Genomic DNA, 44,780 nt, shown 5'->3' with positions numbered 1-44,780 from the left:
TATTTAACCAATTTATTACTATATTTGAAAACAGGATTCAAGTATAAAACCCGAATCCTGAAGTTTTCTATTTACACAAAATTGTGGACAGTGCCCAATAATCAGAGCTTGATTTCTAAGAAAGGGGGAGTATACTCCTTCTTTTGTAGTTTGTTCACCGGAAAAAAAGAAAAACACCTCACCTAACCAATATATAAACTGTTTCTTTTTCAATCCTTTTTTCATCTCGCGAATGCGAAGTTCTTTTAGAACTTCGCATTCTTTTTTTAGAAGAGTCTTTTCTTCTTCTATCAATGGCAACCATACTTCTACTATTCCATTCGCAGCCACTTTGACGCTACACTGCTTGCCAGTAAGAGTAAAACAGATAACAACCAGCGTTTCATAAGTCGTCTCATTGATTATTACTGCAGTGGTAGGATAAATTCCAATTTGGAATCCTTCCCTGTATGACAATTTTCCACTATAACCCTGCCTGTTTCCGGCAGTTTCAAACGTAAAGTCTTGTTAGGGGACAAGCAATACCGATAATTGCCAATCAGAAGAATGAAATTCAAGTCTGAAGTATTACTCAATTCTGTATATCCACTGTTATTCTCTATTTTTTTGACGTGCACCGCAGCGTTAAAAAGTTTTCTGAGTATATCGTCTTTTCCTGCCAAAGAACCGTTGAATAACACTGCTGTACGTCTGGCAAATAAAGCTTCCTTTATCCCTTTTTCCGACCTTTCAGAAGAGAACACTAATGTCAGGGGACGTGCCAACTTCTCCCCACCATAAGTTTCCGTGATTAGGTGATGAATATCAGAATTGCCCATATAAGCCAAATTATACTCATTGGCATAATCAAAAGTAAGAGGATAATACTCCAAGAAATTGAAGGTCTCAATTCCATCTATCAAGTTATCCTTGAGCAATTGTTCATGAACCGGATATAAAGTACTTTTATCATCAGGCCAGCCCGGATGGTTCCACATGACAAATGCTCCTTGTCGTTTGGCTTCATGCAAGGCATCAATGGGGTCTTCCAAAGCAAGCTTATTAGCATCATTGATAAACAAGGCATTGAGATGTCCTATCGGCTTATTACGTGTAATCTCAGCTCCCTTTATAAGTATAAATCCCAAATGGTCGGCATGCCCCTTGGCTATATTATAACTTTCGTTCAGGTCACCTAACACTTTATCTTTAAAAGGCCGGTACTCAATATGGTCTGTAATGGCTATGGCATCCAGTCCCTGCTGCCAAGCCTCATTTACTCTGATATCCGGCCACACTTTACCATCAGAAAAAACAGTATGAATATGGAAATCACATTTCAATGTTTCATAACCGTCAAAACCAGGGATATTAATATTCTCACGGATGTTTTCTTTGCCCATTTCGGGTAACTTGTAAACATCACTGTTCCTTAATTGCCCAAATAACAATACAGGAAAAAACAACAATAAAGTCAAATAATACTTTTTCATAATATAAACACCATCTAAAATTTAAACATTTCTTTTAAAAAACCACATAATCCCATGAATAGATTGTGTAATCCGGATGGGAATTATTAATGACCATTTTTACTTTATGTTTCCCGTTAGGCAGATTATACTTCCAAATTAAATCGTGTTTGCGAAGTTTATAGGAAGTAGGGAGAATACAGCGTTCAATTTTCTTATCATCCAAATAGAAGGTCACCTCAAATACATATTCATCCATTTCTTTGGAGTTCTTTACAGCTTCCCCCCGCCAAGCAAAGCCTGTACCTTCAAATTCAAAGGAAATCTCCCTATCTATAGGATGCCAGAATATTTCTTTCTTTCGAGGTTTCAAATCAGAAAAGCTTTGTTCAAACCGTACTGCTTCCGGATTTTGAACAAGGATACCAATGCTGTCTTCCTCTATAATCCCACCATTCCGTTCAACCATTAATAAAGCATGCCTAAAACTGGTTTCATAAGCTTTTTCCAAAGACATATTCGTGTATTTAAACTCCATCTGTTCAGCTTCAGAAAGACTGTTTTTCCAATACGCAGGAATTTTGTCATATCCTATCATGGTAGCCAAAACACCTCCGGCTGTTGACGGATTACAATCTGAGTCCTGCCCTGCGCGAGTACTTATTTCAAGAGTTTCTGTAAAGTCTCCATTTCCATAGAGCAGCCCCATTACTACATAGGCAGCGTTAACCTTTGCATCTATATTGAAAGGCACAAATACTCCTTCGGGGCAAGCAATGTCTTCTGACCATTTTTTCTGTATTTCAAACCATGTCTGATGCCAGTCATCCGGGTATTCCTTATGCCATCTTATAACATCGGATATGCACTGATGAAATGTCGTCTGTTCAGGTATTGTTTTCAAGGCTTCTGTCACAATGGTATAAATATCATTATACACAAAAGCAAGGCTGTACATTGCCCCTACATATACTCCACCGTACCAACCATCGCCATAGCACATAACATGTCCTATCTTATCGCTAATATCAGAAGCGGCATTAGGCATTCCGGGTGACATTAAACCGGCAAAATCGGCTTCAATCTGATAATCTATATCATCTGCATGTGGATTGTTCACCCAATTACCGGATTGGGGAGGAAGAATACCATTTAAAATGTTGTAACGGGCTGCTTGATTGGCATGCCATAACATATAATCGGCATTGGCAAATGCATAGGCAAATGAATCAATTGGAGCCTCAAGGCCCAAACGGTCAAATACTTCCACAAAAGTAAGATCCATATAAAGATCATCGTACAGTTCGGGCCATGAGAGCATCGTATTCTTTATCCGGTCATTGCTCCAAGACAACTGCTGGTAATCTTGAATATAGGTGCCATTGTATTTAAATTCTGTAGGTCCGCCAAAAGTAACCCCAATGGTCTGACCTGCCCATCCCCCCTTGATTTTATCCTTCAACTCATCTTTACTCATATATAGGTATTCATTTCCTACAGAAGATGTATGAGTACATGAACATAGAGTTACAATCACTAAAACAAACTTTAAATATAATTCCGTTGTTTTCATTATTCTATTTTTTCAAAGATGAGATAATCTATTTGTAATTCAGTGTTATCCATTTTCTTTTTTCTTAGGGTTAATGTCTTAATTTGGTCTGATATTTCTATTTCACCTGCATAAGAAGTAGTTTGGACATTATTATTGCCCGATATCCATTCGGAAACCTGATTAGTACGCTGCCATACAGAAAATGGTCTGGCCTCATTACTACCGGTGTGAACAACAGTTACCTTGTATTTCCCATTATCCATTCCAGTGAGGTCAAATTGTACCATGGGCACTGCCTCAAAATCTATATTAGTGGTCCAATGGTCTTCACGCTTTGATGAAATAATCATCGAGCTGCCGTTGAATGAAGCCTGAGTGAACCAATAAAGGCGCATTGTCATATCCTGAGGTAACAATATATCCCTACGCGGAACTTCATTGACAACATGGGTTAAATACTGATTCTTAAATTGCGGCTTATCTGCATAGAATAATCCGACCGAGGTATAATCCACATCCAGTTTATTCCCTTCAGGACCATGTTCAATGGTCAGTACATAAGAAGAATTAAAATTGATCTTATCCGATAAGTAAAAACGATACCCGCCAGTACGAGCCGTTTTTATGTCATACAACAAAGAACCATGTATAGGCAAACTAATCCCTCTGTCCCATCGATCGGTCACAGCATACCAGCCCCCATTAAAGTAGTCTTCAGAACCAGTTCCATGCATTCTCATTTCACCATCAATGAATGAACAATCATCACTTTCCCAATATTCAGTCATACCTTCATTCAACCCTTGTGCAATAAGTATCGTTCCTATATAATGCCCTTTTCCTTGAACATCAGCAATAGTATAAGGTACACCCGGCTCAGGCAAATATTCTCTCCGTGATTGTGTATACAGCTTTCCTTCTCTTCGCTTGTCCCTTTGTTTTTCTGTATAATAAATTCGTCCTGAAAGAGTTATTTCCTCTTCTTTATTGCCACTTTTATATTCTACAGACAAATTTGCCTGACCGTCAAATGGCATTGGCAAATAAGAATAACACATAGCCTGAGTAGCTCCAAGCAACATGGATTTCATTGATGGTTTTCCAAAAGCATAACCAAAAAAACTTTGAAAAGGTACATCGATCGCATTCTCTTTTTCATTGTCCCATTTAGCTTTGAATATCAGTTTATCACTTTTACTTTGCAGATTATAATCACTATCCAATTCTATTCCTACGATCCTGCCTCCTTGTTGTAAAGTAAATATTTGTTGTTCTTTTCCCCCTTTTATAGTGAAATTTATTTTCCGCATCTTAATTTCATCATTATATAGAGAGGAAAGAGACATATGCTTCCAAGTTTGGCTGATTTCGGACAATACAGGGTTACTGTTAAAATATTCCCAAGAAAAACTTTGTATTTTTTCCTTATGAGTTAATTCACGATACTGAATCTGTTGAAACTTCATTATTTCTCCTTTGTATATAATTTTAAGGGACTTTTCATAAGGAATGGGTAAATAACAATAATAACCTCCTATTTCATTTCCACATAAAGGAGCTACAAACGGATATGTCTCTCCTGAAAAGAGATCAATAAAAGGCATGTTTATTCTAGGAACTTTCTCTCCATCAAAATAGAACTGAATGGTATCATTACTGGGCGTAGGGGTCCATATCCGATTAATTATCCCCGCTCCCTTAATATCAGCTAATACCAAATCGTTACCTTCTTTACGGATATAAGAATATTTACCGGAAAAGCCATCATCGTTACCTCCACTTCTGTCATAGCTGGATAGTTGTTGCATTTTTCCAACACGATATTCTGCTAATCTGGAAATATCCGAAAGATTCTGTAACTCCCATTTATAATAGTCGCTTTGTGCGAAGCTCTGCATAGTAAATAGCAAAGCTGCAAAAAGAGAAAAAAGTTTATTCATCATATGAGTATATCATTTATTGCATTTAATTAATCTTTCCACCATCATATTCTTACCCTTTTGTACTCTACTACTATCAATCTTATCATAGCAACCTAATTCTTTATTTCACCTCATCTCCCCATAATTTGGAACCATTACCGCGGTTCTTTCTCCATTCATGTCTCCAGCGGTGCATATCCTGATCCCGAATGAATGCTTTAGGAGCTCTGTCAGCCTTGGTCGGAGCAGGAGGCAACACACCGGCTTCAGACTGATACCAGTAAGCGACACTGCTGATGTCCAAAGTGAGGTTGTTATTATGTCCGTGTTCAATAGTACCTTTGAATGATTTATTAAAATAAATAGGATCGGCAATAAAGAAGCGGTATACATGCGTCCTTCCCAACCAACCATTATCATTGTTCACTCGTGCATATCCGTAATAAGGATGAGCAAAGATGGTTTTAGGACACCACGAGGTATTGAAGAAATCCTCCGTACCAGTTCCCAACAATGACGCTTTCTCTTCACCATCTATAAATATCATATCGTCTCCTTCTCCATACCACATTGGTGAAGGAGAGTGCATATAATAGTTAATTCCCACAAAATGCCCTTCACCTTTGATATCTGCAAACAAATAATTACCGGCACCATCTACATTGTTAGTCTGCATTCCTACTAACCCCCATTCAGTTTCGCCCTCGGGTAATGCATCCGTCAGTTCATGATTGTACCATGCATGAAAACGGCCTAAATCACCTGGTAACTTTTTCATTTCCACATAATCTATATAAAAATAAAGACGGGAAATAGTTTCATCACTTTGGTTTTCTATTTCTAACCGGGCCCCATTGGCAAAAGGCATCTGAAAATAAGAGACAAGCCCAGTCCCTCTTTGAGGACCTACAGCCAATGGAAGAGAAGCGAATTCATAATATTCATCCCAACCGTTACCGAAGAAGGCTGCAAGAGGTGCTTCCACAGAAGGTTCGGATTTTCCATCCCAATAAATTCTGAATATAAGGTCGTTTCTCATGATATTCATTGGAGAAATCGTAAACCAAATATGATTTATAATCCCCGCGCCCGAAATATTCACACTCCACTTATCACCAGGCTTTATTGAATCTATCCAATCACCATTGTTACCACTTTTATCAGTACTACTTATTCTACGATTACGAAAACCTTTTTTAATTGCAGCCAAGTTACCGAGTTCTCCTCCCACTTTTTGAGCTTGACAATCAATATTGCCAAATAATAATCCGATAAAAACGGATAGAATCAAAAACAACTTTTTCATACTACTACATTATTTAGAAATTTAAACTGCTCGTTTCATTTTCCAATCCGTCTTTCCAAATAAACGGAGCTATTTTTAACCCATATGTTCCATTGAACCATCCGGCACTACTAATATAGTAGTTTCCTGCTTTATCCCTAATTAGTTCAGAGGCACGGCAATCATTTATTTCCGCTATCAAGTCAGCCTGTTCAAACTGTAACGGATCATTACTAACATATACATCTGTATGCCCTCCATCACACAAAAACATATAATATTTATCACCACGTCTCACTACGAAAGGAGACTCAGTAGGCCCTCCGAAAGTTCCTTTTCGGGAATGGACAAAAACGATTGTCCTATCTGACCAATGAAGTAAATCTTTACTAACATAAGCTGCAATGACATGATTTCCTCCCATTGGTGTAGAGTTTGCAGTATAGTACATTATCCACTGGTTACCATCTCTGATGATCATCGGATCACGTGCATCAAATCCATCCACAAACAATGGATTTTGCTTATATCTTTCCCAGTCCTTCAAATTTTTGGATATATAAAGATTCATTTGGTATGAATCATGAACATGTGCACCGCTTTGAGATCCGGCACACACATACAGGTAATATTTCCCCTTATGGTGTACACAATGAGGAGCCCAAAGAACTGATTCCTTATATTTTTTAAAATCAGCAGTCAGTGCATGAGGATGAACCTCCCACGGAGTCTGAAACAGACTATCTGCCGAAATATGAAGTAGATTGAGCCCAGGATCTTTTATATAATCCATTTTTCGGGCATGTGTTATACCAATCACATGCCATTTTTTCTTTTTTTTATCATAAATAAAAGTATGGTCATTGATACACCATGGATCATCAGTCACTCCCCATGCAGGATTGTGTACTTCTTTGAAATTTCCGACTTCAAAGTACTTGTTAGAAGTCTGTAAGGTCTGTGCACACAACATGGTTGTAGCAGAGAACAAAAACACAGCCAATAGTTTCTTTTTCATAAATTTATTGTTTTACTTATTATCATTCAAAAGAATAAATGGTTGCCTTAGAAAAGATTTAAACTCTTCCTCTCCGGCATCACCTTGTGTGGGTATACAATATACACCTCCACCATTTCCCCAAAATACAGCATAAGAAAGATATTCGTACATATCAGAAATAGTTTCTAATAAATATTCCATTCGTTCAATGTCTACTTTTTGCGGATTATCCTTTTTAATAAAATATCCCACTTCTGTCAATGCGCAAGGCTTCTTCTTCTCATTTGCCAAGGTTCCAACAATACGGATTCTCTTCCGAGCTTCATTCGTCCTTTTTTTATCATATTTGAAGTCTTCATAATCATCAAAACCTAATATATCAACATAGCCATCGCCAGGATAACGCAATAGATAATCCTCACGAGAATCAAATTTTATATCAGGAGAGAAAGCATAAAGCATATTATGAACATTCAGAGTATCTCTCAGATAGTGTACTGTAAATCTCCACAAATCCTTAAATTCTTCCGGTTCATTGTAGGCTGCTCCCCACCAAAACCATTCCCCGTCAAATTCATGAAAAGGTCGAAATATAAAAGGAATTAATTTACCGTCATCATCACGAAGAGATGATGAAAATTCTGCTACTTTCCGCAAATCTTTCTTATAGCGTTCATGATTTTGCCCACCCGGAAGTATTGACTTAAACGATATCATTTTAAGCTCCTCAGTCGGCAACTCTTTTGTATAAAATGTTTTTTGTGTATACGGATCGTTGTAATGCCAGCACATCGTAATCAAAATCCCTTCACGATTGGCAGCAATTATCCGTTCCCGTATCTCATGTTCTCTTATTCTATACCAAGAACCTTCTGTATTATTGACATTTGTTACAAACATGAAATCATAGCTGGCAACAGCAGGTAATCTATTTGATAATTTATGAATATGTCCGGTTATCTTTTTCCCTTCTTCCATCCATACACCATCATGCTGTCCAAGCATTGTACCTTTACCTTGATTTTGAAGTATATTGTAAAACAATACTGCAGTTTCATCAGTCATCAGTGTATCAACTGCTCTACTTCTTATATTCTCAAGTTCTTCCCCAGCAAGCACAAAGCTTGCTATAAAAAACATTATCATAAAAGAAAACAATCTTTTTAGCCTTATATTCATATCTATATTATTTTACAATTAAACGTTATATTTTATAAGTTATAGCATAAGTATCAGAAAACATTCAGTTTAAATACTTCATAGCCTTTTTAATAATCTCAATCAAGATCTACAACACATCGAAATCCAACGGTAGAGCAACGATCAATACCTGGATATAGCAACAGTTGTTTTGCTGCAAAATCTTCAGTTTGAAAACCACCGTCAAAATACCAATCAGAACCTTCAGCCTTATATTCACTTCCTCCTTTGAGTATGCAAAAACGATTACGTCCATCATTGTATTCGCTTTCTGTCATTTCCCATGTATTCGAGTGCATTTCCTGTTTTTTACCTTTAGCCTGTTTTATGGCCAATTGCCATTCTTCTTCCCGTGGCAAACGTTTTCCCACCCATTTAGCATAAGCCCTTGCATCATCCAAGTCAACGTACACTACCGGCTCTTGTTCTGTACCCACTGGTATCTCGCCATTAATCCAATGCTTCAGGAAATTCTCAGAAAAACGAGGCTGATAGTTCGTTGCATGTAGAAATTCTTTGTACTGAGCATTTGTTACTGGAGATGAATCAATTGCAATACGTTTCACTATTACATTGCGTGAAAAAGTAACTTTCTGATGAGGGACAACAGGCCCCCTATTGATAAAATCATATTCCAACGAATGGTAATATCCAATCTCTCTACAATTAAAGGTGACGGGGATTTCTCCTTCATACCCATCTACTACAACCATATCCCGAGGAACATTCTTATATGGTTTCGTTGCAGATACGGGTTTTAATATAGCCTCCAATTGAGGATATTCAATATTATACGTCTTCTCTTTATAAATAGTAGCTTGCGATGAGAGTAACTCATCAAAATTGTCAGGTAGTCGATTTTTCTTAAATGCGAGAATACAGCCTATGCCCCGTGGTATTATCTGTCCCTCTATTATACCAGATTCATTTGGAAACACTTCCTGCCCTTTTATTAAGTCATAATAAACATAATTTCTATCAGGTGTAATCTGTAATAAGGGTCCCTCAGCTTGTACATAGGCCCTATTGACTAATGTCCATAATTGGCAATTGTCATCATACCAAAGATTTGCATAAACATTAGGCAACAGAGTATTATTAACCAAAGGTATCCACTTGTTTGACGTGAATATATGTGAGAAATAGTGTTGAATTCCATACATGGTTTTAAGTATATAACAATCACGCGGACTCCAACCTACCCATTGCCCGAAAACATTTTCCCAAATCATCATCCCGCTTCCATTCATCCAAGCTGTTTGTAACTCCTTGGACTTATCTCCGGTCCAACGGCTAATCCCATGTTGGATATGGCGGGGCTCAATCCATTTACTACGTAGAATTCCCGGCACGGCAGAGTCGGCAAACCATTGTGCCCAAGACATATGATGGGTTGATATTTCTTCTATAGGAAGTGCCAACTCACTTTCAAGAACCACTCCCATTCGAGCCATATCCAGCTTTTGACGAAATTCCTCAGAACTACGGTCCATAGTGTCCAGAAATATGCCATCAGCTCCTATAGACTTTATAACAGTAGCCAACGCATCAATATCATGAGTACCTTCTCTACGTGTACCTGTATCCCATGGATTATAGTTGATATAAACTTTGACACCCTGCTCATGCAACTCCTCTGCAACTTTCTTCAATGCTGTTAATCCACCAGGCATATCCCGATAAAAATCAAACTGGTTCCTATTATCAAGCCCTATGCGTGGATAAGCATGCCACAACACAACAATATCATATCCACCAAAACGCTCACGTCCTTCTGCTAATATTTTTTCAACAGTATAGCAATTCCGTTTCCGATCATAAAAACTCTGATCGTACATCATCAGAAAGCAACAATTAAAAGCAGACTTCACCCATTGAAAATCTTCTCGGTCATAAAGAGAAGCGTCGTAGTTTATATTCTCATGTATTTGTACCCGCCAATCCAAAAGAGCTTTTCTGAAACTTGCCCATTGGGAGGAATCAGATGGAGCTTGTATAATTGGAGGCTGGTTAACCGTCAATTCTGTAACTTGTGCCGAAACTCCCAGCGAGAAAATCATGAATAAAACACAAGAGACAATGATATTTCTTTCATATATATTCATCTGAATTGAATTTGAATCTAAAGAATAACAATACAAAATCTGATATACAATAAGCCACTATCTTCAGTATGAGGGAGGGACAACTCCCCCACACAGAATGCATACAGTTTCTTTATTAACGCAAAACATCTGCACCAAATTTGTCCAAGATACGATTATAAGCCTCGGAAGCCGCACCATTTCCCCAGTCATATATCGTAAACTCTCCCATGCCCTCTCCTTCCGGTGAGGTACTGCCGCCATGTCCATAGTTTTCCATTGTGAAGCCGTAATCTTCTTTATTAAAAAATGGCCAGACTTTTTCCCATTGTTGTTTTGCCTCAGGATTTTGAGGACAATACATCATTTCAAAAGCCGTCTTCAAAGCACAGAGCCCTCTTTCCTTATACTCGGGAATATTCAGCAGTTTGCCATATTGCAAGATAAGTTCTGAAAACAGACTGCCTCTTGAGTCATTCCATTCACCATCAGCATTCATAACTCCAAATCCTCCTACTCCATTTACATAAATATAAGGCGGTTGCCATGACGCTTGTGTCATCAACAATTCATCCAAGACGCGTTGACCCAATTTAAGATACTCATCATCGTTGGTTATGCGATAACACTCAAGTAATGCTTCAGCAGTCCAAAACATGGAGAAATTACATTGCTTATACATATTGTTCCTTGCAACTTTCTTCCCTATATAATCAGGAGTTCCAATACGACAACACGACCAATATGTTTCAAAATCTTCCCAACGTCCTTCTGAAATTACACTTTTAACAGCATTCATTCCCTTAAGAGCTGCCTCTTTATACTCTTCCTTACCTGTTATTTCATAAAGTTTAAGCAGAAAAGTCACAGACATGGATGACTCCGGTGAATCATTCAAAAATTCAGTAGGTTTCAAAGTCTCCACATCCAGCCATCCCGGAAAGTATCCATTCTCATATTGTACACCCAACAATGCACGTGCATAAGTCTCAGCATAAGTCAACAAGCGTTCATCCTTCTCCAATTCTTCATGCCAACGAAGCATCAGCAATGCAGTCCAGCTCATATCCAAAATATGGAAAGGAGATTGTTTGGCATCCCACGTAAACGGATTCCGATTGGAGTTACCCCAAAAATAATGGTCCCAACCCTTGGAACGATTATACTTTTTCCCGTCTATCTCTACCTCACACATATCGGTACCAACAAGACCGTAGAAAAATCCGTCTTTCATCGGGAATGACAATGCCAGTTCTTTAGTCAGATTCGCTTTCTCCAACAGCGTTTTGTCAGCAGTCCGTCTAGCATATCTGAACAATCCACTTGCCGAGCGCAAAGAACTGAACCAAGCCTGATTCCAAATGGACCTAAACTCCCGTTCATTCACTTCACCCGGATAATTGGGGCTTTGGGTCGTATTTACAATAAATACAGGTGCACCCACTTTTCTTCCATTCAGTGTAAATTCCTGCCAAACACTTTCTTTCCAAGTATTGAACGCCCAGTTGTAGGCATATTTTACATAAGGCTCAAAATCTTCAGAAGACAATTTCACCAACCGGTCGTGTCCCCACTTGTTCCACATAAACTGCAGTGGCAGACGAAATGGATTTGCCAACTCTTGCTTTTCGGAATATTTGATTATATAAAATCCATATTCCACAATACCGCCCTCATAAACTGCTCCAGGCTGACGTTCATATAGTACATGGTCAGATATCTTGCTCGCAGACATGCCCAACGAAAGAATATTATTCTCCGCATCCATATCCATATACCACCTGTTTTTGCCAGACTTTGACAGTATATCTAAATCAGGTATGATTACAATACCCTGCTGTTGGTCTGTTGCAATAAGCGCAGGCGAACGAAAAACATGCTGGTCAATAATATTATTAACTGTAGGAGTCAAATGAGGTGCCCAGTTGAATACTGGTTTGAAAGCCGGCTTTATCCGCACCTGCCAATCATTCTGTTTGACAGTATCCCCCTTAAGGTTGAAACGGATATTTACTTTCACCATATTTTCATCCACTTGCATGACTTCCGATGAAAACTCCGCATCTCCCAACCTATCGACCTCTATTGACTTTATCAATGAGCCACAGTCGATAGGAAACTCTTTCAATTTCAAACTATATTGCTCACGGACACTCGATGACGAACATCCGCACAAAAGAAACAACAGTATAAATATAGCAACAGAATATCTCATAACATTTCACTTTTTAATTAACTTCAAGTTCCTCCCAGGAAACCATTTTTGGGAACTTATTATGAGGTTCCGTCTGATACCAAAATGCAACAGATGCGATGTCTGACTTTTGAGGTAAATAACGACCTCCTGCACGCCAGCCCAAATCTTGAATAGTAACTTTCAAATCTTTTTCAAATCGGATAGGGTCTGTAATATGCCAGCGATACAATCCGAAACGCTGCTGGGATTTGTAAGTACCGTCTGGTCTGATCACCTGATGTAAACCGGCATAAGGAGTACAGAATTCTTTGTATTGACCTCCCCGATCAAAATTATACGAACCACAGAAATAGTCCTCTGTACCCGTGCCACATATTGTAGGAAACTTCTTATCACCATCCATAAAGAACTTGATTTCTCCTTCTCCCCACCATCCATTGTTGTTTACCCCCCATGCAAGGTAAGTACCGACAAAGTGACCTTTTCCCTTAATGTTGTCAACAATTGTATAGTCCGATGTATGATTGGGATTCGTTCTTCTCCATTGAGCATGGAAGTAGGCCGCATCTTCAGGTACATCCGTCAATGTATAATCAACCTGATAATATAAATTCATTGATTTCTCTTCATCCATATTCTCAATTGTAATCTTACATTTCTTTCTGAAAGGCATTGTCCAATAACAGTTGAAAGCACTGCCGGGATTGACACAAACTGCCAAAGAAGAAAGTGGAGCATATACCCCCCAACCCATACAGAAGAAGTCACCCACGGGGCACTCTACCGAAGGTTCTTTCTCATCGTCCCAATAAATGCGGATGATGGAGAATCGCCAGTTTCCGGTAGGAGTCATCCAAATGTGCTGAATGGCACCCGGTCCTTCCATTTCAGCAATAGTGATGGTCTCTTTGGAGTTTATGATAATGTACGGATTCACTTTCCAGCCTTCACCAAGGTCTCTTGCCGCATATGCCGCATTAGCAATGTTCCGTTTCCCGCGGTCGCTGACTTGAGCCATACCGCCTTTACCTTTCTCACCAGTAAAATTTTCGGGGCAGATGGAGCGAGTCTTGGCGTCAGACAGCCGGAACAGGTTGCCCATGTGTACGTCCAGTCCGTTGAACGATTCATTTTGTGCCGATACTCCCCATATAGAGAGGCAATAGATAAGAGTTAAAATGATTTTTTTCATATTCTTGAGTCTATCTCTATTATTTTTTTTAATAACAGGACGTTAAAAACAGCAACGGAGATAAAAGAGATTCACCTCCGTTGCCACTTTATAATCATTATTTCATACTCTCCTCTTTTTACAGATTCGACATGAATAAATGTTGCAACGATTAATCTTCAGGAAGCGGATCCATACGGAAGTTGTCAAAACTGACTCCGGCAGGAAGAGAAGGACCAATCAGACCGCTTAATGCCCACTGTCCCATAGGATGTCCAGTATCAAAATCTCCACCTATACCTAAATCTTTAATCTTGCGCTTAACGGTTATCCATTTCCCGTCGGTCGATTCGGGGAAGAAATTACCAATCCAACACCATGTCCATCCCAAATCGACGTGACCAGCCCACAAAGAAGCACCAAACGTACCTTCGTCAATTCTCACGTCAAGCTTAATCTCATACTCATTCATTTTTAAATCACCATCAGGACGGTTGCCATGCACATGACAAATGAATAAATCGCCACTGCCTGTATCTTCTGCCGTATAAATATAAGTATTGCTCCAGAAGAAGTCATCTTCTGATTGTTCCTCATGAACAGCCACAAATCCGCTTGCCTTTATATCACTTACGCCGTTTGCAGGATCTTCATGTTCGAAATCGGTAATCATGAAAGTTTCATCCGTAATCGGGTCGCACAATGCGAACGGGTTTTGCCAAGGTATCACGATGTCAATCTTTTCGTCCAAGTCCATCGTCTCACCATTCTTGAAGATGAGCTGTAGTGACGCTACATCTCCCATCTTGAAATCGGCAGGAATCATAAATTTGATGTCATCGTTCGATTTACGCAGCAAATACTTGTTCTCTACCACGCGCTTTTCTCCATTAACCATAAAAGCCACGGCATCGACAAACAACAGGTCTTTACCCAAAATCGACATTTTAGTATTGATGGCAGCACCTTTCTTGTCGGTGAACAGGAAAGAATTAAATACCGGTTTGGCGCAACGTATGGTTTGACGACTGGAAGCTTCCTCACCCTCTCCTTTCACAATCAAGGGCGCTGCTTCTTCCGATACCCCGGCGGGTACAGTAACTTCAAACGAATATTCGTCCTTTACGGTAATATCGGTAGCTGTAACGCCACCGGGGAAAATCACCTCTTTTACCGATTCTATGTCTGTACCAACCACAGTCAGGTTAATCCCTTCCATCACGATCGAGGGATAGAAGTCCACCACAGATAATCTCGCGTTCTGCTCTTCGTCGTCATCTGAGCAAGCACAAAAGGATACCAATCCCAAAAAGAGAATAGCCAATTTATTTATAATCTGTTTCATAATCTATGCTTTATTAGTTCCAACCTAGGTTCTGTCCCAAATTCTTATTCTTGTTATACTCACTGAAAGGAATCGGGAAGAGATAATACTTATCTTCCCAACGTCTTTGCTCCTGCTTGCGTGTCAGGATAATGTCGCCTGAAGCGTTTTTCTGCAATTCGGCAATGGAGATTTCGCTCAGTTCCGAACCGCACTTCCAACGACGTACATCCCAGAAGCGTTGATCCTCAAATGCCATCTCCACCATACGCTCGCGTTTGTAGCGTTCGAACCAGTTGGCAGGAGTTCCGCTCCAGTGAGGCATCATCACATCAGCACGGTCACGCAACAGGTTGATGGCATCGTTAGCAGAGAAGTCGCCTTCGCCCTTTACTTCAGCATCGCCATAGTATTGGAACATTGCCTCCGCATAATTCAGGTAGAACTCACCCAAACGCATCGCTACCCAGGCATGAGGAGAAGTGGTGGGGTTGTTCGTTGCCAGACTCACATTGGGGTCGCAATACTTCCGCAGATAGTAGCCTGTCGGAGTGGAATTATGAATCGGCGCAGCGTTCAATCCACCTATAAAGGTTTCGATAGGATTAGGATTGTAATTCGGCCAAATATCACCGTTCTTCACTACCGTCATAAAAAAGCGGGGATCCAAACCGGCGTAGGGGTCTTCCTGCGTGAGGTTAATCACCGCGTTGGAATAACGCTCGCCAAAGGTCTGGTTGCTGCCATCGTTATACTCATAGTTGTCAACCAAGGTTTGAGTAGGGCACATACCGCCGTTGGCATTCTCCACGCCGATGGGGTAGTTGTACGATTCCCAATAGTTGCTGGTACCACGTTTAATAGCCCAGATCATCTCGATGCCGTCACCGTTGCGGGGCCCCCAGATCTTAGAATACCTGTCCAAGCCAATGCCCCACTCTTGCGCACGGAGTAAAACCTCACCATTAGCTCTGGCGGCATCCAGCCACCACTCTTTATTATTCTCTTTGTTAAACAAGGGAGAAGCCTTATAAAGCAATGTACGGGCTTTCAGCGCCAAGCACATCATACGGTTTGCACGACCTGTTTCCGGGCTCAACTCATCGGCGAAAGAGATAGGCAGATATTCGACGATAGCGTCCAACTCTTCTGCAATCCAATCCATGATGGTAATGGCTGAAGTACGTTCGATTCTATTCGCTTCTTCCACCGTCAACGTTTTCAGCGTGAAAGGCACGTCACCGTAGGCACGGACCAGTTCAAAGTAGAAATAAGCACGCAAAAAACGAACCTCATACTCAAACAGTTCGAACTTCTTCTTCATAGCTTCGAAGTCCAGATTGTTCTTATACTCGTCCAAATTGATTTTATCGCGCTTCTCGTGGAAGATGTTCGCTTCGGCAATAGCCGCATACGAGTTGCTCCACGTAAATGAGAAGGGATTGTTAGGATTCCATCCACCATTGTAGAAACGGTGAACTGAAGAATAAGACAATGCGCACTCTGCCTCATCGGTGGCAGCCGCCAACGTAGCCCCACTACCGCCCTCGTAATTTTTTTCGAAACCATTGGGCACACGTGCATAGATGTTGTACACCAATTTCTGGATACCGTACATAGGGCTTTTATATATCCACTCCTCATCGGCTGTAGTCACCTCGGTATAGTCCAAATCAACACAGCTCACAGCAAATGCGGAGAGTATTACTGCACAAAATATATTTTTAATTCGATTCATATCTGTTTTTCTTTATCCGTTAAAACTTTACAGAAACTCCTAAGTTAACCCCCATCAAAGTCGGGAAATTGGTACCGATGTTCTCGGGGTCCATCACCTTCAGGTTAGACAAAGTCATCAGGTTCTCTCCTTTGACAAACACTTTGCACTGTGACATCTTCACTTTAGAAATCCAATTTTCGGGCAACATGTAATATACCTCGCAATTTCTCAATTTAAAGAAGTTCACATTTTTGTACCAAACATCGTTACCACGGTAGTTGTTAAGGTTGGTGCGTGAAGTCAGACGCGGATAAATCGGGGTCTCGCTTCTGTCCCAGCAGTTGTCATAATACTCTGTAGAAAGGTTGGCACCGTCGATAATCGGAGTCCATACACCCACCGTACCCAAGTATGCGGTATACATGCCTGCGCCCTGGAACATGGCGCTCACACCAAAGTTCTTGTAGCGGAAGCCCAGATTCAACGAAAAGTTCAGTTCCGGCACGCTGGTGTCGTAACCCATTTTTACCACGTCGTTTTCATCGATGACGTTATCGCCGTTCTGATCCTTATACTTGAAGTCACCCGGACGGCAATTGTCGAAGTTCTGTTGCGGTGAAGCAGCGATATCTGCTTCATCCTCGAAGAAACCGACTACTTCCAGACCCCATGCCTGGTTTATACGTCCACCGATAGCTGACAAATAGTCATAAGCCACGTTCTCAATGTTACGTTTCTGCTTGTTACGTCCCCAGGTCAGATTAGAACCCAAGTTGAAAGAAAGGTCTTTGTCCACCTGCTTAACCCAGTTCACACCCAGTTCAACACCGTAGCTCGCTACGCGTCCCCAGTTTACGTAAGCGGAAGGTCTACCGAATACGGCTGAATTCAAACCGTCACCCGACAATAGGATATCGTCACGTAATTGATAATAAGCGTCAAAGTTCACGTCCACCTGTTTGAACAAGCGCAGGTCGGCACCCCAATTGAACTTATAGGCCGTTTCCAAATTAAAGTGCTTGGTGGGCTGGTAACCGAGAGACGTACCCCACTGCCATGAACCGTCACCTAAACCTGTCAGATAACTACCTGCACTGCCGTTATAGTTCTCCAGCCACAATCCCTGAATGGGCACATAGTCGGTGTGCTGGATACCGGCTGAGAAACGCAGTTTACCGAAGTTTAATATTCGGTTATCCACCTTGTTGGCAAATACATACCCCAAAGACAAGGTGGGAGAGAACGACCACTTCTCCGGATAGGAGCGGTTAGAACCGTTCATCGCCAATACCAAGTCGGCTACATACTTCTGCTTCAAATCGTAGTGCAGGTAAGCCATCACATTCATCCGGTTGAAAGTCATATACTGGCCGTTACGGGTGGAGTTCTTTTGGTGCCACATCAACGAGGCAGAGAAGTTATCATCGTCACGGAACGAAGTGTGATAGTCAGTCGAAACTTCCAAGAAAGAAGAACGGTTGTGCTGGTTGGTCCAATGATCGAAGGCCAAGTTGTTGGTTTTGTCACCGGCAGAGTAGTTTATCAGCTCCGTCGGATGGCCGGTCTCGTCGAAGCGGTAACGCTCGTAACCATACATAAAACCCAACGCGTTGGTCTCATAAATCTGAGAGAAGTTGTTGTAACCCAAACGTGCCGATACATTCAGTCCCTTTGTGATGAAGTCCAGGTTCTGAGTCAGCGAAAAGTCTCCTTGGAAAGAACGGGAGTGGCTCTTCGTGAAACCGGAAGCCCGAACCTGTGCGACCACGTTGTTAGCACCGTAGGTGGTGTTACCACCCCAAATTCCTGCCAATTTGCCTTCCGGGTCGTTCATTACCGGGAATGCAGAAGCCGGAGTACGATAAAGCAGGTCGGTCAAACCGTTTTCGGTCACCCCGTAAGGACGTTTGGTCTCTACGAAACTACCCACCGCATTCAAGACGAACTTGGTCGTCGGAGTAAACTGCACGTCCAAGTTGGTACGGATACTGGCTTTAGAGAATCTCATCTGTGAAGAGTATTGCTCCTGATCTGTTTTATCCAACAAACCACGGCTGTCGGTATAATCCAACATAGAGAAATATTTCAGCTTCTGGTTACCGCCCTTCATGGATAGATTGAATTGGTCTTCTGAACCGTAGTTCTTGAATACCTCTTTCTTCCAGTCAACATTCGGATAGTAGTAGGGATGAGTACCGTCAGCGAAAGCCTGCAACTCATAATCGTTGTACATCGGTGCCAAACCGTCGTTGGCACGCGCCTGGTTCAAAGCGTTGGCGTAGGTAGGAGCATCTACAAAGTTAGCCACTCTTGGATTGAACGTAAACTTATGGTCGTAAGATACGGAAATCTGACGTCCTTCCACACCACGCTTGGTCTTCACCAAGATAGCACCGTTCACGCCCTGATAGCCCAAGAGAGCCACAGCGGCTGCATCTTTCAATACCGTAACCGATTCTACCTCGTCAACGGTCAAATATTCGATAGAACGCTCAATCCCGTCTACCAGCACCAATACGCCATTCTCGGTCGTAGTCTGCTGACCACGAATGTTGAGTACTGCTCCGGAACCATAGTCACTGACCGTTCCGCCCGGACGCAACACCGTAAGTCCCAGCAATTTTCCATAAAGAGCCTCTTTCAAAGAGATGGCGGCCGTTTTTTGCAACTCATCGCCACTAACCACCTCCACAGAAGCGGTAGTCAACATCTGGCTCTGCTCAACACCCATTCCTAAATCAACTTTATCGGACTGGTAGTCTATAAGCGAACTTTGCGCTGACAGGTTTAAAGCGAGCATAGACGATACCAAAGCTATGCTCCACTTTAGTGTTTTATGTTTTCTATTCATTGTTTGCTATTTTAGAATTAAGATTTTAATACCATCCCGGGTTCTGTGTTAAACCATAGTTCTTATTAATTTCATCAGGTGGCAGCGGAACGAGCAACCACTTGTTGGACCAGCGTCCGGGGTTATCCCAAACAAAACGCGGGTTTGCAGTCATTCCCGTAGGTGATTCTATCTTTGACTCCTTTCCATCTTTTATTATAGTATAACCTACAGCTGTAGCATCTCCTTCATTCAGGTCATATGGCACATATAAGAATTTGGTCGGGAAAGGATCGCCGCTATCTTTCGTCCATTTCTCCAACACCAAATCATTATCATCATCCAAACGATAGATGTGGATTCCATGCAGATGTTTCTTAAAGTCTTTTTCCATAACACGACGATTCATGTCGTGCAAGCGGTTTTCATACTCAAATCCTAACTCACAAGCACGTTCACGCATGATTTCCTTAATCAAATTCTCCTTATTGGTAGTCAAGTTCAATTCGGGGTTCATTACTTCGAGTTTACCTAAACCTACACGGGCTCTTACCTTGTTGATTTGCTCCAATGCCTTTACGTTGTTACCAGTCTCTGCCAATGCCTCAGCGTAAATCAGATAGAGTTCGGCCAAACGAATATAAGAGGTTTGGAAAGGTTCTTTATCAATAGTACCTTTACCACCTTGAATAGCATCACCCAAGTCCAATACAAATTTATAAGTAGGCAATCCCCAAGGCTTACAATTATATCTTGCGCCGGAAGTCAAGAACTCACCACCTTCCCACAGCTGTATGGGGTTATCCTCACCATAAATCTGATGTTTATAGTCACGCTTTTGTACGACAATAGATTCATACAGACGGGGATCACGGTTTTCGAAGATATCCCTCTGCGCGGGTCTTTGATTGTAATATTTCTGTCCGTCGTAGTTCTTACCATCAGCCCACGGGAACATTTCCATCCACTCTAAGGTAGGAGCGATACCACCATCATGCCAGAAACCGCCGGGCTGGTTATCCCACTCCAACATATATACACGGTCATGTACTTCAAGCAGAGACTCTCTGTTGCCACGGGCACGGTATGCCTTACGGAAAGCGGCACGATAGCCTGCTTCATCGGGAGTAGTTGCCTCTTCCAACTGGTAATAGTTACCGTTAGCGGAATTCATCCGGAAGAACTCTTCACACGCATCTACCACAGCTTCCCAACGCTTCACGTCGTAATTACCATACCACACCTGAAGGGCGTTAACAGCCTCTTGAGGCTCTTCAGTACAATACGGAGTATCACTATTGAAAATGGGGCTTGCCACATAGTTCAACAATTTTGCCTTAATACCCAATGCCGAAGCTTTGGTAACACGTCCTGCCCAAGTAGCCAATTCTGAAGCGGGAATGTTCCACGGCAATTCAGGTTCAGCGATGGCTTCATCCAGCAAACGAACAACAAATGTTACAGTTTCCTCAATGGTAGAACGCGGTTTTTCCAAGACCTCGTCTACGGCGAGCGCATGGTCAACGATAGGCAGACCACCAAAATTGTGAATACCGTCAAAGTATTTACTTGCCATAATCACTTTCGCTTCGGCTTTGTAACGTGCCTTTTCCGCATCGGTCATATCGGGCACGCGGTCGACGTTATCCAACAGCAAGCAACAGTCGCGTATGCCGGTCCAAATACAGCGGAAAGCAGTATTACTCATATTCTCCATCCCCCCCGATGTAATGTAAGCCGCACGGGCAACCAACCAACCCGGGTTAGCGTTGGAGGCAGACAAAACGCCCGTATAATGGAAACGCCCCATAGAGTCCCATCCCTCTTCAGAGTGCATGATATCGGACAAGGTTTCAAATTGTCCATTACCTGCATAGCAATTCTTAAATGGAGTAAAAAGTCCCTCGTAGCACTGCCACAACAAATAGTCTGTATATACCTTCTTGGAGAAGATAACATCTTCGTTCACGTCTTCTCCCGGAGCCTTCTCCAAAAACGCGTTTCCAAACTTAATTTCGTCCACACAACCTACACCCACAAAAGAGATGATCGCCAACAGCAGTATGGATTTTATTGAATTTATTTTTTTCATATACAATTATTTAGAAGTTAACTTTCAAGCCTAAATTAACAACACGCATCAGCGGGTATCTAAATCCAGAACCACCGCCTGTATTTTCGGGGTCGTTGGCATCAAACGGAGTAAATGTCAACAAATTGGTTCCGTTCAGGTAGAAACGCATATTCGTGGTTTTCGGTAACCAAGACTTGTTTCTCAGCGTATAGCCAATCTCCAAGTTCTTCAAACGGACGTAACGGGCATCTTGATACCAAAGATCGGAGTTAGCACGGTTCTGCTTCTCATTGGTAAAGGTAAGACGCGGCAGATGTCCGCCAGGGTTATCCTCTGACCAAGAGTTATCATACACCCACTGCATCAAAGCGGAACGATGAGATTCACCGAAAGGGTTACGGTAAGGACCTTGCAGGATACGGTTCACCTGGCCAGCTCCCGTCCACAACATAGTAAAGTCAAAATTCTTATAACGGAAATCGAAGTTCAAAGAGAATACATATTTCGGATTATCCGTAATTTCAGAGTAAATCTGGTCGTACTCTTCCAAAATCAAACCATCACCGTCCAAGTCAACATAAACAGCATCACCGTTTTTCAAATCAGGAACCAACTGTTGAGGGATATCCGTTCCATAAGCGTTGCGGTAAGCCTCTTCGGTTACACCTTCTTCGTAAAGGCCGAAGAAAACATATCCCCGACGGGCACCAATGGCATGACCGGTTGAATAGGTCCAGTCCGGAGAAACCACCTGGTCTTCGGTCAAACCTAATTTACGACCTATATAACTGTCGGCTTTCACCAACTTGTCTTTACGCTTCAACTCAGAACATTCAAGAATTTTATTCTTGGCATAAGATACCGACGGAGAGACGGTGAAGGAGAAATCCTTGCCAATCTTGTCGGAGTAAGACAAAGTCACCTCGTAACCGTGGTTCTTTACGCGACCGTAGTTGATGTAAGAAGGACGGACAGCCGTAGGTGACTGAATCATATTCACATTGGAAATCAGAATATCCTTACGGTTCTCCTTAAACAAGTCAACATTCAAACCGATTTTGTCTTTATAAAACTTGGCATCGAAACCTATGTTATACTTCACTGCGGTTTCCCAAGTTACATCAGGTGAAGAAGAAGACATCTCACGTGCCACGTTCAAGAAAGTATTGTTCGTGGTACCGAAGTTATAACCTTGGTAGTTTCCCATGCTGGAGAAATATCCGTTCCAGATACCCCATGCAGAAGGCAAATAGAGGAAACGACGGCCTTGACAGTTGTCGTTACCTACGGTACCGACAGAGGCACGTATCTTCAAGTAAGAGATCACTGACTTGATGGGTTTCCAGAATTTCTCTTCAGAAATGCCCCAACCGACAGATAAAGAGGGGAAGAAACCGAAACGCTTGCTTTCGGCAAAGTTCTCAGAACCGTTATAACCCATGTTAGCATCGATCATATAGCGGTGCTTGTAGTCGTAAGTGGCACGTGCAACCAAACCTACATAGCCATAGGGGATAGAAGTATAAGAACCGGGGTAGTAGATCTTAGACTGGTTGTACAACAACAAAGCGCCTACGTTGTGGTAGCCAAACGTGCGGTTGTAGTTGAAGCTTGCCTCAGCATACCAGTCACGGTTGGACCATGCAGACTCACTGTAACCCGGATTCCAGTAGTCACCTGAACGTTGATAAACAACTTCGCCATTCTCTGTGAGATAAGGGCGGAAAGAAGCAGGTTTACCACATGTACGGTCCTTTGTTTGCCCATAAGAAGAGTTGTAAGAAGCCTTTATACGGAAATCCAATCCCGTGGTCAGGAAATCCATGTTCAATTTGTAGATGATATCGGCATTCAACACATTGGTAGAGGAAAAAGTATAACCCTGACCATAGAACGTGTCCAAACCGTCGATGCCGCTCACAATATTTTCAAGACCCGTCGGGTCGATAAGATCTCTATTAGCGAGTACCCATCTGCCATCTATAATACCAGCACCGGAGAAAGGCTGCGCATCCATCAAATAGACAAAGATACGTTCCTCCGAACTGCTAAGACTGTGCTTGTTCTCAACACGACCACCGAGGTTGATAGAGAGTTCGTGATATTTACCTAAAGAAAGGTCTAAGTTAGCACGGTAGTTGTAACGTTTGTATGAGAAGTTGGTGTTGGAATCCTTATCGAAAGAACGGAACAAACCATCCTGGTCGAGGAAACCTGCTGACACGAAATAACGTGCCACCTGGTTACCACCCGATACAGATATGTTGTGCTGGCTCTGCAAAGCACGGTCTTTCATCACATAGTCTATCCAATCGATGTCCGGATAGAGAAGCGGATTATCATGATTCTTAAAGTGGTCGATAATAGCAGGCTGGAAAGCCGGTTGATTACCATCCGAGATACGGGCATTATTATAAGCGGTAGCATAAGTATAAGAGTTCGCCATATCAATAAAGTTGGTTACGCTCTGTATACCCCATGAGGTAGATGCGGATACTTTAGTTCTACCGACTTCACCACGCTTGGTGGTTACCAAAATAACACCGTTAGCACCACGCACACCATACACAGCGGTAGCGGAAGCATCCTTCAACACGGTGATGTCGGCAACCTCATTCGGGTCAATCTGCGTGAACGAACGTTCTACACCGTCCACCAAAACCAAAGGCGATGAACCATTGAATGAAGATTGACCTCGAATCAAAATCACAGGGTCATCAGCACCGGGAAGACCTGAATATTGTACCGTAGAAAGACCCGGCAACTTACCGGAAATGGCGTTACCCAAAGATGCCGACGGAGACTTCAGCAACGCTTCGTTATTGATACTTGACATAGAGCCTGTAACCGAAACTTTCTTTTGTTGTCCGTAAGCTACGATAACGACTTCCTCCAGGTTTTGAGCCTCCGGCTCCATCTCTATGTTCAGTTTTTTAGCTCCATTTACGGAGATTTCCTGGCTTTTATATCCAATATAAGAAATCGACAAAACACTGTTCTTTGGAACAGAAAGCGAGAAATGACCGTTTATATCGGTTACTACTCCGGTTGATGTCCCTTTAACCAATACTGATACACCTATCATTGTTTCTCCAGTTTCATCACTAATAACACCATGTACATTGACGTTCTGTGCGGAAACCGCTTGGGTTATCAAGCCTAAGAAAAGAATGATAAGCCACTTTTGTAGCATATTCCTGTTTTTCATCAGCGTTAAGATTAAATGTAACTACCCAGCTATCTATGATGCCCTAATTCATTGATTATCAATATTTATTTATTAGAGACTCTAATGGGTTTGGTCTAAAAAGGCTCAAAATGAAGCATATTACTAATTGTAATACATTGAATGATAGCAAGTTTGTATAACTGAATAGTTACGATTAAATATTATAACATTAAATTTAGATAAAAAATATAGTTTTCATAATACTCGTTTAATTCACTTTACTTTCTTTCATTACCCCACAATTTTGAGCCATTGCCGAAGTTCTTTCTCCACTCATGTCTCCAACGATGCATATCTTGGTCGCGGATGAATGGTTTCGGTGCTCTGTCGGCTTTAGTCGGAGCGGCAGGCAACTCATGAGCCTCGGACTGATACCAGTAAGCGACACTGCTAAGATCGAGAGTCAAGTTGTTGTTGTGCCCATGCTCGATAGAACCTTTGAAAGAGGTGTTGAAGTAGATGGGATCGGCAATAAAAAAGCGGTAAGCGTGCGTTCTTCCCAACCAACCGTTGTCACGGTTCACACGAGCATAGCCGTAGTAGGGATGCGTAAAGATACTTGCCGGACACCAAGAAGTGTTAAAAAAGTCTTCCGTTCCCGTACCTCTCAAGGCTTTCTTCGGTTCATCGTCGATGATAATCAGGTCATCGCCTTCGCCGTACCACATAGGCGACGGACAGTGGATATAGTAGTTGATACCTACAAAGTGTCCTTTACCTTTAATATCGGCAAAGAGATAGTTGTTGGCACCATCTACATTGCAACCCGGAGTGCCTACCAACCCCCACTCGGTTTCGCCTTCGGGGAGAGCGTCGGTTGTCTCGTGGTTGAACCAAGCATGAAAACGTCCTGAATTGGCAGGCAGCTTATCCATCTCGGTATAGTCCACATAGTAGTAGAGGTGAGTCAAGGGCTCGTCACTTTGGTTCTCAATTTCCAGACGTGCTCCCTTCTCGAAAGGCATCTGGAAATAGCAGGCAAGCCCCGTACCATCTCTTGGACCAACTGCCAACGGCAGAGAGATGAACTCATATTTCTCGTCCCAACCGTTTCCGAAGAAAGCAGCGATAGGAGCTTCTACAGAGGGGTATTTGTTTCCATCCCAATAAATACGGAATATAAGATCGTTTCTCATGATGCTTGTCGGAGCGATAGTAAACCAAATGTGGTTGATGACACCCGTTCCGGGAATTTCCACGCTCCATTTTTCTCCCGGTTTAAACTGCCCTACGCAGTCACCGTTATTACCGGTTTTATCGGCACTGCTTATCCGACGGCTACATAATCCGTCTTTGACTGTGGTCAGACTTCCTAATTCTCCTCTATCAATCTGAGCTGAAGCATCAATAGTCAGAGCCAACAAGCTTATTAAAGTCGTTAAAAATAAAAACACTTTTTTCATAATATTTTGTTTTAAATTATAAGTTTTCTACATGCAATCCCCACTTTCCTGTTTCCTAGCAATGAAGAAACCGTAATAGGCAATCACTGCAAAAGCAACGGCCGGTACAACATAAGCAGCCATAATACTACCTGTCTGGTCGGAAACGATACCCTGGATTTGAGTCAGAACAGCGGCACCGGCAATAGCCATTACCATGAATGAACCACCGATTTTAGTGTCATTACCCAAACCTGTAAGGCCGAATCCGTAAATGGTCGGGAACATCAATGACATACAACCGGAAATACCCATCAGGCAATAGACTCCGAAGCTTCCCTTACCGAACATGGCACCCAAACAGCACATTACAGCAAGAAGGGCAAGCCCTATCAAAAGTTTATAGGCTTTCACATACTTCATCATTGCAGTACATACAAATCTCATGGTTACAAAAAGAATGAGCGACATGATATAGTAAGTGGCTGCGGCCTGTTCCGCCGTACGCGGCAGCAAGTCATCCAATCCGAGCCATTCGCATCCGTTATAGAATGCGGCGGCCACCGGTTCTACACCACGCAATGCGTTGACAACGGCCTCCGCAGAGGCTGAGTCGCCTAAAGAAGCCAATACGCCGTCAAAATTGAGTTGTTGCATGGCATAACGGATGACGAAAGACCATACAGCTATCTGTGCACCAATATTGAAGAACTGTGCAACCACCCCCCATACGTAATTCCTATTCTTTATCAGGCGACGGAGGGTAGCAGCAAATTCCACCTTTTCCCCTTTCTCGCTGAGGTTCGGCATCTTGGTAAGCCGGATGGCAAGCAAAAGCACCAACATCACCAGGCCAAGAACCACATAAGCCGCAGTGACAGCACTCAATTCCTGTCCCTGGATGGCGACCAACTCCTCAACCGGAAGTTGAGCACGCTCTGTCGCCGTCATTCCATTCAGTTGTGAGAGGATGAAAATCTGACTGATCACTACTCCTGTAATCGCCCCGAACGGATTGAAAGCTTGCGACAGATTCAGACGGCGTGTTGCAGTACTTTCAGGACCGATTGCCAATACATAGGAATTGGTAGATGTCTCCAGAATTGAAAGTCCGGCAAAAAGAACGAAGATTGCAAGCAGGTACATAAAGAAGCTGAAATCAACATTCACTCCCGAGCTGAGCATGGCAGGATAGAACAGCAAGGCTCCAAAAGCATACAGGCCAAGTCCCAGCATCACGCCTGATTTATAAGTATACTTCTTGATGAACAAGGCACCGGGAACAGCACAGCATCCATATCCCAACAGATAACACACTACCTGTATCCAGGCCGTCTTCGAATCACTCATGCTCATGATTCGCTTGAAAGCCGCAAGCATGGTATCCGTAAGATTGTTCGGCACAGCCCAGGCAAAGAAAAGCGTAGTGAGCAGGATGAACGGGAAGAGGATCCCTTTCGGTATTATCTTATTCGATTCCATACGAATTCTCCTATTTTTATATAATTACCCTATTGAAACTTTGTCTTGATTACATTCAAGTCCGCTCCGAACAATTTCTGCACGATAGGAACCAGTTGTTCATCCTTGCCCTGTATATGAATTACTTTCTGTGTATGAACTAACGATGCGCCGGGAGCCAACTCCGCACCGGGTGAGGAAGTCTCGATTTCATAGAAAGGACCCATGATGGAACCGTCTTCTACCGGACCGTCATTATAAGAATTGATTACGTCACCGGCAAACGGATCTTCCTGGGGTCCCCATTGGCCGTTTACATAAGTTGAAGGGGCTTCAGGAAGACTGCACCACAATATGGTGAGCACGCCTTTCGACGAATCATAGCTTCCGCATAAATCCGTTGCGCGTGAAGCCGGCAATCCCAGTTTGGAGCGATAGAGTCCGTCAATCTTGAAATAGATGATACCGTTTTCCTTTATCAGCCTGTCTGCAGGAATCTTGCCAAAATATTCGTCATTCACGATAACCCCTTCAGCATCCTCCTTATAAGGAATGAATACAGTAGTGGTCGGCGTGGGATTAAAACAACCGAGCATCCATACAGATACCAGTCCACCTTCTTTTGTCCACGCATTGTCCCCCGTATTGGTAATTTTATTCTCGCTCTTGTAAGCTACCATCTTCATGTCGCCTGCAAGTTCGATGTCAAAATCCGCAGCCACTTCACCAGCATCCATCAACGACACAGTACGGTCAATATTCATATCGAAAGTAGTACCGGAAGCATTCGCCAAACGGGTATCTTTCACAAAACGGATACTGCTGTCGCTTTGTGACTTGATGTCGAAAGTTTCCGTATCAATCACTGCAGGAACTACCCAATTGTCATAGACCTGTTCTTGGCCTTCTTTAAAATAAAGAGAGAACGGACCGCCTTCAGGACCAAGCCAGAAGCGCTCTTCACCACCTACCGGATTAAACTGGGAACTGACCTTGCCTTCATTTATGAAACGGTAGTTGATCCAGCCATAGCTGTCACCTTCATCACCTGAAGCAGAAGTAGTCATAACACGGCCCTGCCATGCCGGAACGATCATTACCTTGGAATTTCCGTCAGCAGATACCAATTCAGTATATTCAATGCCATGGTCTTTCAAAAACCGAGCATCATAAGCATAACTTCCCATCTTTATTTCTTTTTGTCCACCGCATGATACAAGTATTGTAGCTGCACCTACCAGCAGAGTATTTTTCAGTTTGGTTGATTTCAACATAATGCTTGTTTCCTTTATTTATAGAGAGGTCCGTAATTCTTGCAGGCTCTGTAATCGCTGCCTTCCATATCTTCACCAAAGGCAGACCATGCACTGGGACGGAAAATGTTTTCCTCAGGAACGTTGTGCATGCATATCGGTATACGGAGCATGGAAGCCAAAGTAATCAGATCGGCACCTATATGTCCGTAACTGATAGCGCCATGGTTGGCTCCCCAGTTGTTCATAACGGTATATACGTCACGGAAATACCCCTTACCTGTCAGGCGAGGAGCAAAGAAGGTGGAAGGCCATGTACGGTCGGTACGCTCATTGATAGCCTTGAAAACATCCTCATCCAGATTGACGGTCCAACCTTCAGCAATCTGCAGAACCGGGCCCTGGCCTTTTACAAGGTTCAGTCGGCACATCGTTACAGGCATCTCACCACGAGTCACGAACTGTGAAGAATAACCGCCGCCACGCATATATTCACGACTAGCCGGATGCCACTTGGTTACTGCAAGGCAAGTTTCCACCTCTTCTTCCGTAATTTCCCAAAAGGGTTTCATTACCGGCTTACCGTCACGTGTCTGACAACCGGTTCCGTCAAGCGTACAAGAACCGGAGTTGATAAGATGGATAAAACCATTCGCTGCCTTGCCTTCCAGTTTCTTGCCCGTTACGCGTTCCACCGCATTCGGACTCCAATAAGTGCGTACATCTGCAAATATCTGCGCCGTATTTGTCAAGAGATGGTTGAACAGCATGGAAATACAGTTCAGCGTATCGTTTTCCGTAGCGAAAGTAAATGCTTCACGGATACCATTCCAGTCGAAAGACGTGTTCAAGATAGCTTCTGAAAAGTCGCCGTCAGGTTTATAGTCCGTCCATTGGCGCTGCCCTTGAAAACCAGCGGCAATCGCGTTGTGTCCCATTGCCTCTTCCTTGAATCCCATCTCCGCTAGTTTGGGATTACCGATCATCATATCACGAAAAATGAGAGTCATCTTCACCACATATTCCCAACGTGCATCTTTTTCTTCACGGGAATATACCAGATGTTCCGGATTAAAGTCCGTTCCTTCATTACTCTTGCAATACTTCTCCGTCCACCCCATGGCACGTTCAAACTCTTCATGGTCATAAATGCCCAGCTGGACACGACGTTCAATCTCACTAGCATCAACATACTCATTGCGCATGCCCAGATATTCCTGAAAGAAATCAGGATTAGGAATAGAACCGGCAATCCCCATGGATACGCTGCCGATTGAAAGATAGGACTTGCCTTTCATCGTGGCTACAGCGATACCTGCGCGGGCGAAACGCAACAGTTTTTCCCTTACGTCTTCGGGTATTTCCATATTGGTGACTTCCTGCACATCACGTCCATAAATACCAAAGGTAGGCAATCCCTTCTGTGTATGACTTGCCAATGCTGAAGCCAGATAAACCGCACCCGGACGTTCCGTACCGTTAAAGCCCCAGATGGCTTTCGGCATTTCCCCGTCCATATCAATAGTCTCGAATCCATAGCACCAGCAAGGGGTTACGGAAAGTACCACGCCCACGCCATTGTTACGGAATTTTTCAGCTGCCATAGCGGCTTCAGCCACCCCACCGATAGTTGTATCTGCAATGACACATTCCACGGGAGTACCGTCGCCATGACACAAAACAGAAGAGTAAAGTTCGGCCACCTTATGAGCCATGGTCATGGTCATGTCTTCCAATGACTCACGAATGCCTCCGCGACGACCATCAATGATAGGTCGAATACCAATTTTCGGCTTTCCACCAATTAATCTTGAATTTTTCATGGTTCAACTAATTTATTTGGATTAATTCAAAAAGCATTTAATCGTTTAAGCAAGCATGTAAAAAAAATATCTAAAGAGTTATTTCCACAAATTCCCCTTCGGCAAGTACTGACTGTACCGTATTACCTCCCGCTATATTATCTATCAGAATCCCAAGCGCTTTCTGCACCAAAGTTTCTATAGGCTGCTGAATATAGGATATGGGAGCGTTAAAAAAGTCAAATACCGGATTGCCGTCAAAACCGACTAAACCGATTTTGCTTATAACCTCCTCTCCCATGTCCTTTATAGTATACAGGCAGGATAAAGAAATCATGTTGGTGGCAAATAAAAAAGCATCCACACCCCCGTCAATCATTTTGGGAAGCAGACGGTCTGCCGATTTCCTGGGAGTGTCCTGCTTCAAGAATATCACGTTAATCAGATGTTTTTTCCCGGCATCATCCATGGCCTTCTTATAACCACGGACGCGTTCCTTCATATGGATTAGGTTAACATCATAAGCCACCATGCATGGAGCATTGTAGCCTGCATTCAAAAGATGTCTGGTTAAAACATAGGAGGCATTGAAATTATTCAGAGCAACATAGCTGACATTAATTTCCGGGAAATAACGGTCGAACAGAACAATAGGAACATTATTGTTCACAAGTGAAGCAATGGATTTCTCGGAGTTGTCACAAGGAACGATTATCAGCCCATCTACACCTTTATTAATAAGGTTACTGACAACACGGTTCATCTTATCCTTATCCTCGTCTGAACTTCCAAAAAGTACAGTATATCCCCGTTTGGTTGCCTCATCTTCCAATACACGTGCTAATTGGGAAAAAAATGGGTTGGAAATATCAGAAACCACCAATCCGATTGTCTTCGTCTTACCGCTTCGAAGACTCTTCGCAGCAAGATTAGGCTGGTAATTCATTTCATTGGCAATCTTCAATATGCGTTGGGCAGTTTCTTCTCCCACGCGATATTCCTTCTTCTTGCCATTCAAGACGAATGAAACCAATGCTGTTGAAACACCTGCAGCTTCAGCAATATCCTTTAACGATATTTTTTTTAGTGGCAACATATCTTTTATAGGTAGCTTTATTTTGGAATTTGTAATATTAGTTATTTATCACAGCACAAACATAAATATTATATTTCAATTATACAAGCTTTTCCGCTAATTCGTTATAGTTTTTTTTTAAGAAGCAATACATTCATGGGATTTTCGAACTGTTTTCATTATATATTCTCCAATTGGAGCTTCCCACATATTTCGTTGCACAGCCCTTTCTCCACACAAACAAAGATCTATAAGTGAGCTGATAAGGAGGTGATATTAGGTCATAACAATAGATAAAAGACAGCCCATTTTTCCATAATTGCTTCGACAATGATGTTGGAAAATTCAGCGTAAGCTGCCCCCCTGAAACCAAAGTGATTCTTCCCCCTGAAAATATTCAGTAATGCCTCCTTAAGAAAATTGAAGTGCCCCCAAAAAGTCGGACTGTTTATAAATTAGCAAGATAAATAAAGAGTTCGATATTGCATCGGGCTCCTTCCTTTTAATCTTGATTTGATTCTATTATTATTGTAATACTCTATATATTCCTCTAAAACTTTCACGAAGTCTTCAACTGATTCAAACTTCTCGACATAAAGAAATTCAGATTTCATTATACCAAAGATATTCTCAGCCATTGCGTTGTCAAGGCAGTTGTCTTTCCGTGACATGCTCTGTATTATACCATGCTCTTCAAGACATTTTCGGTACCCAAAGTGCTGATAGTGCACCAAAACGCTTAAAAGCTTTATCAAGCATATCATATACTATCTCCAAAATAGGACTTTTGGAGATATTGTAAGAAATCTTTTTAATCTCATCTTCTTCAATAGTATATTTATTAGCAACCTTTAAACGACTATAATGATAGTAAAACACTAAACAAACCATCTTTCTTAATTCAAGCAATAAATTGAGAGAATATTCTGACCCTAATTCGTCGATGACTTGTGCCCATTGATCCGCCCCGGGCTTCTTCTTCCTCGACTAAGGCTTTCACTTTTTTAGTATCGTGTTTTCGGCTCGCAGGCGAAGGTTCTCGGCCTGTAGCTTTTCCAGTCTGTTAATGCTGTTTTTTCTTCAGTCTTGCCATAGATTCACCATATTTATCATATCGGCGTACCTATGTACGGATATCTATGGGGGATATACCCAACCGACCAAGAGACTCAATGGGGTTATCGCTTTTGATTCTGCTAACGATATTGAGCTTTTCTTCAAATGAATGTCGCATAAAAAAACTGCACTCCTAAAGTTTTGTGTCCAACTTTTGGAGTGCAGTTCATTTTTCCAACTTCCGGGGGCGATTTTTATTTCATTCTTTTATTCCCACTCTATCGTCGCATTCGGTTTCGGCGACATATCGTAACAAACACGATTCACATTCTTCACTTCTTTCAGAATACGATCAGTGATTTTCATCAGGATGGGCCAATCCACAGGCTCAATGGTGGCCGTCATGGCATCTACCGTATTAACGGCGCGGATAATAACCGGCCAGTCGAAAGAACGGGCATTATCGCGTACACCCACAGACTTGAAGTCAGGCACTACCGTAAAGTATTGCCATACCTTCTTATCCAATCCGGCAATCTGGAATTCTTCGCGCAGAATGGCGTCGGACTCACGGACAGCCTCCAAACGGTCGCGCGTGATGGCCCCCAAACAACGTACCCCTAAACCGGGACCGGGGAAAGGTTGACGGTAAACCATCTCATAAGGCAAGCCTAATTCCAAGCCACAAGCACGGACTTCATCTTTGAATAATTGACGCAAGGGTTCTACCAACTGGAACTTGAGGTCTTCGGGAAGCCCGCCTACATTATGATGAGATTTCACCATTTTAGCTGTCTTCGTTCCGCTTTCCACAATATCCGGATAAATGGTGCCCTGACCTAAAAAGTCGATACCATCCAACTTGCGCGCTTCTTCCTCGAACACACGGATAAACTCACCACCGATAATCTTACGCTTTTGTTCCGGATCTTCCACGCCTGCCAGCTTATCCAGGAAACGGTCGGTAACATCTACATAAACGAGATTCGCCTTCAATTGATTTTTGAACACTTCGACTACATCTTCCGATTCACCTTTACGCATCAAACCGTGGTTTACATGCACGCATACCAGGTTGTCGCCAATCGCTTTCAGCAGCAAAGCAGCTACCACGGAGCTGTCGACTCCACCGGACAAAGCCAGCAGAACCTTCTTATCGCCTACCTGACGTTTAATCAATTCAATCTGGTCGTTGACAAAGTTTGTCATATTCCAGTTGGCTTCAGCTTTGCAAGTATCGAAAACGAAAGATTTTACATCAGCTTTAATCGCCTCGATATCATCGGTAAACGCTGCCAGTTTCACTTCACACGTTGCCTTATCATGACCGGCGGCCATCACTGGAATATCCATCGAATAGATACCCGGATTCACATCGATAGCCACGCCATCAATCACATTGTTCGGTCCGCCATTGATAATAATGCCCTTTACGTTGGGCAATGCTTTCAATTCTTCCACTGTGATGTCGTGAGGATAAATCTCACTATACACTCCTAATGCACGGATGGCGCGAGCCAATACCGTATTCTCATGACTACCCAAGTCAAGGATGACAATCATGTCCTGTTTCATCTGATTTCGTTTTTTAATTATTATATTGCTAATAGTTTGACTTTACTTTCAATTCATCCGCAAATATAAAGATTAAAAAAAAAGCGGCAATACATTGATTCTCTAAAGTTTCATTTCAAACGAAATTGAGCATAAAAAAAGGAAGGATGCCCAAAACTACGGACATCCTTCCACTTATCAATCACAGTTTCACGAAAAAAACTATTCTAATTTCAAATTACTTCTTACCGCTGCCGCCTCCGGGTTACTCGGTGTAACGGATTTACGGGTGCAATAATCAAATTCCGCTGACTTCTCACCACTGAATGACTTCCATTTCAGCTTCAGTTTAACCGTTTTACCTTCTGTATCGGGCAGTCCGTCCAACTTAAAGGCAACCAGCCCGTCGTCTGTTGTTCCATAGACATCGCCATACGCATTATGACGGAACTCTACTTCATAAGGATTTTCCGAGCCCTGGCTCAGCAACAGGTTCACGAAATGTTTTTTCTGACCTCCCCATACAGTCCTGAAACGAAGCGTCAGATAACCGTCTTCTGCAAGAGTCACCCAATCGTTTATAATCTCCACAGGGTCAGTGCCATACACCTCATCATTTTCTTCTCCCAAATCCGGTGCGATGGGTTTTGTAAGGATACTGTCTATCCAGTTGATATGGACGGCTTTATTGTAATCGCCGCTCGATTCGTCTACTTCATCATAATTCACCAACGCTCTGACTTCTTTATCCCCAAAAGGAGATTTTTTCACATTGGTCGGCAACAAGGTTGTCTTATCATCCAACTGCAAAAACATCGAACCCTCAGCGTCACTCTTCACTGTTACAAGGGCGTTCGGATATCTTAGGTAATAATAATTGTTATCATCGTCGTCCAGACAGGACTGTAAACCTATAGTACAAACTATAGCCCCCGTAATCAAAAGTGCTTTACTAAATACAGAATTAAATTTCATAGTTTGGTTCCTCCAATTAAACATTAAAAATAACTTTCTACGTTATAGAAATGAGATATTGAAAGAAAGACTGCATCGCATATTGTTAATTAACAATAATGTCTTTTAGATAGAGATAAGCAGATAATACAGTGTCTATAAAGAGATAATGCAGTGCCTATAAAAAGGAACGACCGTTCCCATGAAGGGAAACCATCGTTCCCATGAAGGGAAACCGTCGTTCCCATGAAGAGGAACTGTCGTTCCCATGAAGGGGAACTGTCGTACCCATGAAGGGGAACTGCCATCCCACTATAGGAAACAAACTTCATGTGTGTAGAACTGGGAGCAGTGACTTCATTTCGAAGCAATGAAGTCCCATAGTATATCAACAAGAACAGAGCATTCGCACCAATATCAACCACAAATGTAAAAAACAGCATTATAACCTGATTACAAGGATATTAATCGGATATTTTGTAAACAAACAGAACGAAAAGAGTGACGACAAAACATTTATCAGCACTTGTCGTCACTGTCATCAGCACAAATAACATCCTATATATCTGCTTCTTATACCAACAGTGACGGAGTGCTGACAAATATATTAAAAACCTCTGTGAGATAAAGAAAAGAATATGCCATTTTATAGAAAGACAATTTAGGGTTCTTCCCATAAAATGGCATATACACCATGTGACAAAGTCCGTAAGACTACTTACTGAAATCCCTCGGAGCCGGAACAGGCGGCAACGGTTTGCGGTTCTGCAATTCCTTCATCACCTCTTCGATGGCCTTGTTGAGTTGTTCATCTTCTCCGTTCCATTCCTTCACCGGATCATTATCAATCAGGATATCCGGGTCCACACCGTGGTTTTCGATAATCCACTGCCCCGTCTTCGGGTCATAACTGGTGAAGAATGGCACACGAATATCCGTACCGTCCATATAAGGAAGCGGACCGCTGATACCTACAATTCCACCCCAGGTACGTGTACCAATCAACTTTCCGAGTCCCAGCGCACGGAAACCCCACGGGAAGAGGTCACCGTCGGAAGCTGAATATTTATTAATCAGGCAAACTTTCGGTCCCACCTGCACGGCATCGGGCACAGTACCCGTCTTAGTGGAGCCACGACGCATCGTCACACGATAAGGCTCACGGGACAACCGTTCCAGAATCATCGGTGAAACATTTCCGCCACCGTTGGCACGGTCGTCTATAATCAGCCCTTCCTTATCAAGTTGGGGATAGAAGTAACGGGCAAATTCATTCAACCCTTCCGGTCCCATGTCGGGGATATAGATATAGCCGATGCGGCCTTTCGAAGCCTCATCCACCTTTTTCAGATTATTCTGCACCCAATTGTAATGATAAAGAGGATATTCATCTTCAATCGGACTGATTACAATCTTTCGGGCACCGGCCAACTGAGGTTTAGTGTTCAACGAGATTTCTGTCGGCACACCGGCTTTGCCAACCAACAAAGCATACAGGTTCTTTACTGAATTAGTCGACACACCATCAATCGCCACGATATAGTCTCCAGCTTTGGCTTCAATGCCCGGTTCGGTCAGCGGAGAACGCAGTTCCTTGCTCCAGGAGGCTCCGGTCAGAATCTTTTCCAAGCGGAAGAAACCGCTCTTGTCAGCAGAAATCTCTGCGCCCAGCAAACCGGTCTTAATACGTTTCGGCTTTTCAGTCTCGCCCGGATTGACGTATGCATGACCGCAATTCAGTTCACCGATCATCTCACCTATGATATAGTTCAAGTCAAGACGTGTTTTTGCATAAGGCAACAGGACGGCATATTTCTGTTTGATGGCTTTCCAGTCCACTCCATGCATATTCTCCAGATAGAAACCATCGCGATAAGCACGCCAAGCCTCATCAAAAATCTGCGCCCACTCCTTGGGATAATCTACGGGGATAGACATATTATCCAGATTAACAGAAGTGCTCAGATTAGCCTGTCCGGTGGGAATATCCGTCACATAGACTTGCTCGTCCTTATAGAACGTGGCCTTCTTGCTGCCCGGAGTGACAAACATCATAGCGCCATCGGCAACCGTTTCTTCTTTCTGTTCTCCCAAGTCGAAGACTTTCGTACCGCCACGCCCCCAGTAATAGACTTTCTTTCCGTCGGAATAGAAACTACCATAATAAGAAGCGGCAACAGGCAGTTTAATGATACGTTCGGTAATGCCTTCGGGAGTGAACTTCACAAGAGAAACGGGATTTGCTTCCGCTTTCGCATCTTTCTTGCCGGAGTTTTTGTCAGCAGCTGCTTTCGGAGTTTCGCTTTCAGTGCTGTTGTTCACACCGGCATCCTTCTGCAAGAAAGGTGACGGGGTATCTTTCGCCAACAGGGCTATATAAACTCCATACATATTATTATAGACATGGTTCCACTCCAGCCAGCCATAAGTGGGATTGAAATCGCGGGCAGACGAGAATATCAGATATTTCCCATCCGTGCTGAATACCGGCGAAGAGGAATTATACCATTTGTCCGTTACCGGATACTCCTTTTTATCGGCAATGTTATAGACGTACACAATGGTGATTTCATTATCCACATCCCGGGTGTAGGTCAGCCACTTACTGTCCGGTGAGAAGGTGACATCCTCCGGTTCGCTCACCGGGTCTTGCAACAGCATGGTCACACGGCGTGAGGCCACGTCCAACAGATTGATGCGGTTCTTACGGTCGGTATAAACAATCGTCTTACTGTCCGGACTCCACTCAAAAGTACGGATATACGTATCATTATTCTTGGTCAGTTGCACCGGATTGCCTTCTACGGCATCTTGCAGATAAAGCTCCGTCTCTCCCGTAGCATCGGAGATATAAGCGATGGATTTACCGTCGGGCGACCATTGGGCGCTGCGCTCGTGCGCACCCGGAGTGCGCGTGATATTCTTGGTCACTCCTTTGGTTGCCGGAAGGTTGAACACTTCTCCGCGTGCCGTGATCGCCACCCGCTCTCCATCCGGAGAGGTGCTGACAGACGTTATATATTTGGCCCCTTTCTTGATATCATCACGGGCATAGATATTATCGGAAGCAAGACTGATGCTCACTTTCTGCGGTTGGCGGGTGGAAGCGTCCATCTTATAGATGTATCCGCCATTCTCAAACACAATGGTATTGCCGGAAGCACTCGGAAACTTGACATCATATTCGGTGAAATCGGTCACCTTTGCCGTTTGCCGGGTCTTCGTGTTGTAGACGAAGATATTCATCGTACGGTCGCGGTCGGAAAGGAAGAAGATATCATCTCCAATCCACATAGGGAAGATGTCCTGAGCGACGTTGTTCGTAACGTTCTCTACCGATTTCGCGGCGGGATTGTATATCCAGATGTCATCCGCCATGCCACCCTTATAGTATTTCCAGGTACGGAATTCGCGCATGGTACGGTTGTAGGCCAACTGCTTGCCGTCGGGAGAGTAGCTACAGAAACCGCCTTCAGGCAAGGGAATGGCTTCGGGCAAACCGCCTTCACGGTCAACGGTATAGAGTTTACCGGAAAAGCCACTGCTGATGCGGTTACGATATACGATTTGCTTGCCGTCGGGGCTCCATGCCATTACGATATTATTAGGTCCCATGCGGTCGCCCAAATCATCACGTGCATTGGTCGCGGTGTAAGTAAGGCGTTGCGGTTCACCGCCTGTGGAGGGTATGGCGTACACTTCCGTATTGCCATCATACTGACCGGTAAAGGCAATCGTCTTGCCATCCGGTGAGAAACGGGGGAACATTTCGTATCCCACATGCGAAGTCAGGCGCTGTGCCTCTCCTCCCGTGACAGGTACTTTGTAGAGATCACCTGCATACGAGAACACAATCTCACTGCCGTTCGTTGCCGGAAAGCGCAACAAACGCGCCTCATCTGCCGCAGAGAGGCATGCAGATGCACCGAACAGAACGAATAAGGATAAAAGTAATTTCTTATTCATGTCATTTGAATTTAGTCAACTTACAAAAGTAAGAAAAGAATAAGAATAATTACACGAAAAGTATGCAAAAAAACAAATCAATTCTGCCAATTCTCATCTGTCGGGTTATGAATCTTTTCACCACAGAGTAACACAGAGTATCACAGAGTTTAATCAATTTGAAATCAAAAGAATAGAACTCCGTGATACTCTGTGTTACTCTGTGGTGAAAACTCATTTCTATACCGTTATGAATTAAATTCAACCAATGCTCGCATTATTAACAAACTCCCCTGGTTTTATGCCAAACTGTTTCTGAAAACACTTCGCAAAATAGGATGGATTATTAAAACCTACCATATAGCAGATTTCATTAATCCGGTATTTGTTTTCCGTAAGCAGGGCTGCCGCTTTCTTCAACCGCACTATCTGTATCAACTCGTTCGGAGTGATATTGGCCAGCGTCTTTATCTTGGCAAACAAACCTGAACGGCTGATGCAAAGCTGTTCCGCCAGGAAATCGACCGTCAGTTCCGGATTAGAGAAATTCTGTTCTATAATCTCATTGATGCGGGTCAGGAATTTATTATCCACCGAGTTGCTGGCAATACTGTTCAAAGGTACCATCGGCATTTTAGAGAATTTCTGACGCAGCAGATTACGTAAATCGAGAAGATTCCTGATACATGCTTCCAGATACTGCACAGAGAAAGGTTTCTCGATATAAGCATCCGCACCGCAGTCCATGCCTTCTATCTTGGAGTTTGTATCCGTCTTGGCTGTCAGCAGGATGAACGGGATATGGCTGATGGCCTGGTCGGCCCGCAACGCCTTACAGAATTCCACTCCATCCATGCGTGGCATCATCCAGTCGCTTACTATCAAGGTCACTTCATTCTCTCTCAGCTTCTCCAGCGCCTCCGCTCCGTCTTCCGCCGTCAGAATGGAATATTGACCGGAGAAACTGCTTGAAAGAAAATTCAGCATTTCTTCGTTGTCGTCCACAATCAGCATGACCGGTTTATCCTTGGAAGCTGTCACCGGCAGACTTTCCAACAGAATATCTTCCGGAATTGCCGGATTGAGAACGCTCGTCTCCCCTTCCTGCACCGCCGCCCCTGCTTGCTCAATGGGCAGCGTCACAATGAAAGAGGAGCCTTTGTTGATTTCGGATTCAACTTCGATGCAACCGTTATGCGATTCTACAATGCTTTTCACGATACTAAGCCCGATACCGGTGCCGGGTTTATTGTCCATCGCCTGATAGAAAGGCCTGAAGATTTTCTCTTGGTCTTCTTTGCTGATACCTATTCCGTTGTCAGTCACTTTAATCACAAAGGTATGCTGTTCCGGCTGTACAATGCACGAGAGGACGACCTTATCCTTGGTATATTTACTTGCATTCGTCAGCAGATTGCTTATCAGTTTGGTGATCGCCTCACTATCCACCATAGCCGTAAAATCAGCATCGGGATATTCCACTTCCAAATGAGCGCCATGCTGGGTGATGAACGGTTTGAAACGCTCACAAACCGCTTGCAGTAACTGGCGTATATTCTGCGAAGTATATTTAATGGTGATTCCCTCCTGTTCCACTTTACGGAAATCCAGCAGCTGATTGACCAGAAACAACAGTCTTTGGCTATTACGGTCGATAATATTCAGGTCATCCCGCAACACTGGCGACATCGGTATGGATGATTTCATAATCTTCTCCAAAGGACCGATAATGAGCGAAACCGGAGTACGGATTTCATGGGCTATCATCGTGAAGAACTTAATCTTAGCTTCATGCACTTCCTTCTCTTTACTCACATTCAGCTGATTGATTTCCGCAGTATGTTTCTTTTCCGTCCGTTTCAACAGGAAACGGATAAAGAAAGTCAGCCCTATGCATATCAATATGAAATAAAGAATCTTTGAAGCCGTGCTCCAATAGAAAGGAGGGTGGATGATTATTTTCAGACTTGCTTCCTGATCGCTCCAAATCCCGTCATTATTAGTAGCTTTCACTTTAAAGGTGTAAGTTCCCGCCGGCAGATTGGTATAAGTGGCTTTATTCTGTGAACCTACATAATTCCAGTCTTTGTCAAAACCTTCCAATTTATAGGCATACTGGTTCTTTTCGGGTGTGCAATAACTCAATGAAGCATAGAGCAGGCTGAAAACATGGTCTTTATAAGACAAATCAAGTTCCGTCATCCGGTTCAGGGCTTTCGGCAACTTCTTATCTCCTATCCGGATTTCTTTGTTGAAGATTTCCAATCCTGTAATGATAACCGGAGGAAGCACTCTGTTTGTCTTAATCTGATAAGGATAAAAAGCATTGAAGCCATTGACCGAGCCGACATATATCTTACCGTCGGAAGCCTTCAAAGCAGCATTAGGCAAAAATTGTTCGCTCTGCAACCCGTCGCTGCGCGTGAAGACCTGACAACTCTCGCCGGGAGCGTAACGAACCAGCCCTTTCGTCGTGGTCAGCCACAGCACATGCTGATCTTCAACGATACCGCAAATGTTACGACTGGGAATATCCAGAGGTATCGCTTCAAACCGGTCTTCCCCAGCATTATACTTGCAAAGCCCGTTCATCGTCCCCACCCACATATTTCCGTTGCCATCTATCAGCACGCAATTCACCTGGTCGTTAACCAATGCACCGGGAACATTGCTGTGCACGTAGTTCTTCCAAGTCTTTTTATCCGGATTATACTTAAACAAACCCTTCCCCTGCGTAGAGAACCAGATATTGCCATCGGCATCCTGATCTATATCGATGGTCAGCGATTCTAAGTCTTTGACGCGGACAAAATTGTCTTCTTCACGGTTATACAAGTTTATTCCTGCCATAGAAGTCACCCATATCCGCTTCTCCCGGTCACGGAAGATGGCGTAAGAACTGGTGCCGTCAAGGGTGGTCAAGTCTCCTCCTCTGGTGGTATATACCCTGAACGCGCCTGTTTTCGTATTCAGCACGTTGACTCCTCCCGTATAGGTGCCAATCCATAAATCACCATCATCCATACAAAGAGCATGCACATTATGGTAAGAAAGACTATTTCTGTGCTCATCGGGCATATAATGAGTGAATTGTTTATCCTTGGGAGAGAAGCGGCTCAGCCCTCCATCATCAGAGGCTATCCAGATATGCCCGTAAGAATCTTCACAGAAGCGCCCGATAACGGTTCCATTCACCGAATTGAAAAAGCGCGAATGGGCAAAGCATTCAAACTGCCCGGTATTAGGCGAAAGATAATTCACCCCACCGTAATAAGTCCCGACCCATATTCCGCCTTCACGGTCTTTTACGATAGGATAGACAAAACGATTGGATAATGAATAAGGGTTTGTTTCGTCCTCCGTGAACAGTTGATGTTCGCATGTAAGTGTATTAAACAGCAAAAGTCCGTCATCCGAACCTATCAATAGTTGGTGGGGAGCATATTCCACCAAAGAGTGGATATGAGTAGCCCCCTTACCTTCCGACGGATGCAAATAAGTGGTTGCCTTACCCGTATATCTGTCTATCTTCTGCAAACCGCATTCCCAGGTTCCCAGCCACAGTGCATGTTCAGAGTCTTCGAGCATGACCAGAGAGTTTGAGTCATATTGCCCCGCTTCGTAAGTGATAGGGAAAGGCTCGAATTTATTCTCCGCCTTATTCAGCTTGGACACAGTGGGGCTTCCCCAATTAGTGACCGCCCATATCTGATTTTCACTATCAACCAGCACACTCGCCATTAATCCATTGGCATCTTTAAATTCATAATGTTCCAGATAGTGCTTGGATATATTATACTTGAAAATACCTTGCCCTACTGTCGAGAACCACAAGTTGCCGTCTCTGTCTTCTGCAATATGATTCACATTGCTCTTAATGCTGTCACCCTGGGCTGTCAATACTTTGAATAGTTCAAAGCTTTCCGTTTCATAATCAAATATATACACCCCGTCTTCTGTCCCTACCCAGATATTGTCCGTAGTGTCGTAAAGAGAAGAGATATAATCATTAGACCCTTGCGGATTCAGATTATAAACCTTTATAGTGGTGCCGTCGTAACGGTTCAAGCCGTCATCCGTACCAAGCCACATAAAGCCATATTTATCCTGCATAATAGCACGCACAGAGTTGGAGGATAATCCATCTTCCACGGAGAAATGGCGGAACCAAAAATCAGTAGAAGCTGCCGGAAGCACCAACGGAATAATACCGGCTATTATTGCAAGGATAATCTTTTTCATTTCTTCACCAGATATTGATTGAACATAATTCCCATTACAATCAATGCAAGACCGATGTAAGTTGTAAACACAATCTGTTCACCCAATATGATTGCAATGAAGAATAAAGACAAGAAGGGAGATAAGTAACAAAGCTGGTTGACCAGTGCCGGATTGGATGTTTTCCGCATGGCAAGGCTGAAAAAGATGAAAGGAATGCCCATTTCGAACCCGCCGACATACATACCCGACAGTATACCGGGCAACGTATTAAAATGTACGCCTACCCCCACAGCTCCTATCAGCAAATAGACCGTGCCAAACAGGAAACTCATAAACAACGCAATACTGCCATCTGTTTTATCTTTGAACTTATTGTTTATCATCCAATACATGGCCCACAGTAAGGCACTCAATGCTGCCAGCAATAAGCCATGCACAGGTATGTCCATACCTCCCGATTGCCCTGTACCAACCGAAATCAGTACCACTCCACCCAGCGAAATAAACATGCCGATATATTTCTTCGGTGGTATGGGCTGATGGGCGAACAAGGCCAACAGAATAAGCAGTACAATAGGCCATGCATAATTGATGGGCTGTGCCACCTGTGCAGGTAGCAGGTCGTATGCTTTGAACAACACCAGATAATAAGCGACAGGATTCAGTAATCCCAATAATGCAAAGTATCCCCATTGGCGACCGGAAAGTTCCGACACCAGTCTCCACTTCTTCTGGAAAGTCAGCAAAAGGGCAAATATGACTAATGAAGTACAACTGGCTATCAGCAGCATCTCAAAATGAGTTAGATGCGTCAAAGCTATCTTAAAAGCAGTGGCTACAGTAGACCAACTAAGCACTGCAATGCAGGCATAAACAACGGCACTTGTATTGTTTCTCATCGGTTCATATATGTTTCTTTTGCAGACATCGTATTTATCTGTATGTTTATAAAGGATTGCTTCCCGTAACCTTGATGCGGTATGGCCATTGAGCATCTTTCTCTCCCGGAGCGGGCTTCATCCAATGTTCCGT

General features: G+C 43.1%; 27 protein-coding genes and 1 pseudogene (1 of these 28 running past the window's edge). All 28 read right to left on the bottom strand.

Translation table 11 applies throughout. The annotated features are described in order from the left end of the window. Window positions 1–18: 18 nt before the first annotated feature. Window positions 19–330 carry a hypothetical protein gene (locus BUC01_RS25095; protein ID WP_217653889.1) on the bottom strand — a complete coding sequence of 104 codons (312 nt, stop codon included), beginning with the start codon at window positions 328–330 and terminating at the stop codon, window positions 19–21. A 74-nt stretch (window positions 331–404) separates the two neighbouring features. Beyond that, window positions 405–1,472, bottom strand: coding sequence for a PHP domain-containing protein (locus BUC01_RS07500; RefSeq protein WP_025832550.1), 1,068 nt, complete (start codon window positions 1,470–1,472; stop codon window positions 405–407). Between the two features lie 34 nt (window positions 1,473–1,506). Beyond that, window positions 1,507–3,024: an ADP-ribosylglycohydrolase family protein gene (locus tag BUC01_RS07495; protein WP_073313204.1), complete on the bottom strand. Its 1,518-nt coding sequence runs from the start codon at window positions 3,022–3,024 to the stop codon at window positions 1,507–1,509. Next, complete coding sequence (locus BUC01_RS07490; protein ID WP_083595449.1) at window positions 3,024–4,949, bottom strand: glycoside hydrolase family 172 protein; 1,926 nt, start codon at window positions 4,947–4,949, stop codon at window positions 3,024–3,026. Before BUC01_RS07490 ends, BUC01_RS07495 begins: the two co-directional genes overlap by 1 nt. Window positions 4,950–5,049: 100 nt before the next feature. Further along, on the bottom strand, window positions 5,050–6,234 hold the full coding sequence (locus BUC01_RS07485; RefSeq protein ID WP_025832551.1) for a glycoside hydrolase family 172 protein: 1,185 nt from the start codon (window positions 6,232–6,234) through the stop codon (window positions 5,050–5,052). 13 nt (window positions 6,235–6,247) lie between these two features. Then, on the bottom strand, window positions 6,248–7,231 hold the full coding sequence (locus BUC01_RS07480) for a family 43 glycosylhydrolase (RefSeq protein WP_073313201.1): 984 nt from the start codon (window positions 7,229–7,231) through the stop codon (window positions 6,248–6,250). A gap of 12 nt (window positions 7,232–7,243) precedes the next feature. Continuing rightward, window positions 7,244–8,392 (bottom strand): glycoside hydrolase family 26 protein, encoded by a 1,149-nt coding sequence (locus BUC01_RS07475; RefSeq protein WP_083595448.1) that lies wholly within the window; start codon window positions 8,390–8,392, stop codon window positions 7,244–7,246. Window positions 8,393–8,490: 98 nt separating this feature from the next. Next, a complete protein-coding gene (locus tag BUC01_RS07470; RefSeq protein WP_083595447.1) occupies window positions 8,491–10,518 on the bottom strand; it encodes a formylglycine-generating enzyme family protein in 2,028 nt (675 codons plus the stop codon). 115 nt (window positions 10,519–10,633) lie between these two features. Then, window positions 10,634–12,712 carry a hypothetical protein gene (locus BUC01_RS07465; protein WP_073313192.1) on the bottom strand — a complete coding sequence of 693 codons (2,079 nt, stop codon included), beginning with the start codon at window positions 12,710–12,712 and terminating at the stop codon, window positions 10,634–10,636. 13 nt (window positions 12,713–12,725) lie between these two features. Beyond that, window positions 12,726–13,886, bottom strand: a complete 1,161-nt coding sequence (locus BUC01_RS07460) for a glycoside hydrolase family 172 protein (RefSeq protein ID WP_073313188.1) — start codon at window positions 13,884–13,886, stop codon at window positions 12,726–12,728. Window positions 13,887–14,037: 151 nt separating this feature from the next. Next, window positions 14,038–15,210, bottom strand: coding sequence for a hypothetical protein (locus BUC01_RS07455; protein WP_025832563.1), 1,173 nt, complete (start codon window positions 15,208–15,210; stop codon window positions 14,038–14,040). 13 nt (window positions 15,211–15,223) lie between these two features. Continuing rightward, window positions 15,224–16,927 (bottom strand): RagB/SusD family nutrient uptake outer membrane protein, encoded by a 1,704-nt coding sequence (locus BUC01_RS07450; RefSeq protein ID WP_073313185.1) that lies wholly within the window; start codon window positions 16,925–16,927, stop codon window positions 15,224–15,226. Window positions 16,928–16,946: 19 nt separating this feature from the next. After that, the gene (locus tag BUC01_RS07445; RefSeq protein ID WP_034524377.1) at window positions 16,947–19,760 is read right to left on the bottom strand and encodes a SusC/RagA family TonB-linked outer membrane protein; all 2,814 of its coding nucleotides are present in this window, start codon (window positions 19,758–19,760) and stop codon (window positions 16,947–16,949) included. A 25-nt stretch (window positions 19,761–19,785) separates the two neighbouring features. Further along, entirely contained in the window at window positions 19,786–21,831 is a 2,046-nt protein-coding gene (locus tag BUC01_RS07440) for a RagB/SusD family nutrient uptake outer membrane protein (protein ID WP_073313182.1), read from the bottom strand. Between the two features lie 10 nt (window positions 21,832–21,841). Beyond that, window positions 21,842–25,021, bottom strand: coding sequence for a SusC/RagA family TonB-linked outer membrane protein (locus BUC01_RS07435; RefSeq protein WP_073313170.1), 3,180 nt, complete (start codon window positions 25,019–25,021; stop codon window positions 21,842–21,844). Window positions 25,022–25,260: 239 nt separating this feature from the next. Further along, window positions 25,261–26,445 (bottom strand): glycoside hydrolase family 172 protein, encoded by a 1,185-nt coding sequence (locus BUC01_RS07430; protein WP_073313168.1) that lies wholly within the window; start codon window positions 26,443–26,445, stop codon window positions 25,261–25,263. Window positions 26,446–26,472: 27 nt separating this feature from the next. Continuing rightward, window positions 26,473–27,906 (bottom strand): L-fucose:H+ symporter permease, encoded by a 1,434-nt coding sequence (gene fucP, locus BUC01_RS07425; protein ID WP_025832574.1) that lies wholly within the window; start codon window positions 27,904–27,906, stop codon window positions 26,473–26,475. 29 nt (window positions 27,907–27,935) lie between these two features. After that, window positions 27,936–29,159 carry a DUF6786 family protein gene (locus tag BUC01_RS07420; protein WP_025832576.1) on the bottom strand — a complete coding sequence of 408 codons (1,224 nt, stop codon included), beginning with the start codon at window positions 29,157–29,159 and terminating at the stop codon, window positions 27,936–27,938. Window positions 29,160–29,173: 14 nt separating this feature from the next. Beyond that, window positions 29,174–30,961 carry an L-fucose isomerase gene (locus BUC01_RS07415; protein ID WP_073313166.1) on the bottom strand — a complete coding sequence of 596 codons (1,788 nt, stop codon included), beginning with the start codon at window positions 30,959–30,961 and terminating at the stop codon, window positions 29,174–29,176. A 70-nt stretch (window positions 30,962–31,031) separates the two neighbouring features. Continuing rightward, window positions 31,032–32,036 carry a LacI family DNA-binding transcriptional regulator gene (locus BUC01_RS07410; RefSeq protein ID WP_025832578.1) on the bottom strand — a complete coding sequence of 335 codons (1,005 nt, stop codon included), beginning with the start codon at window positions 32,034–32,036 and terminating at the stop codon, window positions 31,032–31,034. Window positions 32,037–32,470: 434 nt separating this feature from the next. Beyond that, a pseudogene (locus tag BUC01_RS07405) lies at window positions 32,471–32,743 on the bottom strand (transposase); the annotation flags it as partial. Then, window positions 32,709–32,906, bottom strand: a complete 198-nt coding sequence (locus BUC01_RS25665; protein WP_025832581.1) for a hypothetical protein — start codon at window positions 32,904–32,906, stop codon at window positions 32,709–32,711. The gene BUC01_RS25665 and the pseudogene BUC01_RS07405, both read right to left, overlap by 35 nt. Window positions 32,907–33,338: 432 nt before the next feature. After that, window positions 33,339–34,646 (bottom strand): glutamine-hydrolyzing GMP synthase, encoded by a 1,308-nt coding sequence (guaA, locus tag BUC01_RS07400; protein ID WP_025832582.1) that lies wholly within the window; start codon window positions 34,644–34,646, stop codon window positions 33,339–33,341. A 201-nt stretch (window positions 34,647–34,847) separates the two neighbouring features. Then, window positions 34,848–35,600 carry a NigD1/NigD2 family lipoprotein gene (locus tag BUC01_RS07395; protein WP_025832583.1) on the bottom strand — a complete coding sequence of 251 codons (753 nt, stop codon included), beginning with the start codon at window positions 35,598–35,600 and terminating at the stop codon, window positions 34,848–34,850. A 693-nt stretch (window positions 35,601–36,293) separates the two neighbouring features. Next, entirely contained in the window at window positions 36,294–39,545 is a 3,252-nt protein-coding gene (locus tag BUC01_RS07390; protein WP_073313162.1) for a S41 family peptidase, read from the bottom strand. 240 nt (window positions 39,546–39,785) lie between these two features. Next, on the bottom strand, window positions 39,786–43,766 hold the full coding sequence (locus BUC01_RS07380) for a hybrid sensor histidine kinase/response regulator transcription factor (protein WP_073313159.1): 3,981 nt from the start codon (window positions 43,764–43,766) through the stop codon (window positions 39,786–39,788). Next, window positions 43,763–44,647 carry a DMT family transporter gene (locus tag BUC01_RS07375; RefSeq protein WP_025832585.1) on the bottom strand — a complete coding sequence of 295 codons (885 nt, stop codon included), beginning with the start codon at window positions 44,645–44,647 and terminating at the stop codon, window positions 43,763–43,765. The genes BUC01_RS07380 and BUC01_RS07375 overlap by 4 nt, the downstream gene beginning before the upstream one ends. 46 nt (window positions 44,648–44,693) lie before the next feature. Then, window positions 44,694–44,780, bottom strand: the 3' portion of a protein-coding gene (locus tag BUC01_RS07370) for a DUF6055 domain-containing protein (RefSeq protein WP_073313157.1). Its footprint extends 1,242 nt past the window's final position; the window shows 87 of its 1,329 coding nt (coding positions 1,243–1,329); its start codon lies off the right edge, out of view; its stop codon occupies window positions 44,694–44,696.

Source organism: Bacteroides stercorirosoris, from assembly GCF_900142015.1.
In the GTDB taxonomy this organism is placed as follows: Bacteria; Bacteroidota; Bacteroidia; order Bacteroidales; family Bacteroidaceae; genus Bacteroides; species Bacteroides stercorirosoris.
The sequence above is the reverse complement of the archived record's forward strand: the minus strand, read 5'-3'. Positions and strand labels throughout refer to the sequence as shown.

Bases quoted from the DNA above. Each gene is read 5' to 3' on its own strand.
- BUC01_RS07500 (WP_025832550.1), bottom strand. From the start codon at position 1,472: ATGAAAAAGTATTATTTGACTTTATTGTTGTTTTTTCCTGTATTGTTA.
- BUC01_RS07495 (WP_073313204.1), bottom strand. From the start codon at position 3,024: ATGAAAACAACGGAATTATATTTAAAGTTTGTTTTAGTGATTGTAACT.
- BUC01_RS07490 (WP_083595449.1), bottom strand. From the start codon at position 4,949: ATGATGAATAAACTTTTTTCTCTTTTTGCAGCTTTGCTATTTACTATG.
- BUC01_RS07485 (WP_025832551.1), bottom strand. From the start codon at position 6,234: ATGAAAAAGTTGTTTTTGATTCTATCCGTTTTTATCGGATTATTATTT.
- BUC01_RS07480 (WP_073313201.1), bottom strand. From the start codon at position 7,231: ATGAAAAAGAAACTATTGGCTGTGTTTTTGTTCTCTGCTACAACCATG.
- BUC01_RS07475 (WP_083595448.1), bottom strand. From the start codon at position 8,392: ATGAATATAAGGCTAAAAAGATTGTTTTCTTTTATGATAATGTTTTTT.
- BUC01_RS07470 (WP_083595447.1), bottom strand. From the start codon at position 10,518: ATGAATATATATGAAAGAAATATCATTGTCTCTTGTGTTTTATTCATG.
- BUC01_RS07465 (WP_073313192.1), bottom strand. From the start codon at position 12,712: ATGAGATATTCTGTTGCTATATTTATACTGTTGTTTCTTTTGTGCGGA.
- BUC01_RS07460 (WP_073313188.1), bottom strand. From the start codon at position 13,886: ATGAAAAAAATCATTTTAACTCTTATCTATTGCCTCTCTATATGGGGA.
- BUC01_RS07455 (WP_025832563.1), bottom strand. From the start codon at position 15,210: ATGAAACAGATTATAAATAAATTGGCTATTCTCTTTTTGGGATTGGTA.
- BUC01_RS07450 (WP_073313185.1), bottom strand. From the start codon at position 16,927: ATGAATCGAATTAAAAATATATTTTGTGCAGTAATACTCTCCGCATTT.
- BUC01_RS07445 (WP_034524377.1), bottom strand. From the start codon at position 19,760: ATGAATAGAAAACATAAAACACTAAAGTGGAGCATAGCTTTGGTATCG.
- BUC01_RS07440 (WP_073313182.1), bottom strand. From the start codon at position 21,831: ATGAAAAAAATAAATTCAATAAAATCCATACTGCTGTTGGCGATCATC.
- BUC01_RS07435 (WP_073313170.1), bottom strand. From the start codon at position 25,021: ATGAAAAACAGGAATATGCTACAAAAGTGGCTTATCATTCTTTTCTTA.
- BUC01_RS07430 (WP_073313168.1), bottom strand. From the start codon at position 26,445: ATGAAAAAAGTGTTTTTATTTTTAACGACTTTAATAAGCTTGTTGGCT.
- fucP (WP_025832574.1), bottom strand. From the start codon at position 27,906: ATGGAATCGAATAAGATAATACCGAAAGGGATCCTCTTCCCGTTCATC.
- BUC01_RS07420 (WP_025832576.1), bottom strand. From the start codon at position 29,159: ATGTTGAAATCAACCAAACTGAAAAATACTCTGCTGGTAGGTGCAGCT.
- BUC01_RS07415 (WP_073313166.1), bottom strand. From the start codon at position 30,961: ATGAAAAATTCAAGATTAATTGGTGGAAAGCCGAAAATTGGTATTCGA.
- BUC01_RS07410 (WP_025832578.1), bottom strand. From the start codon at position 32,036: ATGTTGCCACTAAAAAAAATATCGTTAAAGGATATTGCTGAAGCTGCA.
- BUC01_RS25665 (WP_025832581.1), bottom strand. From the start codon at position 32,906: ATGGTTTGTTTAGTGTTTTACTATCATTATAGTCGTTTAAAGGTTGCT.
- guaA (WP_025832582.1), bottom strand. From the start codon at position 34,646: ATGAAACAGGACATGATTGTCATCCTTGACTTGGGTAGTCATGAGAAT.
- BUC01_RS07395 (WP_025832583.1), bottom strand. From the start codon at position 35,600: ATGAAATTTAATTCTGTATTTAGTAAAGCACTTTTGATTACGGGGGCT.
- BUC01_RS07390 (WP_073313162.1), bottom strand. From the start codon at position 39,545: ATGAATAAGAAATTACTTTTATCCTTATTCGTTCTGTTCGGTGCATCT.
- BUC01_RS07380 (WP_073313159.1), bottom strand. From the start codon at position 43,766: ATGAAAAAGATTATCCTTGCAATAATAGCCGGTATTATTCCGTTGGTG.
- BUC01_RS07375 (WP_025832585.1), bottom strand. From the start codon at position 44,647: ATGAGAAACAATACAAGTGCCGTTGTTTATGCCTGCATTGCAGTGCTT.